This is a genomic window from Enterobacter sp. CGMCC 5087 (assembly GCF_003144775.1).
GTDB lineage: Bacteria > Pseudomonadota > Gammaproteobacteria > Enterobacterales > Enterobacteriaceae > Enterobacter > Enterobacter cloacae_M.
In genome coordinates this window covers 1-57,240 of the sequence record NZ_QFXN01000243.1, presented here as the reverse complement: position 1 = coordinate 57,240, position 57,240 = coordinate 1, and the positions used below count along the sequence as shown (strand labels likewise).

Genomic DNA, 57,240 nt, shown 5'->3' with positions numbered 1-57,240 from the left:
TGACCAGCCCCAGCGCAATCGGGATCACCACAATCTGCAGAATGCTGAGCAGCATGCCCATCACGTCCACCTGAATATGCGCGTCCACGTACAGGCGGGTTAACAGCGGTGTGGCAACGACGCCCACCAGCGTCGAAACGGACGAGATCGTGACGGAGAGCGCCACGTCGCCTTTCGCCAGGTAGATCATTACGTTGGACGCCGTGCCGCTGGCCACGCTGCCCACCAGCACCATCCCGGCGGAGAGATCGGGCGGCATCTTAAAGGCCATCGCCAGCAGCCACGCCGCAAGCGGCATCACCAGGTAGTGCAGGAAGATCCCTGCCGCGACGGGCGCAGGGCGGGACAGCACGCGTTTAAAGTCGTCGATTTTCAGATGCACGCCCATACCGAACATGATCAGCATCAGCAGCGTGGCGACCCACGGACCAATGCCCGTGAACGTAGCGGGGGTGTAATACGCGAGTACGGAGAGCAGCAGCGCCCATAACGGGAACAGCCGCGTAACGGCGGATAACATAGTGGATTCCTTGCAGTATTGTCGTGTTGTTTAGTTATGAAAAAGCCGGGTCTGTGCCCGGCTTATAGGTATTGTTTATCGTGCTAACGAATTTTATTCAAACAAATTCTGATGAAGTTTCTGCACGACCTGCTCGGCCTGATCGGCAGGCACCAGGAAGCAGAGGTTGTAGCTGGATGCGCCGTAGCAGATCATGCGGATGCTGAACGGGTCGAGCACGCCGAACACATCTTTACCTACGCCGCAGGCGCGCGACAGCTTGTTGCCGATGATGGCAACCAGCGCCAGGTTTTCTTCTACTTCCACGCGGCACAGCTCAGACAGCTCAATCAGCAGCGACTGCGTCAGCAGCGTGTCGCCGGTGGAGGTCGAGCCGGTGGTGTCCAGCGTTAGCGCAATGCTCACTTCAGAGGTGGTGATCAGATCCACCGAGATATTATGGCGCGCCAGAATGCCAAACACTTCCGCCAGGAAACCGCGGGAATGCAGCATATTGTGGCTGTGGAGCGTCACCAGCGTCTGGCGACGACGCAGCGCCAGGGCGCGGAACAGCGGTGGGTTTTCCGTTTTCTTGCAGACCAGCGTCCCGCCCGCTTTCGGATCTTTGCTGGAACCCACGAAGACCGGAATATCGCTGCGCACTGCCGGCAGCAGCGTTGCCGGGTGCAGCACTTTTGCGCCGAAGGTGGCCATTTCCGCCGCTTCTTCAAAGGCGATTACATCAATACGTTTAGCCGCGGAAACGACGCGCGGGTCGGTAGTGTAAATGCCCGGAACGTCAGTCCAGATATCCACGCGCGTTGCATGCAGGGCTTCGCCCAGCAGCGCGGCGGTGTAGTCGCTGCCGCCGCGGCCAAGCGTGGTGGTGCGGCCTTTCGCTTCACTGCCGATAAAGCCCTGGGTAATCACGATACCGTCTGCCAAGCGTGGTGCCAGCTGCTGATTGGTCAGCTCCGCCAGCGCCTCAACGTCCGGCTCGGCACGACCAAAGCGATCGCTGGTACGCATCACTTTACGCACGTCAAACCACTGCGCCTGAACGTTACGCTCGCGCATGATTTCGACAAACAGCAGGGTGGACATCAGCTCGCCGTGGCTGACCAGTTCGTCGGTCAGGGCGGTGGAAGTGGCCAGAGAAGCCGCTTCTGCCAGAGTGGTGATATTTTCCAGCAGACGCTCCACTTCCTCGCGGATGACGTTCGGGTTCTGCAGACGCTCAAGGATGTCGAACTGAATTTTGCGCAGTGCATCCAGCTTCACGAAACGTTCTGTCGCTTCCAGTCCTTCAGACAGAGAAACCAGCAGGTTCGTCACGCCGGCGGATGCAGACAGCACCACCAGGCGGGTATTCGGATCGGCCAGCACCACATCGGCGCTGCGGTTCATGGCATCGTAATCGGCCACACTGGTGCCGCCAAATTTGGCGACCACAAAACTCGTCATAACAACCTCGTGTCAGGGAATGAATAAGCGACCTTGGCACAAGAGTGAAACGAAAACAGGTGCAGGCGCAAAATACGGCCCTATAAATAAAATGCGGGGGAGGTCCTGTCAATGCTGGGATTATGCGGATTTTTTATGGGGGGGTACCCCTGAGAAACAGGACTTATAACAGCGCCAGATTTTATGCTCCGTTTTAGGGCTTTTTGACCGACATTTCGCCGCCCCAGGAGGCTCCGTCAGCAGCTATACTTTTCGGGTCTTTTCACCTGTGTTTGATGCAGGCCAGGGCAATGGCATAAAAACCATCACAATTTTTATTTGCAGGCGCTACAATCGACCGCAGTCACAATTCTCAAATCAGAAGAGTATTGCTAATGAAAAACATCAACCCAACGCAGACCGCTGCCTGGCAGGCACTCCAGAAACATTTTGATGAAATGAAAGACGTCACCATCGCGGATCTGTTCGCGAAGGATGCCGATCGTTTCTCTAAGTTCTCCGCGACCTTCGACGACCTGATGCTGGTGGATTTCTCCAAAAACCGCATTACCGAAGAGACGCTGGCAAAGCTGCAGGATCTGGCGAAAGAAACTGAGCTTGCCGACGCCATCAAATCCATGTTCTCCGGCGAGAAGATCAACCGTACCGAAGACCGTGCCGTGCTGCACGTGGCCCTGCGTAACCGTAGCAATACGCCAATCATCGTTGACGGCAAAGACGTCATGCCGGAAGTGAACGCGGTGCTGGAAAAGATGAAAACCTTCTCCGAAGCGATCATCTCCGGTAGCTGGAAAGGCTACACCGGCAAAGCGATCACCGACGTGGTGAACATCGGTATCGGCGGTTCTGACCTCGGCCCGTTCATGGTGACCGAAGCGCTGCGCCCGTATAAAAACCACCTCAATATGCACTTTGTGTCTAACGTCGATGGCACCCACATCGCCGAAGTGCTGAAGAACGTGAACCCGGAAACTACCCTGTTCCTGGTTGCGTCCAAAACCTTCACCACTCAGGAAACCATGACCAACGCCCACAGCGCGCGCGACTGGTTCCTGAAAACCGCAGGCGACAACAAGCACGTGGCGAAACACTTCGCGGCGCTGTCTACCAACGGCAAAGCGGTCAGCGAGTTCGGCATTGATACCGCGAACATGTTCGAGTTCTGGGACTGGGTCGGCGGCCGCTACTCCCTGTGGTCTGCGATCGGTCTGTCCATCATCCTGTCCGTGGGCTTCGACAACTTCGTTGAGCTGCTCTCCGGCGCGCACGCGATGGATAAACACTTCTCCACGACCGCACCAGAGAAAAACCTGCCGGTGCTGCTGGCGCTGATCGGTATCTGGTACAACAACTTCTTCGGCGCTGAAACCGAAGCGATCCTGCCGTACGACCAGTACATGCACCGCTTTGCAGCCTACTTCCAGCAGGGCAACATGGAATCCAACGGTAAATACGTTGACCGTAACGGCAACGCGGTGGATTACCAGACTGGCCCAATCATCTGGGGCGAGCCGGGCACCAACGGTCAGCATGCCTTCTACCAGCTGATCCACCAGGGCACCAAAATGGTACCGTGCGATTTCATCGCCCCGGCTATCACCCATAACCCGCTGTCCGACCACCATCCGAAGCTGCTGTCGAACTTCTTTGCGCAGACCGAAGCGCTGGCGTTCGGTAAATCCCGCGAAGTGGTTGAACAGGAATACCGTGACCAGGGTAAAGATCCGGCAACCCTGGACCACGTTGTGCCGTTCAAAGTGTTCGAAGGCAACCGTCCAACCAACTCCATCCTGCTGCGTGAAATCACGCCGTTCAGCCTGGGCGCGCTGATTGCCCTGTACGAGCACAAGATCTTCACGCAGGGCGCCATCCTGAACATCTTCACCTTTGACCAGTGGGGCGTTGAACTGGGCAAACAGCTGGCAAACCGTATTCTGCCAGAGCTGGGTGACGATAAAGCGATTGCCAGCCATGACAGTTCGACAAATGGTTTGATCAACCGTTATAAAGCATGGCGCGCGTAATTAAAACGTCATGAAAACGTGCCGGCTTAATGCCGGCATTTTTTTATCGGATAATTCCTGATGTCTGTTAGTTAACTCAAATTCTGAATCTGAGTTTAATCCGAAAAAGACGCTTAACCCGTTAATTGCTGCGGTTTATTTTAAGAAAATACGTAGTAGTCCATTAATATAGATATATTATAAATTATTGATTTATATCTATTATATATTTATGTCATTTGCCTTTCATTTCCATTTTAACCATTAGTCCGAAAACCCTCTCCCTATTTCCCCTTACGGCAAACCCACGGCACTAGTTGTGTATACTCGATTCCGCCTGAAATTCTTTTCGGGCAAATCTCCATTCATTCATTGAAGGGAAATTGTTATGAAGAAAGTACTGTATGGCATTTTTGCCATATCTGCGCTTGCGGCGACATCTGTCTATGCAGCTCCGGTTCAGGTCGGGGAAGCGGCAGGTTCGGCTGCGACGTCTGCGTCTGCGGGAAGTTCTACCGCAGCCAGCGCCAGCACCGTAAGTTCAGCCGTGGGTGTCGCGCTGGCGGCAACCGGTGGCGGTGATGGCTCCAATACCGGAACCACGACCACCACGACAACCAGCACCCAGTAATAGCGGGTGTTTTAATCATAACCACACTTCGGTGTGGTTATTTCGCCCCTTCGGAGAAGAGTCGTGAAGCGACCTGCAATCATTCTGATTTGCCTGCTGCTGCAGGCGTGCTCGGCCACCACTAAAGGGCTGGGAAATTCACTGTGGGAAAGCATGTTCGGCACGCCGGGCGTGCATCTGACCGATGACGAACTTCAAAACATGCCCTATGCCAGTCAGTACATGCAGCTAAACGATGGCCCGCAGCTGTTTGTGGTGCTCGCTTTCGATGAAAACGGGCAGCAGAAATGGGTGACGCAGGATCAGGCCACCATCGTGACACAGCATGGTCGTATCGTGAAAACCCTGTTGGGCGGCGACAACCTGCTGGAGGTGAATAATATTGCTGCCGATCCGCTGATCAAGCCGAACCAGATCGCCGACGGCGCGAGCTGGACGCGCACGATGGGCTGGACCGAGCACAAGCAGGTGCGTTACGTCACGGCACGCTCGACCTTCCGCTGGGACGGCACGGACAGCGTGAAAGTTGGCAGCGACGAAACGCAGGTTCGCGTGCTGGATGAAGAAGTCACCACCGACCAGGCCACCTGGCACAACCGCTTCTGGATCGACGAGGAAGGGCAGATCCGCCAGTCCCTGCAGTATCTCGGTGCCGGATTCTTCCCGGTGAAAACCACCCTGATCAAGGCGGCGAAATCATGAAAACGCTCATCCACGTTGCGCTTATCGCCAGTTTTGCAGCGCCGCTGGCATGGTCCGCAGGGACTGTGAAGGTCTACACGCCGGACAGTGAAAAACCCAAAACCTTAACCCACGCTGAGCATCTGCTCGATCTCGTCGGACAGCCAAGGCTCGCCAACAACTGGTGGCCGGGGGCAGTGATCGCTGAACGTCAGAAGACCGCTGAAGCGGAACAACAGCACAAGGCGCTCCTTGCCAGGCTGACGGGGTTAGCGGAACAGGAAGATGGCGACGACGCGGCGGCGATTAACAGCGTTCGCCAGCAGCTGCAGGCGCTGAAGGTGACGGGCCGTCAGAACGTGAATCTTGATCCCGATGAAGTGCGCGTCACGGAAAAGGGCAACCCCACGCTTGAAGGGGAATATACGCTCTGGCTGCCGGAAAAGCCGACGACGGTGACCATGATGGGGCTTATCAGCAGCCCGGGTAAAAAGCCCTTTACGCCCGGTCGCGACGTGGCGAGCTACCTCGACGAGCAGAGCCTGCTGAGCGGTGCTGATAACAGCTACGCCTGGGTGGTTTACCCTGACGGGCACACGCAGAAAGCCCCCGTCGCTTACTGGAATAAACGGCACATCGAACCTATGCCGGGCAGCATCATTTTTGTCGGTTTTGCCGACCATTTCTGGACGAAGGCGTATGACGGGCTTAACGCCGATATCCTTCACTCCCTGATTCAGCGGATACCGGAATAATGAAAAAAACCTATCTCTACAGCATGCTGGCGCTCTGCGTAAGCGCCGCCTGCCATGCAGAAACGTATCCGGCACCCATTGGCCCGTCTCAGTCAGACTTCGGCGGCGTCGGTTTACTGCAAACGCCCACCGCGCGTATGGCGCGCGAAGGGGAAATTAGCCTTAACTACCGTGATAACGACCAGTATCGCTACTACTCCGCCTCGGTACAGCTGTTCCCGTGGCTTGAAACCACGCTGCGCTATACCGACGTGCGTACGAAACAATACAGCAGCGTTGAGGCGTTCTCCGGCGATCAGACCTACAAAGATAAAGCCTTCGACGTCAAGCTGCGCCTGTGGGAAGAGAGCTACTGGATGCCGCAGGTGTCCGTGGGCGCCAAAGATATCGGTGGTACCGGTCTGTTTGATGCGGAATACATCGTGGCCAGCAAAGCCTGGGGCCCGTTCGACTTTTCGCTCGGCCTGGGATGGGGCTATCTCGGCACCAGCGGTAACGTGAAAAACCCGTTTTGCTCCTACAGCGACAAATATTGCTATCGCGATAACAGCTACAAAAAAGCCGGTTCCATCAACGGGGATCAGATGTTCCACGGCCCGGCATCGCTGTTTGGCGGCGTAGAGTATCAAACGCCCTGGCAGCCATTACGCCTGAAGCTGGAATATGAAGGGAATGACTACTCGCAGGACTTCGCCGGGAAGATTGAGCAGAAGAGCAAGTTTAACGTCGGCGCCATTTATCGCGTCACCGACTGGGCCGACGTTAACCTCAGCTACGAGCGCGGCAATACGGTGATGTTTGGCTTCACGCTGCGCACCAACTTTAACGACATGCGGCCGCACTACAATGATAACGCGCGCCCTGCATACCGGCCGGAGCCACAGGATGCGATTCTGCAGCACTCAGTGGTGGCAAACCAGCTGACGCTGCTGAAATACAATGCCGGCCTGGCGGATCCGAAGATTCAGACCAAGGGCGACACGCTTTACGTCACCGGCGAGCAGGTAAAATACCGCGACTCACGGGAAGGGATCGAACGCGCCAACCGGATCGTTATGAACGATCTGCCGGAGGGGATCCGCACGATCCGCGTGACGGAAAACCGTCTCAACCTGCCGCAGGTCACAACCGAAACGGACGTTGCCAGTCTCAAGCGCCATCTGGAAGGCGAGCCGCTCGGGCATGAGACCGAGCTGGTGCAAAAACGCGTAGAGCCGATCGTGCCGGAAACCACCGAGCAGGGCTGGTATATCGACAAATCGCGCTTCGATTTCCATATTGATCCAGTGCTGAACCAGTCCGTCGGCGGGCCTGAAAACTTCTACATGTATCAGTTGGGCGTGATGGCAACAGCGGATCTGTGGCTCACCGACCACCTGCTGACCACCGGCAGCCTGTTCGGCAACATCGCCAACAACTACGACAAATTCAACTACACCAACCCGCCAAAAGACTCGACGCTGCCGCGCGTGCGTACCCGCGTGCGTGAGTACGTGCAGAACGATGCTTACGTGAATAACCTGCAGGCCAACTACTTCCAGTACTTCGGCAACGGCTTCTACGGCCAGGTGTACGGCGGGTATCTGGAAACCATGTACGGCGGCGCGGGGGCGGAAGTGCTTTATCGTCCTGTCGACAGCAACTGGGCGTTCGGGGTGGATGCCAACTACGTCAAGCAGCGTGACTGGCGCAGCGCGCAGGACATGATGAAGTTCACCGACTACAGCGTCAAAACGGGCCATCTGACCGCCTACTGGACGCCGTCGTTCGCCCCTGACGTGCTGGTGAAAGCCAGCGTCGGTCAGTACCTGGCGGGCGATAAGGGCGGCACGCTCGATATCTCTAAACACTTCGACAGCGGCGTCGTGGTGGGCGGCTACGCCACCATCACCAACGTCTCGCCGGACGAATACGGGGAAGGGGACTTCACTAAAGGGGTCTACGTGTCGATTCCGCTGGATCTGTTCTCGTCAGGCCCAACCCGCAGCCGCGCGGCGATTGGCTGGACGCCGCTGACGCGTGACGGGGGTCAGCAGCTTGGACGTAAGTTCCAGCTGTATGATATGACGAGCGATAAGAACATTAACTTCCGCTGATGCTTCACGCCGGGCGGCACCGCGTTTGCCCGGCCTGCTATTTTGTAGGCCCGGTAAGCGCAGCGCCACCGGGCGAATCACAAGCGGCGTAGTAGCCTCGCCGGGTTCCCGGCATAGACACCTTTCTCGACGATCGATTTTGTTACCACGCTCCCTGCACCAATCACCGCACCGTCGCAGATGGATACCGCCAGAATGGTCGCTCCACTGCCTATCGAAACATCATTCCCCACGGTAATATGGCCCCAGCTCTCACGGTCGGCGTTCGGTTTCCCCTCCCGAAACATATCGTTGGCAAACATCACGCCATGGCCAACAAAGCAACGCTGACCAATAGTGACATACTCGCAGATGAAGGTGTGCGACTGGATTTTGCAGTCGTCACCGATGCGCGTATTGCCCTGGATTTCAACAAACGGGCCGACGAATACGCCGTTGCCCAGCACACAGTCGTAAAGGTTAGCAGGCTCATATACGATCACATTGTCGCCACAGGTCACGTTGCGAACCCCGGTTTGTTTACGCTCCATCGGTTTTCTTCCTACATAAAACATAATTAAAAAATATAGATCCCCGTCACATTTTTGCGTTATACAGGAACCTCGCCCTGGAGAATGAGGTGCTGTATGACATCCCTGACTCGCCCGCGCGTTGAGTTTATCTCAACTATCCTCCAGACCGTGCTGAACCTCGGTCTGTTGAGCCTTGGCCTGATACTGGTCGTCTTTTTGGGTAAAGAGACGGTGCATCTTGCGGATGTACTGTTCGCCCCTGAACAAACCAGCAAATATGCGCTGGTGGAAGGCCTGGTGGTCTACTTTCTCTACTTTGAATTTATCGCCCTGATTGTGAAGTACTTTCAGTCCGGCTTTCACTTCCCGCTGCGTTATTTTGTCTACATTGGGATCACTGCGATAGTGCGGCTGATCATCGTCGATCATAAATCCCCGCTCGACGTGCTGATCTACTCGGCGGCGATCCTGCTGCTGGTGATCACCCTCTGGCTGTGCAACTCGAAGCGGCTGAAACGCGAATAAAAAAATGGCGGCCCGGAGGCCGCCTAACAACAGTCACAAGTTGGGTCAATACAATACGTCTAAAGTTGAGGGTTGCAGTGGCATAACAAAATGAAACTTAACCTTTCACACCGCCCGCCGTCAGGCCGTTGACCAGCCAGCGCTGCGCCAGCAGGAACACCACGGTAATCGGGATGGCGGAAAGTACGGCCGCCGCGGCAAAGTCGCCCCACAGGTAGTTTTGCGGGTTGAGGTATTGCTGCATACCTACGGCCAGGGTGTAGCTGTTCACATCACGCAGTAACAGTGAGGCAACCGGTACTTCGGTGATCGCAGCGATAAACGACAGAATAAACACTACCGCCAGAATCGGCACCGACAGCGGCAGCAGCACCAGGCGGAACGCCTGCCACGGGGTTGCGCCATCCAGCGCGGCCGCTTCTTCCAGCGAACCGTCGATAGTTTCGAAATAGCCTTTAATGGTCCATACATGCAGTGCGATACCGCCAAGATAGGCGAAGATCACGCCGCCGTGGGTGTTCAGGCCGATAAACGGTACGTACTGGCCCAGACGGTCAAACAGGGCATACAACGCCACCAGCGACAGCACGGCCGGGAACATCTGGAAAATCAGCATCCCTTTCAGCAGCGTCGCTTTGCCCGGGAAACGCATGCGGGCGAAGGCGTAGGCGCAGGTAGTGGAAAGCGCCACGATACCAATGGCGGTAATGCCTGCGATTTTCACCGAGTTCCACAGCCACAGCAGCACCGGGAACGGCGGCGGCGTGACGCGGCCATCCGCGTGTTCCACGCTGAAGCCCAGCGCGAGCTTCCAGTGCTCCCAGGAGATTTCGTCCGGGATAAGGCTCCCTGTCGCGAAGTTACCCGAACGCAGGGAGATGGCGATAACCATCAGCAGCGGGAACATGATCGCCGCGATGAAAATCAGCAGGCCTAAGTGCGTCGCCAGGAGGCGCAACTTCTGAGATTTGGGTTGTACCATAGCCATAATATTCTTTACTCCTTAACACCGCTCCAGGCTATTTTGCTTGCCATTTTGAACGCTGGCAGTGCTCAGAATCCTCACGTACTTCGTGTACGCTCCGGTTCTTGCGCGCTGGCAGCGCCCAAACTGGCTGCGCCAATGACGCCTGGTGATTCCAGTTAATCAAATTTCATACGTGTGGCTTTCAGGTTCACAATCGCCAGAGCGCCTACCAGCAGGAAGATCAGGGTGGCAATCGCTGCCGCCAGACCGAAGTCCTGGCCGCCGCCGCCTTCGAAGGCGATACGGTAGGTGTAGCTCACGAGCAGGTCGGTATAGCCTGCTGGCGTCGTGGTGCCAAGGCGGTCCGGGCCGCCGTTGGTCAACAGCTGAATCAGCACGAAGTTGTTAAAGTTAAAGGCGAAGCTGGCAATCATCAGCGGCGTCAGCGGCTTAATGAGCAGCGGCAGCGTAATTTTAAAGAAGTTCTGGAACGGGCCCGCGCCGTCCATCGCCGAGGCTTCGTACAGATCGTCCGGGATAGCCTTCAGCAGGCCCATGCACAGGATCATCATGTACGGATAACCGAGCCAGGTGTTCACGATGATAATCATCGAGCGAGCGGTGGTCGGGTCGCTGAACCAGGCTGGTTTGATGCCGAACAGGGCGCTCAGCATCATGTTGATTTCACCGAAGCTCTGGTTAAACAGCCCTTTGAAAATCAGAATCGAGATAAACGACGGTACGGCATACGGCAGGATCAGCAGCACGCGGTAAATCGCTTTGCCTTTCAGGGATTCCCACTGGACCAGGCAGGCCAGCACCATGCCCACGGCCACGGTCAGGATCACCGTCAGCACCGAGAAGACCACCGTCCAGACGAAGATGGCGAAGAACGGCTTCTGAATGCCTTCGTCGGTAAACACACGGGTAAAGTTGTCCCAGCCGATGGTGACAGTATAGCCCGGGCTGAGCTTGTCATCACCCCATTTGCCGTCGGCAGTAATGGACTGATAGAAACCAATGTCGTTATTCGGACGATATTTCACGCCGCTCTGGTTGTTGGTCAGCGTGCCGTCGTCCGCCAGGGTATACAGCGGCTGCGTGCCGGAGAACTGGCGCAGCGAGCTCATGGTCACCTTGCTTTCGTCTGGCAGCACGGCGGTGAGCTGGGTCAGCGCCTGACGGTTCTGGGTAATAACGCGCAGGTTGGCACGTTCACCTTCCGGCAGGGCCTGTGCCTCTTTTAAGGCCAGCTTCTGCTCGCCGCCAAATTTGAACGCGTCGGAGACATAGTATTTGCTGCTTGCTTCGTCAGTAAGCGCTAACTTCCACTCGTTACCGTCAGGATACAGGCCGAAGTTAAAGGTCTTGCCTGCCTGATATGAGCGATCCAGCAGGACCTGCTGCGCGCGTTCCTGCGCAAGCTGGTTGGTGCTGCTGTAGTTGGTGAACGCAATGGCGATGGTACAAATCAGCGGGAACAGGACAAACAGCCCCATCCCGGCCACGCCCGGGTAGACATAGCGCCAGGCATAGGCTTTACGATTAGCGAAAATATACAGGCCAGCAGAGCTTAAAATCAGCGTCATGATGGCGAACAGATATTCCCCTTGTACGTACATTAAAACAACAAGGTAACCCACCAGCAGGCACAGCAGACCGATCGCTGACCACTTCAGCGCGTCGCTTTGCCACCAGCGTTTCTTTTTAATGACATCCATGGGGTTTTTCCTCTACAACGTTTGATCTTTTCTCCCTCTCCTGGGGGAGAGGGCCGGGGTGAGGGCGTGCGGATAGCGCCAACCCTCACCCTAACCCTCTCCCAAAGGGAGAGGGGACTACGTCATTACTTAGTAATACGACCCTGAGCATCTTTCAGCGCGGCATCGACAGTCTGACGACCGCTTGCAGCGTTGATGACCGCGGTACGCGTGGCGTACCAGAACGCGGCCATCTGTGGGATGTTCGGCATGATTTCGCCTTTCTGGGCGTTATCCATGGTGGCCGCGATACGTGGGTCTTTCGCCAGCTGATCCTGGAAGGATTTCAGCGCGACGGCGCCCAGCGGTTTGTCCTTGTTCACTTCATCCAGACCCTGATCGGTCAGCAGGTAGTTTTCCAGAAACTCTTTCGCCAGCTCTTTGTTCGGGCTGGCGGCGTTGATGCCTGCGCTCAGCACGCCAACGAACGGTTTAGACGGCTTGCCTTTGAAGGTTGGCAGCAGCGCTACGCCGTAGTTGACTTTGCTCTTGTCGATGTTGGTCCAGGCCCACGGACCGTTGATGGTCATCGCGGTTTCGCCTTTGTTGAACGCCGCTTCTGCGATGGAGTAATCGGTATCCGCGTTCATATGTTTGTTCTTGATGAGGTCAACCAGGAAGGTCAGACCCGCTTTCGCGCCAGCGTTGTCCACGCCCACGTCTTTCACGTCATATTTGCCGTTTTCAAACTTGAACGCGTAACCGCCATCGGCAGCAATGAGCGGCCAGGTGAAGTACGGCTCTTGCAGGTTGAACATCAGGGCAGATTTACCTTTCGCCTTCAGCTCTTTATCCAGTTTCGGGATCTCTTCCCAGGTTTTCGGTGGGTTTGGTACCAGGTCTTTGTTGTAAATCAGAGACAGGGCTTCAACCGCGATAGGGTAAGCGATCAGCTTGCCGTTATAGCGAACGGCATCCCAGGTGAACGGGAACAGCTTGTCCTGGAAGGCTTTATCTGGCGTCACTTCTGCCAGCAGGCCAGACTGTGCGTAACCCCCGAAACGGTCATGCGCCCAGAAGATGATGTCCGGGCCGTCGCCGGTTGCTGCAACCTGCGGGAACTTCTCTTCCAGCTTGTCCGGGTGTTCTACGGTAACTTTGATGCCGGTATCTTTTTCGAATTTTTTGCCCACTTCGGCCAGGCCGTTATAGCCCTTGTCGCCGTTAATCCAGATAACCAGCTTGCCTTCTTCAATTTTGGCGAGCGCTGGGGCGGAAACCATCATTGCTGCAAGGGCGGACAATGCGAAAACGCGTGCGCCAGTCTTGATATTCATATCTGCCATCCTTTTTGGTGATGTGCTCGTGGATACATAAGGTGGTTCAACGTGACTCAGTCTCCTTATTTGACATCCTCTTTCCATCCTCCCAACCCCTACGCCCCACCCCCCGTTTGTGTGATCTCCGTTGCATAAATTTAAGTTATGAGTGCTGGCGCACATAAAAACCCACCGAATTTTGCAGGCGGCTTCACGAATTTTGCCACAGCCCGCCCGCGGCGGTCGCAGAGCCTGCTCCCTCATCCTCCCGCCTCCTCCCCCATAAAAAAGGCGGGGGGTGGAGGATTCGGGAAAGTAATGGATACCCCATAGTGAACTTATCTTGAATGTTTCTGTCGGTGACAGGTTGTAACGAAGGGAGAAGGGCATGGCGAGCGTACAGCTGCGTAATGTAACGAAAGCCTGGGGTGACGTTGTGGTGTCGAAAGACATCAATCTGGACATCAACGAAGGCGAATTCGTGGTGTTTGTTGGCCCATCAGGCTGTGGTAAATCTACTCTGCTGCGTATGATTGCCGGTCTTGAAACGATTACCAGCGGCGACCTGCTGATTGGTGATACCCGAATGAACGACATCCCGCCTGCCGAACGTGGCGTCGGTATGGTGTTCCAGTCTTATGCACTCTATCCACACCTTTCCGTTGCCGAAAATATGTCCTTTGGCCTGAAGCTGGCCGGCGCGAAGAAAGAAGTCATTAACCAGCGCGTGACGCAGGTGGCGGAAGTGTTACAGCTGGCCCACCTGCTGGAGCGTAAACCAAAAGCGCTTTCCGGTGGTCAGCGTCAGCGTGTGGCGATTGGCCGTACGCTGGTGGCCGAACCGCGCGTGTTCCTGCTCGATGAACCTCTCTCTAACCTGGATGCCGCCCTGCGCGTCCAGATGCGAATTGAAATCTCCCGTCTGCACAAGCGTCTTGGCCGCACGATGATTTACGTCACCCACGATCAGGTGGAAGCGATGACCCTCGCCGACAAAATCGTGGTGCTGGATGCCGGCCGCGTGGCGCAGGTGGGTAAACCGCTGGAGCTGTACCACTACCCGGCAGACCGCTTTGTTGCGGGCTTTATTGGCTCGCCAAAGATGAACTTCCTGCCCGTCAAAGTGACCGCGACAGCCATTGAACAGGTACAGGTGGAGCTGCCAAACCGCCAGCAGGTCTGGCTGCCGGTCGACAGCGCCAACGTACAGGTCGGGGCAAATATGTCCCTCGGTATTCGTCCTGAGCACCTGCTGCCTAGCCACATCGCTGATGTGACCCTGGAAGGTGACGTTCAGGTCGTCGAACAGCTTGGTCACGAAACACAGATTCATATCCAGATCCCCGCCATCCGTCAGAACCTGGTCTACCGCCAGAACGACGTGGTGTTGGTAGAAGAGGGTGCCACATTCGCTATCGGCTTGCCGCCAGAGCGTTGCCATCTGTTCCGTGAGGATGGCACTGCATGTCGTCGGTTGCACAAAGAGCCAGGCGTTTAAGCAATCCCAAAAGAAGACACGAAACCGACAGGTGAAGTGTTCAAAGAAAAGCAATGATCTCAGGAGATAGAATGATGATTACTCTGCGCAAACAAGTCCCTCTGGCAATCGCCGTTGCGGCAGGCATCCTGTCTGCCCAGGCAGGCGCCGTGGACTTTAAAGGTTATGCTCGTTCCGGCATTGGCTGGACCGGGAGTGGCGGTGAACAACAATGTTTCCAGGCAACGGGTGCTCAAAGTAAATACCGTCTCGGTAACGAATGTGAAACCTATGCGGAATTGAAACTGGGTCAGGAAGTGTGGAAAGAAGGCGACAAGAGCTTCTATTTCGACACTAACGTAGCGTATTCCGTTTCTCAGCAGAACGACTGGGAATCCACCAGCCCGGCCTTCCGTGAAGCTAACGTGCAGGGTAAAAACCTGATTGAATGGCTGCCAGGCTCCACCATCTGGGCCGGTAAGCGTTTCTATCAGCGTCATGACGTTCACATGATCGACTTCTACTACTGGGACATCTCAGGTCCTGGTGCCGGTATTGAAAACATCGATCTGGGCTTTGGTAAACTTTCTCTGGCAGCCACCCGCTCTTCTGAATCAGGCGGTTCTGCAACCTTCGCCGATCGTGATGCGAACGGCGACCGTATTTATGACAACGTTGTACCAAATGACGTCTTCGACGTGCGTTTAGCGGGGCTGGAAACTAACCCGGGCGGTACGCTGGAACTGGGCGTTGACTATGGTCACACCAACATTCCTGACGACTACTACCTGCAGCCAGGCGCTTCTAAAGATGGCTGGTTGTTCACTGCTGAACATACCCAGAGCATGATGAAGGGCTTCAACAAGTTCGTACTGCAGTACGGTACAGACTCCATGACCTCTAACGGTAAAGGTATTCCACAGGGCGGCAGCGTTGATAACGACGGCTCCATGTGGCGTGTGCTGGACCACGGTGCAATTACCCTGGCAGACCGTTGGGACCTGATGTACGTAGGTATGTACCAGAACATCGATCGTGACAACAACAACGGTACCGAGTGGTGGACTGTGGGTGTTCGTCCGATGTTCAAATGGACGCCAATCATGAGCACCCTGCTTGAAGTGGGCTACGACAACGTCAAATCTCAGAGAACTGACGAGAAAAACAGCCAGTACAAAATCACCCTGGCACAGCAATGGCAGGCAGGCGACAGCATCTGGTCTCGTCCGGCTATCCGTGTCTTCGCAACCTACGCGAAGTGGGATGAGAAATGGGGTTACGCAAACAACAGCGACACGGGTTACACCTCTGGTGTGGCTTACAGTGACACCTCTGCGAAAACCTTCAGCCGTGGCGACAACGATGAATGGACCTTCGGCGCCCAGATGGAAATCTGGTGGTAATTCGTTAGACCTGACGTAATGACCTGAAAAGAGGGGCGTAAGCCCCTCTCTCCTTAGGGTGCTGCGCGCTATTGCCTGGCCACCGCAGTGCTCACGCTATCAGAGGTAATAACAATGAAAATGAAGAAAAGTCTCGTCGCGCTGTGCCTCTCTGCGGGGCTGTTAGCCTGTGTTCCGGCCATCTCCCTGGCAGACGTGAATTTCGTGCCACAAAATACCAGCGCTGCGCCGGCTATCCCGGCGGCGGCCCTCCAGCAGCTGACGTGGACGCCAGTTGATCAATCCAAAACCCAGTCGACACAGCTTTCTACGGGCGGCCAGCAGCTGAACGTACCGGGTATCACCGGGCCGGTTGCCGCCTACAGCGTGCCGGCTAACATTGGTGAGCTAACCCTGACGCTGACCAGCGAAGTGAACAAGCAAACCAGCGTATTTGCACCGAACGTGCTGATTTTGGATCAGAATCTGACGCCGTCTGCCTTCTTCCCAAGCGAGTACTTTAGCTACCAGGAGCCTGGCGTCATGAGCGCCGACCGTCTGGAAGGAAAAATGCGCCTGACGCCAGCGTTGGGACAGCAGAAGATTTATGTTCTGGTTTTCACGACTGAAAAAGATCTACAGCAGACCACTAAGCTTATCGATCCGGCAAAAGCCTACGCCAAAGGAACGGGTAACTCTGTTCCGGATATTCCGGATCCGTTAGCGCGCCACGTCACCGACGGCCTGCTCAAACTGAAAGTCTCAACTAACAATGCGTCCAGCGTGCTGGTCGGCCCGCTGTTTGGCTCCTCCGGCACCGGCCCTGTCACCGTAGGTAACACTGCTGCACCTGTTTATACCGCGCCAGCTGCCACGGCAGCCGCACCGGTAGCGACCGCAGCACCTGCCCCGGCGAAGAAAGCCGAGCCGGTACTGAACGACACCGAAGAGTACTTCAACAACGCCATTAAGCAGGCGGTGAAGCGCGGCGATGTCGATAAAGCGCTGAAACTGCTTGATGAAGCCGAACGTTTAGGTTCAACCACTGCCCGTTCCACCTTTATCAGCAGTGTAAAAGGCAAGGGGTAACCGTTTCCCCACAGTGCTGATTTGTTAGTAGTTTGGTGCGCCTGAGTGGGCGCACTTTTTTTCGTAGCCGCCAGGCTGTTGCGCCCATGTTGCGATCGTGATCGTTAAATAACGTTTGGCCCCCCTCAATCCGTGTTTCTGCGATACAATGCCATTACGTTATGTATCGGAGAGTCTGGCATGTCACACCCTGCGCTAACGCAACTGCGTGCGCTGCGCTATTTCGACCAAATACCTGCGCTTGATCCGCAGCAACTGGACTGGTTGTTGCTGGAAGATTCCATGACGAAACGTTTTGAGCAACAGGGTAAAACGGTCACGGTGACCCTGATTCAGGAAGGGTTTGTCTCTGGCGATGAGATCGCCAGCGAGCTGCCGCTGCTGCCGCACGAACCACGCTACTGGCTGCGCGAAATTTTACTCTGTGCTGATGGTGAGCCTTGGCTTGCCGGGCGGACGGTGGTCCCCGAGTCCACTCTTTCCGGGCCAGAGCTGGCGCTGCAACGTCTGGGGAAAACGCCGCTGGGGCGTTACCTTTTCACCTCGTCTGAGCTTACCCGGGATTTTATTGAGATTGGTCGTGATGCCGAACTCTGGGGGCGTCGTTCCCGCCTTCGCCTGAGCGGTAAACCGTTAATTCTGACGGAGCTTTTTTTACCGGCATCACCGTTGTACTAAGAGGAAGAAAAAATGGAGTGGAGCCTGACGCAGAATAAGCTGTTGGCGTATCACCGCTTAATGCGTACCGATAAACCCATTGGCGCGTTACTGCTGCTGTGGCCGACCCTGTGGGCGCTGTGGCTCGCCACGCCGGGCGTGCCGCCGCTGTGGATCCTGGCCGTGTTCGTTGCCGGCGTCTGGCTGATGCGCGCGGCGGGCTGCGTGGTGAATGACTATGCCGATCGTAAATTCGACGGTCATGTTAAGCGTACTGCCGGTCGTCCGTTACCCAGCGGGCAGGTCACCGGGAAAGAAGCCCGCGTGCTGTTCATTGTTCTGGTGCTGCTCTCTTTCCTGCTGGTGTTAACCCTCAACACCATGACCATTCTGCTTTCCGTTGCGGCGCTGGCGTTAGCCTGGGTTTATCCGTTTATGAAGCGCTATACCCACCTGCCTCAGGTGGTGCTGGGCGCAGCGTTTGGCTGGTCGATTCCGATGGCGTTTGCGGCGGTTAGTGAGTCCTTACCGCTCAGCTGCTGGCTGATGTTCCTGGCGAACATTCTCTGGGCCGTGGCGTATGACACGCAATACGCGATGGTAGACCGCGACGATGACCTGAAGATTGGCATCAAATCCACCGCCATCCTCTTTGGTCGTCAGGACAAGCTGATTATCGGTATCCTGCAGGTTGCGGTACTGGCGCTGATGGTTGCGATCGGTCGCCTGAACGGGCTGAACTGGGAGTTTTACTGGTCCGTGCTGGTGGCGGGACTGCTGTTTGCTTATCAGCAAAAGCTGATTGCGAAGCGTGAACGTGACGCCTGTTTTAAAGCGTTTATGAACAATAACTACGTTGGTCTGGTGCTGTTTTTAGGCCTGGCGATGAGCTATTTCTTATAAAAAAGTCGGGTGGCGGCTTCGCCTTACCCGACCTACGAGTTAGCAGGACATGGAAGCCCGGTAAGCGCTAGCGCCACCGGGCTTTTTTTATCGGCGACGCAGCAGCCGGAGCGCGTTCGCCGTCACCAGTACCGTTGCCCCGGTATCCGCCAGCACCGCCAGCCACAGTCCGGTCATGCCGAGCAGCGTCGTCACGAGGAAAATTCCTTTCAGCCCGAGCGCAATGCCGATGTTCTGACGGATGTTGGCCCGCGTCGCGCGCGCCAGGCTAATCATCTGCGCCAGCCCGGTCAGGCGGTTGTGCGTCAATGCCGCGTCAGCCGTTTCCAGCGCCACGTCGGTGCCGCTGCCCATCGCTATACCGATGGTAGACGCTTTCATCGCCGGGGCATCGTTAATCCCATCACCGACCATTGCCAGCGGCGCCTGAGCATTCATTTCCGTCACCGCGCTGACCTTATCCGCGGGCAACAGTCCGGCTTTAAACTCCAGCCCCAGCTCACCGGCAATCGCTGCCGCCGCGCGAGGGTTATCGCCGGTAAGAATAACGCCCTGCACGCCCAGCTTGTGCAGCGCCGCCACGGCTTCTTTGGCGTCATCGCGCAGGGTATCGCGCAGCGCCAGCATCCCTTTTGCGACGCCGTCCTGCAGGACGGTCACGACGGTTTGTCCGGTCTGTTCTAACGCCTCAACCTCTGGATTAGAAGACTTGCCCGCCGCGACAATCAGCACCTTTTTACCCTCAACGGTGGCCTCAATCCCTGACCCGACCAGCGCCCGCTGGGCGATTGCCGGAGGGATGTCCAGCCCGCGCGCCTGCGCTTCACGCACAATCGCCTGCGCCAGCGGGTGAGTGGACCCCTGCTCAACGGCGGCGGCCAGGGTCAGCAGTTCATCTTCACTGATTTCCTGCGGATATACGCCGGTTACCTGCGGCTTGCCGACGGTCAGCGTACCGGTTTTATCGAAGGCGATATGCTGAACCTGGCTCAGCTGTTCCAGCGCCGCGCCGCCCTTAATCAGCGCCCCGCGACGTGCCGCAGCCGCCAGACCTGAGGTAATCGCCGCCGGGGTGGAAATCACCAGCGCGCACGGGCAGCCAATCAGCAGCAGCGTCAGCCCTTTATAAATCCAGCCCTCCCACGGCGCGCCAAAGAACAGCGGCGGGACGACGGTGACCAGCAGGGCAACCAGCATGATGGCAGGGGTATAAATCCGGCTGAAGCGATCGATAAAGCGTTCGACCGGCGCGCGGCGCTCTTCTGCCTCTTCAATCAGCTTCAGGATACGATCGATGGCGCTGTCGCCCGGCTCGGAAAGCACGGTGAGCTGCACCAGACGGTCGACGCTGGTGGCGCCAGCAGGTACTTTTTCACCCGCGGCACGCTCTACCGGAATGGATTCCCCGGTCAGGGCGCTTTCATCAAAGCTCGCGGTGGCGCCAAGCAGCGCGCCGTCTGCAGGCAGACGCCCCCCTGCGGCCACCTCAATCACGTCGCCCGGGCGCAGCGTATTGATGGCGACCGTTTCACGCGTGCCGTTTATCACGCGAGTGGCGGTTTCCGGCTTCAGCGCCATCAGCGCGCTGACCCCTTTACGCGCCCGGCTCGCCGCCCAGCCCTCAAGACGTTCGCCGATTAAGAACAGCAGCAGCACCATCGCCGCTTCTGCCGTCGCGCCAATAAACAGCGCGCCGATTGCCGCCACGCTCATCAGCGTTTCGATGGCAAACCAGCTGCCGCTTTTCATCAGGCGCAGCGCCTGACGGGCAATCGGGAACAGGCCGACCAGCGTGGTGGCGATAAACGCCAGATTGCCGAACGGATGGTTAATCTGCTCCAGACCCCAGCTCAGGGCCATCATGATGGTGAGGGTAATGAACGGCAGGTTTTCTTTCAGAGAGGAGGCTTTTTCAACGGGCGCCGTTTCGCTGCGCAGGGTATACCCCGCCTTGCTGACGGCGGCTTCAACCTGTTTGCTGACGTCGTTATCGGCGCTGACCAGCAGCTTTTCGGTGGCGAACAGCACCTGAACGTGACTCACGCCCGGCACCTGCTTGACGGCGTTTTCCACCTTGCGGGCGCAGGCCGCGCAGTCCATTCCGTTGACGACCCAGCTGTAGCAGTTGCCACTTTCAGGAATGGGTTGAGTTGGCGTTTCGCACGCGCCTTCGCAGCAGCAGTCGTCTTTCGACGGAGCCGGACTGAGCTTAAGTGCCGAGAATTGAGGAACTTTTTTAGGTATTTCTGGAGTCGACATGGCAGTCTCCGGCAATGATAATTTTCTCATTAACCGCAGCATACACTCTGGAGTCGACTCCAGAGTCAAGCGCTATTTAGATATACAGCGAACGCACAATCAGGAAATGCCCGGCAAAGTAACAGGCGGAGGCTATCGCGTTATCCGCCCGGAAGCGGCGGCGATAGTGGCTGCCCAGCCACACGATATTCCCGATCAGCAGCAGGGCGGCGCCGAAGAACGCGGACATCGCCGGAGCGGTCGGACGGAAGAACCACAGCTCGCCCGCCAGCCACACCATCACCAGCGTCATGGCGATAAACGTACAGACCGGCAAACGCATCTCTTCCAGACGTGACCAGATCACCGCAATCAGCAGCGCGCCAATCACCAGCAGCACCAGCGGCAGCGGCCAGAAGAAGGAGAGCGTCATCTGGCTTGCAAAGTAGATGGTATAGAGCAGATGCGACAAGAAGAACGCCCCAACGGCGTAGAGCAGGCGCTGGCGCGGCAGCAGGGTTAAGGCATCGCCAATCAGGGATGCACACAGTCCGGCTAGCACCAGATAGCTGACGGCGTTGAACATCGGCGCTTGCCAGGCCAGCAGCAGCAGGAGCAACAGCGTGACCGGTTTAAACAACCAGCGCTGCCAGGTGGGACCGCGGTACGACGCATCGACATAAAGCCATGCGGAAAAACAGACAGCGATAAATGACCAAAGCATATTAACTCCCTGTATCTGTTAAGTCTGAATAATCAGTTTCTGATCCAGTGTAGTGACGCGGGCGGGCGTTTGGCAATGGCGGGGGAGGCAAGGTATCCTGAATTCCGCAAAATCTGATGGGATTGTCGAATGAGCAAGATGCCGCTTTTTTTCATTATCGTGGTGGCGATTATCGTCATTGCCGCCTCGTTCCGTTTCGTGCAGCAGCGCCGCGAGAAGGCGGATAACGATGCCGCGCCGCTGATGCAAAAGCGCGTGGAGGTGATCAACAAACGCGAGAAACCACTCAACGACCGCCGCTCGCGCCAGCAGCAGGTGACACCTGCGGGCACAGCAATGCGCTATGAAGCGAGCTTTAAGCCGGAAACGGGCGGCCTGGAGATGACCTTCCGCCTGGAGGCGCATCAGTACCATCAGCTGACGGTGGGGGAGAAAGGAACGCTGAGCTACAAAGGGTCGCGGTTTGAAGGGTTTGAACCGGAGCGGTAATTTTCCCCTCACCCCGGCCCTCTCCCACAGGGAGAGGGTGTAATCGTTCCCTCTCCCTGTGGGAGAGGGTTAGGGTGAGGGCATCAGGCCGCACCTTACTTCTTGACCTGCGCCTTAAACTTCTTCATCCACACCAGCAGTTCAAACACGCCGAAAATAAACACGCGCAGCTGCTGCCAGCCCGTCATCTGCGGGCCGTCTTTCGGCAGACCGTTTTTCAGCATCACCATCTGCAGGGCGTGCATGAACGACGTGAAAATCAGCGCCACGTTAACGAAAATATTCATCGGGCGCGGGAACGGGTGCACCAGATTTAAAATCAAAAATGCCCAGACGCCCAGCATCAGCAAACGTCCCAGGTTAATCAGTACCGGCATCGGAGCCTCCTTGTGCCTGACGGTGATAAAGACGATAAGCGACCTGGCCGGCGACCTTTTCGCGGTGCAGATCCCAGTGGGCGGGAACCGGCGGCAAACCGTTTTCCACTTCGCTTTCAACGTAAATTAGCGCGTCATCCGCCAGCCAGCAGTTTTGCTCCAGCAGGGATAACGTCTCTTCCAGCAGCCCCTTACGGAACGGCGGATCGACGAACACCACGTTATGCGGCGTGCCTTTCTGCGCAAGAAAACTCAGCGTGTTGGTGTTCACCACTTTGGCGTTGCTCGCCTTCAGCGTCGCCAGATTTTGCTGCAGCGTCTGCGCAACGCCGCGCTCCATCTCCAGCAGCGTGGCGCTGGCGGCATAGCGCGACAGCGCTTCAAGCCCCAGCGCGCCGCTTCCGGCGAAGCAGTCCAGGCAGTGGGCGTCTACCATTGACGGGGCCAGCCAGTTAAACAGCGTCTCGCGCACGCGGTCGGTAGTAGGGCGTAAACCGGGGCTGTCCGGCACCGGTAATTTCCGGCCTCGCCACTGACCGCCGATAATACGAATTTGACCGGCCGGGGCGCGGTTGGGTTTCTTCATCTCAGGAAAGCTCTGTTAACAATTGGCCTGCGATTGCGGGCGGTGATGTCAATTAAGTAAAGTGTTAGACTATTTCATCATTTTTTTAGCTTCCATGTATATAGCGCCGCGAGGAGTGTAGTCGCAGATGGCAAAACAAAAAAAACGTGGCTTCTTTTCCTGGCTGGGCTTCGGTGAAAAAGAGCAAGAAACAGAACAGAAAACCAAAGAGCAACAAGCCGTTGAAGAGCAGTCACAGCCTGAAACGCCTGTAGAAACCGCCGCGGTTGTCGAAGCGGAAGAAACGGTGCACAGCAAAGAAGAGATTGAATCCTTTGCTGAAGAGGTGGTTGAGGTCACTGAACAGGTTCAGGAGAGCGAGAAGCCAGAGCCGGTTGTCATTGAGGCCGTTGCCGAAGCGCCGCAGGCCGTTATCGAGCACGAAGAGCTGCCGCTGCCGGAAGAGGTGAAAGCCGAAGAGGTGTCTGCCGAAGAGTGGCAGGCGGAAGCGGAAACCGTTGAAATTGTTGAGGCGGTGGAAGAAGAAGCCGCACTCGAGCCAGAGCTTACCGACGAAGAGTTGGAAGCCCAGGCGCTGGCGGCAGAAGCCGCGGAAGAAGCGGTCATCGTCGTGCCGGTAGAAGAGCAGGCCGAAGAAGAGAGCGTCCAGGAGCAGGAAAAACCGACCAAAGAAGGTTTCTTCGCGCGCCTGAAGCGCAGCCTGCTCAAAACCAAAGAAAACTTAGGTTCCGGATTTATCAGTCTGTTCCGCGGCAAGAAGATCGACGACGATCTCTTTGAAGAGCTGGAAGAACAGCTGCTGATTGCGGACGTCGGCGTGGAAACCACCCGTAAGATCATCGCTAATCTGACCGAAGGGGCGAGCCGCAAACAGCTGCGCGACGCCGAAGCGCTGTACGGCCTGCTGAAAGACGAGATGGGTGAAATTCTCGCAAAAGTTGACGAACCGCTTAATATTGAAGGCAAAACGCCATTTGTTATTCTGATGGTTGGCGTGAACGGCGTGGGTAAAACCACCACCATCGGCAAGCTGGCGCGTCAGTTCGAGCAGCAGGGCAAATCGGTGATGCTGGCGGCGGGGGATACCTTCCGTGCGGCGGCGGTTGAGCAGCTGCAGGTTTGGGGCCAGCGTAACAACATTCCGGTGATTGCCCAGCATACCGGCGCGGATTCCGCGTCCGTGATCTTCGATGCCATCCAGGCGGCGAAGGCGCGCAACGTGGACGTGCTGATTGCCGATACCGCAGGGCGTTTGCAGAACAAATCGCACCTGATGGAAGAGTTGAAGAAAATCGTCCGCGTCATGAAGAAGCTGGACGAAGACGCGCCGCATGAAATTATGCTGACCATTGATGCCAGCACCGGACAGAACGCCATCAGCCAGGCGAAGCTGTTCACTGAAGCGGTAGGACTGACCGGGATCGCGCTGACCAAGCTGGACGGCACCGCGAAAGGCGGGGTGATCTTCTCCGTGGCCGATCAGTTCGGCATCCCTATCCGCTACATCGGTGTGGGCGAGCGTATTGAGGATTTACGTCCGTTTAAGGCGGACGACTTTATTGAGGCATTATTTGCCCGAGAGGACTAACAATGATTCGCTTTGAACACGTCAGCAAGGCCTATCTCGGTGGGAGACAAGCGCTGCAGGGGGTGACATTCCACCTGCAGCCGGGCGAGATGGCATTCCTGACCGGCCATTCCGGCGCGGGGAAAAGTACCCTGCTCAAGCTTATCTGTGGGATCGAGCGGCCAAGCGCCGGGAAAATCTTTTTCGGCGGTCATGAGATCAGCCGCCTGAAAAATCGCGAAGTGCCGTTCCTGCGTCGTCAGATCGGCATGATTTTCCAGGATCACCACCTGCTGATGGATCGCACCGTTTTCGATAACGTGGCCATTCCGCTGATTATTGCCGGCGCCAGCTATGACGATATCCGCCGTCGCGTTTCTGCGGCGCTGGATAAGGTCGGGCTGCTGGACAAAGCGAAGAACTTCCCGATCCAGCTCTCCGGCGGTGAACAGCAGCGCGTGGGCATCGCCCGCGCGGTGGTGAACAAGCCTGCCGTACTGCTGGCGGATGAACCGACCGGTAACCTGGACGATGCTCTTTCAGAAGGGATTTTGCGTCTGTTTGAGGAATTTAACCGCGTAGGAGTCACCGTATTGATGGCGACGCACGACATCGGGCTCATTTCCCGTCGTTCGTACCGCATGCTGACCCTGAGCGACGGGCATTTGCACGGAGGCCACGGTGAACAAGCGTGATGCAATAAACCAGATTCGGCAGTTCGGGAACCGGTTTGACCGTTTCCGTAAGCCGCAGGGCGGTGGTGACGGCAATCGTAATGCGCCGAAGCGCCAGAAGGCCGCGCCAAAACCGGCCTCCCGTAAAACCAACGTGTTCAACGAGCAGGTGCGCTACGCTTTCCACGGCGCGCTGCAGGATCTGAAAAGCAAACCGCTGGCGACGTTCCTGACGGTGATGGTGATCGCCATCTCCCTGACGCTGCCAAGCGTCTGTTATATGGTCTATAAAAACGTCAACCAGGCGGCCACACAGTATTATCCGTCTCCGCAGATCACGGTCTATATGGATAAAGCGCTCGACGATAACGCCGCCGCGCAGGTGGTCGGGCAAATTCAGGCCGAGCAGGGCGTGGAGAAGGTCAACTATCTCTCACGCGAAGACGCGCTGGGCGAGTTCCGTAACTGGTCTGGCTTTGGCGGCGCGCTGGATATGCTCGAAGAGAACCCGCTGCCCGCCGTGGCGGTGGTGATCCCGAAGCTGGATTTCCAGGGGACCGATTCGCTTAACACCCTGCGCGATCGCATCACGCGCATCAAGGGCATTGATGAAGTGCGCATGGACGACAGCTGGTTTGCGCGTCTCTCTGCCCTGACCGGGCTGGTAGGACGCGTCGCGGCGATGATTGGCGTGCTGATGGTGGCGGCGGTCTTCCTCGTCATCGGTAACAGCGTGCGCCTGAGCATTTTCGCCCGTCGCGATACCATTAACGTGCAGAAACTGATTGGTGCAACGGATGGTTTCATCCTCCGACCGTTCCTTTACGGCGGTGCACTGCTCGGTTTTTCCGGTGCATTTCTTTCACTGATATTGTCAGAAATTTTGGTTATGCGGCTTTCGTCCGCCGTCACTGAAGTGGCGCAGGTTTTCGGAACGAAGTTTGATATCAGTGGCTTAGGCTTCGATGAGTGCCTGTTGCTGCTGCTGGTTTGTTCGATGATTGGGTGGCTGGCAGCCTGGCTGGCAACCGTTCAACATTTACGTCACTTTACTCCCGACTAATAAAAGCGTGATATAATCTTTCCCTGCACCGAGATGCTCGCTCTGCAGGGAAAGCGTCCCTGTTGTCGCTTCCCCTGTTATCATCTCCATGTCACAATTTGTGCGTAATTTATTCACCGTTGCACCTGGAACTTGTGGATAAAATCACTGTCTGATAAAAGAGTGAATGCTAATCTCGTTGCTCAAACGCTTTGGCATGGTTGTTGCCTGACGGGGACGACCAGGACCAGAAGAAACATTGAGAGGAATGAATGACCAAAGAAATGCAAACTTTAGCTTTAGCCCCTGTTGGTAACCTGGAATCTTATATCCGGGCTGCGAACACCTGGCCGATGTTAACGGCCGAGGAAGAAAAGGAGCTTGCTGAAAAGCTGCATTACCAGGGCGATCTGGAAGCAGCGAAAAAGCTGATCCTGTCTCACCTGCGCTTTGTTGTTCACATTGCTCGTAACTATGCGGGCTATGGCCTGCCGCAGGCGGACTTGATTCAGGAAGGTAACATCGGCCTGATGAAGGCTGTGCGTCGCTTTAACCCGGAAGTGGGTGTGCGACTCGTCTCCTTCGCTGTGCACTGGATCAAAGCAGAAATTCATGAATACGTGCTGCGCAACTGGCGTATCGTGAAGGTCGCCACGACAAAAGCGCAACGCAAACTGTTCTTCAACCTGCGTAAAGCCAAGCAGCGTCTGGGCTGGTTCAACCAGGATGAAGTGGAAATGGTGGCGCGCGAGCTGGGCGTATCCAGCAAAGACGTGCGTGAGATGGAATCCCGTATGGCCGCGCAGGACATGACCTTTGATATGTCCTCCGACGACGACGCATCTGACAGCCAGCCGATGGCGCCGGTTCTGTATCTGCAGGATAAAACCTCTAACTTTGCTGATGGCATCGAAGAGGATAACTGGGAAGATCAGGCCGCGAACAAGCTGACCCATGCGATGGAAGGCCTCGACGAACGTAGCCAGGATATTATTCGCGCCCGCTGGCTGGACGAAGACAACAAGTCCACGCTGCAGGAGCTGGCCGACCGCTACGGCGTTTCTGCGGAACGTGTCCGTCAGCTTGAAAAGAACGCCATGAAAAAACTTCGCGCCGCTATCGAAGCGTAATTTTCGCGAAGTACACCGAGAACCCCTGGATGAAAGTCTGGGGGTTTTGTTTTTTTAGCGCCCGCTCTGGCGAATTCCCTCCCCCTGGCAAACACTTACTGATGCGCTAAGCAGGCGACTTTCTCAGGGGGACAGGGTGAAAAATAACGAACTGAACGACCGGCGTTTACAGGCGACGCCGCGCGGCATCGGCGTAATGTGTAACTTCTATGCTGATAAAGCTGAAAACGCCACGGTGTGGGACGTGGAAGGCAACGAGTACATCGACTTCGCCGCCGGGATCGCGGTGCTGAATACCGGCCATCGCCATCCAAAAGTCATTTCCGCTATTGAAAAACAGCTCCACGCGTTTACCCATACTGCGTACCAGATTGTGCCGTACGAAGGCTATGTGGCGCTTGCCGAGCGCATCAACCAGCGCGTGCCCGTTGACGGTCCGGCCAAAACCGCGTTCTTCTCCACGGGGGCAGAGGCGGTCGAAAACGCGGTCAAAATTGCCCGGACGTACACCAAACGTCCTGGCCTTATCACCTTTGGCGGCGCGTTCCACGGCCGCACTTTTATGACCATGGCGCTGACCGGCAAAGTTGCGCCGTACAAGATCGGCTTTGGCCCGTTCCCCGGTTCGGTGTATCACGCGCAGTATCCGAATGAACTGCACGGCGTCAGCACGGCGGAAGCGTTGAAAAGCCTGGAACGTATCTTTAAAGCGGATATCGCACCCGACCAGGTCGCGGCCATTATTCTCGAACCGGTTCAGGGAGAGGGCGGTTTCAACATTGCGCCAGCTGATTTTATGCAGGCGCTGCGCGCCCTGTGCGACACCCACGGTATTTTGCTGATTGCCGACGAGGTGCAAAGCGGCTTTGCCCGTACCGGCAAGCTGTTCTCGATGGAACACCACTGCGTTAAGCCCGATCTGATCACCATGGCGAAAAGCCTGGCAGGAGGGATGCCGCTTTCGGCGGTTTCAGGCCGTGCGGAGGTGATGGACGCACCCGCGCCTGGTGGGCTGGGCGGTACCTACGCCGGAAACCCGCTGGCGATTGCGGCGGCACATGCCGTGCTCGACGTGATTGATGAAGAGGATCTCTGCACGCGCTCGGCGCATCTTGGCCACCACCTGGTGGAAGTGCTGAATAAGGCGAAGGAACGTTGCCCGTATATCGCTGACATTCGCGCGCAGGGCTCGATGGTGGCGGTGGAGTTTAACGACCCGCAAACGGGTCAGCCTTCGCCGGAGTTTACCCGCCTGGTGCAGGAGCGCGCGTTGCAGGAAGGGCTCCTGCTGCTGAGCTGCGGCGTCTACGGCAACGTCATTCGTTTCCTCTATCCGCTGACTATTCCTGAAGCGCAATTCCGTAAAGCGCTGGACATTATCTCCGCGTCGCTGACACGTTAAAGCCATATGCCCGGCGAAAATCCCTGCCGGGCTTATCATATATTCATTTCAAATTAGCTATTCCAAAATCATAAAAATCGGGTATGTTTTAGCAGAGTATGCTGAAAAAGCGCGGACAGCACACCTATAACTGACATAAAGCGCTGAACAACAACATCACAACAATCGTAATAACCATAATAATGGGGAATCTCAGGATGAACATGAAGGGTAAAGCGTTACTGGCAGGATGTATCGCGTTGGCATTCAGCACCATGGCACAGGCAGACATCAAGGTGGCTGTTGTTGGCGCAATGTCCGGTCCGGTAGCACAGTACGGCGACCAGGAATTTACCGGCGCTGAGCAGGCGGTTGCAGACATTAATGCTAAGGGCGGTATCAAAGGCGAAAAACTGCAGATCGTAAAATATGATGATGCCTGTGACCCGAAACAAGCGGTCGCGGTCGCGAACAAAGTGGTGAACGACGGGATCAAATACGTAATTGGTCACCTGTGCTCTTCCTCTACTCAGCCAGCGTCTGACATCTACGAAGACGAAGGTATTCTGATGATCACCCCGGCAGCGACCGCACCAGAGCTCACCGCGCGCGGCTACAAGCTGACCCTGCGCACTACCGGCCTGGACTCTGACCAGGGGCCAACCGCGGCGAAATACATCGTTGAAAAAGTGAAGCCGAAGCGCATTGCCATCGTTCATGACAAGCAGCAGTACGGTGAAGGTCTGGCGCGTTCAGTGCAGGATAACCTCAAGAAAGCGAATGCCGACGTGGTGTTCTTCGACGGGATCACCGCCGGTGAGAAAGACTTCTCTACCCTGGTGGCGCGTCTGAAGAAAGAGAATATTGATTTCGTTTACTACGGTGGCTACCACCCGGAAATGGGCCAGATCCTGCGCCAGGCGCGCGCTGCGGGCCTGAAAACCCAGTTTATGGGCCCGGAAGGCGTGGCGAACGTTTCCCTGTCTAACATTGCGGGTGAATCAGCCGAAGGCCTGCTGGTGACCAAACCGAAGAACTACGACCAGGTCCCTGCGAACAAACCTATCGTAGATGCCATCAAGGCGAAGAAACAGGATCCAAGCGGCGCGTTCGTCTGGACCACCTACGCGGCGCTGCAGTCCCTGCAGGCGGGCCTGAACCAGTCGGCCGATCCGGCTGAGATTGCCACCTGGCTGAAAGCGAACACTGTCGACACCGTCATGGGGCCGCTGTCCTGGGACGCGAAGGGCGACCTGAAGGGCTTCGAGTTCGGCGTGTTTGACTGGCATGCGAACGGCACGGCGACAGACGCCAAATAAAAGCAAAAAGGCAACGTAAGTTGCCTTTTTTAATGTTTTCTCCCTCTCCCCGTGGGAGAGGGCCGGGGTGAGGGCATCAGGCAGCACAAATCAGCCCTGGCGCTTCTCCCACCCGCTCTCCTGCGCCGTAAACCCTAACGCCTGCATAAACGCCGCCATCACGCCGCGGTCTTCCACGCCCACGTCAGCCATCCACCATGAGGTCACGCTCGGGTTTTCGCGGATCACTTCTTCAATTAAATACTGTCCCACACCGCGACGACGGGTGACATCACGCACGCGCAGCGAGTCCAGCGCCCCTTCTGTACCGCTCAGGGTTACGCGAACCGCAGCCAGCAGGCGTTCGTTAAAACGCGCGGCATAAATGCGGTGGGTCTCATCAACGCGTAGAGACGAAGGGGAATATTCCGGCCAGATCTTGCCCAGGTCGATATGATCCTGGTCGCTAAAGGTCACCAGACGCACGATAGTCAGTTTCATTAGCCACTTGTCCAAATCAGATTGAGTAGGGGCAGTGTACTCAATTTATTCACCCAGCGGCTTCCTCTTTTTATTCTCATTAACCAGGTGATTAGTTTTTTGGCAACGCGATGGGCAGTTTGAAAACACATGGATCGAAAAATAAGCAGAATTTTAACCTGAACGGTAGTGATTTATTCGGCGCTTTGTACCGTTATTTTATGCTGCAAACTGCACTTTTATTTGTTTATCTCTGCCTGATTTCAGAATATTATCTTTGCTTAATCGCCTGAAAAATAGAGATTTTAGTCTGGTTTTTGACAAAAAACTGCGCTAAACCATTAAAGGCACTGGTAAAAATAGCGTTGTTCATTAAAAGTACAGAATGCTTTTTAACCATAATAAAACAAAATATAAACACGACATCACGAATGGGGATTCAGAGATGAAAAGGAACGCGAAGACGTTAATCGCGGGGATGGTCGCACTGTCGATCTCGCATGCCGCTATGGCAGACGACATTAAGGTTGCGGTAGTGGGGGCGATGTCCGGCCCTGTTGCCCAGTGGGGTGACATGGAGTTCAACGGCGCGCGCCAGGCCATCAAAGACATCAACGCTAAGGGCGGCATCAAAGGCGACAAGCTGGTGGGCGTGGAATATGACGACGCCTGCGATCCTAAACAGGCCGTCGCGGTCGCCAACAAAATCGTCAACGACGGTATCCAGTATGTGATCGGCCACCTGTGCTCATCCTCCACGCAGCCTGCGTCTGATATCTACGAAGACGAAGGCATACTGATGATCACCCCAGGCGCAACGAACCCGGAGCTGACCCAGCGCGGCTATCAGCACATCATGCGTACCGCCGGTCTGGACTCCTCGCAGGGCCCCACCGCTGCCAAATACATCCTCGAGACCGTTAAGCCACAGCGCATTGCCATTATTCATGACAAACAGCAGTACGGCGAAGGCCTGGCGCGCTCCGTGCAGGACGGCCTGAAAAAAGGCGGCGCAAACATCGTCTTCTTCGACGGCATTACCGCCGGTGAGAAAGACTTCTCTGCGCTGATTGCCCGTCTGCAAAAAGAGAATATCGACTTCGTTTACTACGGCGGCTATTACCCGGAGATGGGGCAGATGCTGCGTCAGGCGCGCGCCACCGGTCTGAAAACCCAGTTTATGGGGCCAGAGGGCGTGGGCAATGCCTCCCTGTCAAACATCGCGGGGGATTCTGCCGAAGGCATGCTGGTGACGATGCCAAAACGCTATGACCAGGATCCGGCCAACAAGGCTATCGTGGATGCGCTCAAGGCGCAGAAGAAAGATCCGAGTGGTCCGTACGTCTGGATCACCTACGCGGCCGTACAGTCTCTGGCCACCGCGCTGGATCGCTCCGGCAGCAAAGAACCGCTGGAACTGGTGAAAGATTTAAAAGCACACGGGGCGAACACCGTGATTGGGCCGCTGAACTGGGATGAGAAAGGCGATCTGAAGGGATTTGAGTTTGGTGTCTTTAAGTGGCACGCCGATGGTTCATCCTCGGCCGCCAAATAATTATCCCACCGCCCGGCATGACGGGCGGGTATAAAAAGGTTTGCATATGTCCGAGCAGTTTCTCTATTTCCTGCAGCAGATGTTTAACGGCGTTACGCTGGGAAGCACCTACGCGCTGATCGCCATCGGCTATACGATGGTTTACGGCATTATCGGCATGATCAACTTCGCCCACGGCGAGGTATACATGATCGGTAGCTACGTCTCCTTTATGATTATCGCCGCCCTGATGATGATGGGCATCGACAGCAGCTGGCTGCTGGTCGCCGCCGGGTTTGTCGGCGCGATCGTGATAGCCAGCGCCTACGGCTGGAGCATTGAGCGCGTGGCCTACCGGCCGGTGCGCAGCTCCAAGCGTCTGATTGCGCTGATTTCCGCGATCGGGATGTCGATCTTCCTGCAAAACTACGTCAGCCTTACCGAAGGTTCGCGCGACGTGGCGCTGCCAAGCCTGTTTAACGGCCAGTGGATCGTGGGGGCCAGCGAAAACTTCGCGGCCTCTATCACCACCATGCAGCTGGTTATCTGGGTGGTGACATTTATTGCGATGCTCGCCCTGACGCTGTTCATCCGCTACTCGCGTATGGGACGCGCCTGCCGCGCCTGCGCGGAAGACCTGAAGATGGCGAGCCTGCTCGGCATCAACACCGACCGCGTGATTGCCCTGACCTTCGTGATTGGCGCCGCGATGGCGGCGGTGGCGGGTGTCCTGCTCGGCCAGTTCTACGGCGTGATCAACCCGTACATCGGCTTCATGGCCGGGATGAAAGCCTTCACCGCGGCGGTTCTGGGCGGTATCGGCAGTATTCCGGGCGCGATGATTGGTGGCCTGATCCTGGGCGTGGCGGAAGCGCTCTCCTCGGCGTACCTGAGCACGGAATATAAAGACGTGGTGTCGTTTGCCCTGCTGATTCTGGTTCTGCTGGTGATGCCTACCGGTATTCTGGGCCGTCCGGAGGTAGAGAAAGTATGAAACCGATGCATTTTGCAATGGCGCTGCTCTCTGCCGCCATGTTCTTCGTGCTGGCCAGCGTCTTTATGGGCGTCCAGCTTGAGCTGAATGGCACCAAACTGGTTGTCGATACCGCAGCTGACATTCGCTGGCAGTGGGTATTTATCGGTACGGCCGTGGTGTTCCTGTTCCAGCTGCTGCGTCCGCTGTTCCAGAAGACGCTGAAAAACGTCTCCGGGCCGAAATTCGTTCTGCCGGCAATCGACGGTTCTACGGTTAAGCAGAAGCTGTTCCTCGTGGCGCTGCTGGTGGCCGCCGTGGCGTGGCCGTTTGTGGTGTCTCGCGGCACCGTGGATATCGCCACTCTGACCATGATCTACGTGATTCTCGGCCTCGGTCTGAACGTGGTCGTGGGGCTCTCGGGCCTGCTGGTGCTGGGTTACGGCGGCTTCTATGCCATCGGCGCTTATACCTTCGCGCTGCTGAACCACTATTACGGTCTCGGCTTCTGGACCTGCCTGCCGCTGGCGGGGCTGGTCTCCGCCGCAGCCGGTTTCCTGCTTGGCTTCCCGGTGCTGCGCCTGCGCGGTGACTACCTGGCGATTGTGACCTTAGGCTTCGGTGAAATCGTCCGTATCCTGCTGCTGAACAACACCGAAGTGACCGGCGGCCCGAACGGCATCAGCCAGATCCCGAAACCGACCTTCTTCGGTCTGGAGTTCAGTCGTACCGCCCGCGAAGGCGGCTGGGATACCTTCAGTAACTTCTTCGGCGTGAAGTATGACCCGTCCGACCGCGTGATCTGGCTCTATCTGGTGGCGCTGCTGCTGGTGGTGATCACCCTGTTCGTGATTAACCGCCTGCTGCGCATGCCGCTGGGCCGCGCGTGGGAAGCGCTGCGTGAAGATGAGATCGCCTGCCGCTCCCTGGGCCTGAACCCGACCCGCATCAAGCTGACCGCGTTCACCATCAGCGCCGCGTTTGCTGGTTTCGCCGGAACGCTGTTTGCCGCGCGTCAGGGCTTCGTTAGCCCGGAATCGTTCACCTTCGCCGAATCCGCCTTTGTGCTGGCAATTGTGGTGCTCGGCGGGATGGGCTCGCAGTTTGCCGTTATCCTCGCGGCCATCCTGCTGGTGGTCTCGCGCGAGCTGATGCGCGACTTTAACGAATACAGCATGCTGATGCTGGGTGGTTTGATGGTGCTGATGATGATCTGGCGTCCGCAGGGTCTGCTGCCGATGACCCGTCCACAGCTGAAGCTGAAGAACGGGCAAGCGAAAGGAGAGCAGGCATGAGTCAGCCATTATTATCCGTTAACGGCCTGATGATGCGTTTTGGCGGCCTGCTGGCGGTCAACAACGTGAATCTGGATCTGCACAAGAAAGAGATTGTCTCGCTGATTGGTCCGAACGGCGCGGGGAAAACCACGGTCTTTAACTGCCTGACCGGCTTCTACAAGCCAACGGGCGGCACCATCATGCTGCGCGATCAGCACCTGGAAGGGCTGCCGGGCCAGCAGATTGCCCGCATGGGCGTGGTGCGTACCTTCCAGCACGTGCGTCTGTTCCGCGAGATGACGGTGATTGAGAACCTGCTGGTGGCACAGCATCAGCAGCTGAAAACCGGGCTGTTCTCCGGCCTGCTGAAAACCCCGGCCTTCCGCCGCGCGCAGGATGAAGCGCTTGACCGCGCCGCCACCTGGCTCGACCGAATTGGCCTGCTGCAGCACGCCAACCGTCAGGCGAGCAACCTGGCCTACGGTGACCAGCGTCGCCTGGAAATCGTGCGCTGCATGGTGACGCAGCCGGAAATCCTGATGCTCGACGAACCGGCGGCAGGGCTCAACCCGAAAGAGACCAAAGAGCTGGACGAACTGATTGCCGAGCTGCGCGACAGTCACGACACCACCATTCTGCTGATTGAGCACGACATGAAGCTGGTGATGGGCATTTCGGACCGTATCTACGTGGTAAACCAGGGCACGCCGCTGGCAAACGGCACGCCGGAAGAGATCCGCAACAACCCGGACGTGATCCGCGCATACCTTGGTGAGGCATAAGATGGAAAAAGCGATGTTAACGTTCGACAAGGTCAACGCGCACTACGGCAAGATCCAGGCGCTGCACGACGTCAGCCTGCATATCAATCAGGGTGAAATCGTGACCCTGATTGGCGCCAACGGCGCGGGCAAAACCACGCTGCTCGGCACCCTGTGCGGCGACCCGCGCGCCACCAGCGGGCGGATTGTGTTCGATGGTAAAGACATTACCGACTGGCAGACTGCCAGAATCATGCGCGAGGCGGTGGCGATTGTTCCGGAAGGGCGCCGCGTCTTCTCCCGCATGACGGTGGAAGAGAACCTGGCGATGGGCGGTTTCTTCGCTCACCGCGATGAATACCAGACCCGCATCAAGTGGGTGTATGAACTCTTCCCGCGCCTGTGGGAGCGCCGCATCCAGCGTGCGGGCACCATGTCCGGCGGTGAGCAGCAGATGCTGGCGATTGGCCGCGCGCTGATGAGCCAGCCGCGCCTGCTGTTGCTGGATGAGCCGTCGCTCGGTCTGGCGCCGATCATCATCCAGCAGATTTTCGACACCATTGAGCAGCTGCGCAAAGAGGGGATGACCATTTTCCTCGTCGAGCAGAACGCCAACCAGGCGCTGAAGCTCGCCGACCGTGGCTACGTGCTGGAGAACGGTCGCGTGGTGCTGGAGGATACCGGCGACGCGCTGCTGGCGAACGAGGCGGTGCGGAGCGCGTATCTGGGCGGATAGGTAAAAGCAAAAAGGCAACGCAAGTTGCCTTTTTTAGTGTTTGCTCCCTCTCCCCGTGGGAGAGGGCCGGGGTGAGGGCACCAGACCGCACGAGGTAAAAGCAAAAAGGCAACGCAAGTTGCCTTTTTTAGTGTTTGCTCCCTCTCCCCGTGGGAGAGGGTCGGGGTGAGGGCACCAGACCGCACGAGATAAAAGCAAAAAGGCAAGGCAAGTTGCCTTTTTTAGTGTTTGCTCCCTCTCCCTGTGGGAGAGGGCTGGGGTGAGGGCACCAGACCGCACCTAACCCCCATCCCCCTTCACACAACCATCATCCCCCTGACGCCTGGCTGTCACTTATCTGTAAACAAACAGTTATTTTTCTGTAATTCGAGCATGTCATGTTACCTCGCGAGCATAAAACGCGTGATATCGCGCATCCGGCACAATAAGAGAGATGACAATGACATCGTTACGACACACAGCTTTGGGTCTGGCACTGGGTCTGGCTTTTGCGACGAACGCAATGGCTGTGACCACCATTCCGTTCTGGCATTCCATGGAAGGGGAGTTGGGTAAAGAAGTTGACTCCCTGGCGCAGCGTTTCAACGACACCCATCCGGATTACAAAATTGTGCCGGTGTACAAAGGTAACTACGAGCAGAGCCTGAGCGCGGGCATCGCCGCCTTCCGTACGGGCAACGCGCCGGCGCTGTTGCAGGTTTATGAAGTGGGTACCGCCACCATGATGGCCTCCAAAGCCATCAAGCCGGTCTATGAAGTATTCAAAGAAGCGGGCATCAACTTCGACGAGTCGCAGTTCGTGCCGACCGTAGCGGGTTACTACACCGATTCCAAAACCGGCCACCTGCTGTCCCAGCCGTTTAACAGCTCCACGCCGGTGCTGTACTACAACAAAGACGCCTTCAAAAAAGCCGGTTTAGACCCGGAGCAGCCGCCAAAAACCTGGCAGGACCTGGCGGAGTACACCGCGAAGCTGAAAGCGGCGGGGATGAAGTGCGGCTACGCCAGCGGCTGGCAGGGCTGGATCCAGATTGAAAACTTCAGCGCCTGGCACGGCCTGCCGGTTGCGACCAAAAACAACGGCTTCGACGGCACCGACGCGGTACTGGAGTTCAACAAGCCGGAGCAGGTGAAGCACATCGCGCTGCTGGCCGATCTGAACAAGAAGGGCGACTTCAGCTACTTCGGGCGTAAAGACGAATCCACCGAGAAGTTCTACAACGGCGACTGCGCCATTACCACCGCCTCGTCCGGCTCGCTGGCGGATATCCGTCACTACGCCAAATTCAACTACGGCGTGGGCATGATGCCGTATGACGCTGACGTGAAGGGCGCGCCGCAGAACGCCATAATCGGCGGAGCGAGCCTGTGGGTGATGCAGGGTAAAGACAAGGGCACCTACAAAGGGGTGGCCGAGTTCCTCGACTTCCTGGCGAAGCCTGAAAACGCTGCCGAATGGCACCAGAAGACCGGCTACCTGCCGATCACCAAAGCCGCGTACGACCTGACCCGCGAGCAGGGCTTCTACAGCAAGAACCCGGGCGCGGACATTGCGACGCGTCAGATGCTGAACAAGCCGCCGTTGCCGTTCACCAAAGGCCTGCGTCTGGGCAACATGCCGCAGATCCGCACCATCGTGGATGAAGAGCTGGAAAGCGTGTGGACCGGTAAGAAAACGCCACAGCAGGCGCTGGACTCTGCGGTAGAGCGCGGGAATCAGCTGCTGCGCCGCTTTGAGCAGTCGACTAAATCGTAAAAAAATGCCCGGTGACGCGCAGCGTTCCGGGCTTACGGATTAATGCGGCCTGATGCCCTCACCCCAACCCTCTCCCACAGGGAGAGGGAGAAAACCGAAATCGCCAGGAACCAAATCTCAATGTCATCATCCCGTCCGGTGTTCCGTTCCCGCTGGCTTCCGTACCTGTTGGTCGCGCCGCAGCTGGTCATCACCGTTATCTTCTTTATCTGGCCTGCGGGCGAAGCGCTGTGGTACTCGGTACAAAGCGTCGACCCGTTCGGGCTTTCCAGCCAGTTTGTTGGTCTGGACAACTTTACCGCGCTGTTCCACGACAGCTACTACCTGGACTCCTTCTGGACGACGATGAAGTTCAGCGCGCTGGTGACCGTCAGCGGTCTGGTTGCCTCGCTGTTTTTCGCCGCGCTGGTGGACTACGTGGTGCGCGGCAGCCGTATTTATCAAACCCTGATGCTGCTGCCTTACGCCGTGGCTCCCGCCGTCGCCGCCGTGCTGTGGATCTTCCTGTTTAACCCCGGTCGCGGGTTGATTACCCACTTCCTGACAGAGTTCGGCTACGACTGGAACCACGCCCAGAACAGCGGTCAGGCGATGTTCCTGGTGGTGTTTGCCTCGGTGTGGAAGCAGATTAGCTACAACTTCCTGTTCTTCTTTGCCGCGCTGCAGTCCATTCCGCGCTCGCTGGTGGAAGCCGCGGCAATTGACGGCGCAGGGCCCATTCGTCGCTTCTTCAGGCTGTCGCTGCCGCTGATCGCCCCGGTGAGTTTCTTCCTGCTGGTGGTTAACCTCGTATACGCCTTCTTCGACACCTTCCCGGTGATCGACGCGGCGACCGCAGGCGGCCCGGTGCAGGCGACCACCACGCTGATTTACAAAATCTACCGCGAAGGCTTTGCGGGTCTGGATCTCTCTGCCTCTGCCGCGCAGTCCGTCGTGCTGATGTTCCTCGTCATCATCCTCACGGTGGTGCAGTTCCGCTATGTCGAAAGTAAGGTGCGCTACCAATGATTGAGAACCGTCGCGGGCTGACGATTTTCAGCCATACCATGCTGATTTTAGGGATTATCGTCATCCTCTTCCCGCTGTACGTGGCGTTTGTCGCCGCCACGCTGGACACCAAAGCGGTGTTCGACACGCCGATGACGCTGATCCCAGGCACACATCTTTTCGAGAACATGAAGACCATCTGGACCCAGGGCGTGGGCGCCAACAGCGCGCCGTTCTGGCTGATGATGCTCAACAGCTTCATCATGGCGTTTGGCATTACGGTCGGCAAAATTACGGTGTCGATACTTTCGGCCTTCGCCATCGTCTGGTTTCGCTTTCCGCTGCGCAATCTCTTCTTCTGGATGATCTTCATCACGCTGATGCTGCCGGTGGAGGTGCGTATCTTCCCGACGGTGGAGGTGATTGCCAACCTGAAGATGCTCGACAGCTACGCGGGCTTAACCCTGCCGCTGATGGCCTCGGCGACCGCCACCTTCCTGTTCCGCCAGTTCTTTATGACTCTGCCGGACGAGCTGATTGAAGCGGCGCGCATCGACGGTGCGTCGCCGATGCGCTTCTTCCGCGACATCGTGCTGCCGCTGTCGAAAACCAACCTCGCGGCGCTGTTTGTGATCACTTTTATCTACGGCTGGAACCAGTACCTGTGGCCGCTGCTGATTATTCAGGACGTCAACCTCGGCACCGCCGTGGCGGGCATCAAAGGCATGATCGCCACTGGCGAAGGCACCACCCTCTGGAACCAGGTGATGGCGGCGATGCTGCTCACCCTTATCCCACCCGTAGTCATTGTTTTAGCCATGCAGCGCGCGTTTGTCCGCGGCCTGGTCGATAGCGAGAAATAAGATGGCAGGTTTAAAACTTCAGGCAGTAACCAAAAGCTGGGATGGCAAAACTCAGGTGATTCAGCCGCTGACGCTCGACGTGGCGGACGGAGAATTCATCGTGATGGTCGGCCCGTCCGGCTGTGGCAAATCCACCCTGCTGCGCATGGTGGCGGGGCTGGAGCGCGTGACCTCCGGGGATATCTGGATTGACCGCCAGCGCGTCACCGAAATGGAGCCGAAAGACAGAGGCATTGCGATGGTGTTCCAGAACTACGCTCTCTATCCGCACATGAGCGTGGAAGAGAACATGGCCTGGGGGCTGAAAATCCGCGGGATGGGCAAAGGCCATATCGACGAGCGGGTGAAAGAGGCGGCGCGTATTCTCGAGCTGGACGGCCTGCTGAAGCGCCGCCCGCGCGAGCTCTCCGGCGGCCAGCGCCAGCGCGTGGCAATGGGGCGCGCCATCGTGCGCGATCCGGCGGTATTCCTCTTCGACGAGCCGCTGTCTAACCTCGACGCCAAGCTGCGCGTGCAGATGCGTCTTGAGCTGCAGCAGCTGCACCGTCGTCTGAAAACCACCTCTCTGTACGTCACCCACGATCAGGTCGAAGCCATGACCCTCGCCCAGCGCGTAATGGTGATGAACAAAGGCATCGCCGAGCAGATTGGCACGCCGGTGGAAGTGTACGAGAAACCGGCCACCCGCTTTGTGGCGAGCTTTATCGGCAGCCCGGCAATGAACCTGCTGGAAGGGCGTATCAGCAACACGGGCACGCATTTTGAGCTGGAAAGCGGGATGGCATTGCCGATCAACTGGTACTATCGTGGCTACGCCGGGCGTAAGATGACGCTCGGTATCCGCCCGGAACATATTGGTTTAACCTCTCAGGCGGACGGCGGCGTGCCGCTGGTGATGGACACGCTGGAGATGTTGGGTGCAGATAACCTGGCGCACGGGCGCTGGGGCGAACAAAAAATGGTGGTGCGCCTGGCGCATCAGGAGCGTCCGAAAGCAGGCAGCACGCTGTGGCTGCACCTGCCGGAAAACCATCTGCACCTGTTTGACGGTGAAACAGGACAACGAGTATGAGCAACTGGCCTTATCCCCACGTCGTCGCCCACCGGGGCGGCGGTAAGCTGGCGCCGGAGAACACCCTGGCGGCAATTGACGTCGGCGCGCGCTACGGTCACACGATGATCGAGTTCGACGCCAAGCTGTCGAAAGACGGCGAAATTTTCCTGCTGCATGACGATAATCTCGAACGCACCAGCAACGGCTGGGGCGTGGCAGGTGAACTGCCGTGGCGCGATCTGCTGAAGGTGGACGCAGGAAGCTGGTACAGCGGCGAATTCAAAGGCGAACCGCTGCCGCTGCTGGCGGAAGTGGCCGATCGCTGTCGCCAGCATGGCATGATGGCCAATATCGAAATCAAACCGACCACCGGCACCGGGCCGCTGACCGGCAAAGTGATTGCCCTGGCCGCACGCGAACTGTGGGAAGGGATGACCGCGCCGCTGCTCTCATCGTTTGAAGTTGACGCCCTGGAAGCGGCACAGGCGGCCGTGCCGGATCTGCCGCGCGGGCTTCTGCTTGACGAGTGGCGCGAGGACTGGCGCGAGCTGACGACACGCTTAGCGTGCGTTTCTATCCATCTCAACCACAGGCTGCTGGATGAGGCGCGGGTGAAGATGCTGAAGGACGCGGGTCTGCATATTCTGGTCTACACGGTTAACAAACCCCAGCGCGCAGCCGAACTGCTGCGCTGGGGCGTGGACAGCATCTGTACCGATGCAATCGACCTGATCGGCCCGGATTTTAGTTCTGCGGATTAAGCATACTGCCATTCGACTGCGGCGGCAGCATGTGCTGCTGTCCGCTGCCTGACGACGTCATTCCTCCTAGCATCCCGCCGTTTTTATTCGGCAGCGGCTGCTCGCGCACCTGCCCCTGCTGCACGCGCTGGGTGTTGGCGTTCATCTGATTTTGCAGGCTTTGCTGCTGCATCTGGGTCTGCGTTTTAAGCTGCTGATTAAGCATCCCTTTCTGCTGCTGTTGCTGGCTCATCATCTCGGTCTGCATACGCTGCTGGCTCGGGATGACATAACCCTGCTGGTTTGGGTTGTTCATGGTGTTAAGCGGCTGTGCGAGCGCGGCAAACGGGATCAGCGCCGTAAGGATCCATAAGCGTTTCATTGTCATTTCCTCCTTTTGAGGTCTCTCTTAAGTTTACCCCGATTTCACCATGACGATGATTTTTTAGGAGTTGTGAACCAGGCTTAAGCGGGGAATATGGATCCCTTCACCTGGAGAACAATAATGATGAAACCAACGTTTTTGCGCTGGGTCGCCATCGCCGCGCTGATGGCAGGCGGTACATTTAGCGTGGCGGCCAACCCGCCAGCGGCGCCTCCGGTCTCTTACGGCGTGGAGGAAGATGTTTTTCATCCCGTGCGGGCAACCCACGGGATGGTGGCATCCGTGGATGCACTGGCGACCCGCGTGGGCGTCGACATTCTCAGGCAGGGCGGTAACGCGGTGGATGCAGCGGTCGCCGTCGGCTATGCGCTGGCGGTAACGCATCCGCAGGCGGGGAACCTGGGCGGCGGCGGTTTTATGATGCTGCGCACCAAAGACGGTAAAACCACCGCTATCGATTTCCGAGAAATGGCGCCTTCTCAGGCGTCCCGCGATATGTTCCTCGACGATCAGGGTAACCCTGACAGCAAAAAATCCCTGACTTCGCACCTCGCCACCGGCACGCCGGGCACCGTTGCGGGCTTCTCGCTGGCGCTGGAAAAATACGGCACGATGCCGCTGAACAAGGTGGTTCAGCCTGCCATCAAGCTGGCGCGCGACGGCTTTGTGGTAAACGATGCGCTGGCGGACGACCTCAAGACCTACGGCAGCGAAGTCATTCCGAATCACGAAAACAGCAAGGCCATTTTCTGGAAAGACGGTGAGCCGCTGAAGAAGGGCGATAAGCTGGTGCAGAAGAACCTCGCCAAAAGCCTGGAGCTGATTGCGGAGCACGGTCCGGACGCCTTCTACAAAGGGGCAATTGCCGACCAGATTGCCGAAGAGATGCACAAGAACGGCGGGCTCATCACCAAAGCGGATCTGGCAGAATACAAGGCGGTGGAGCGCGAGCCGATTAGCGGCACCTATCGCGGATACGAGGTCTTCTCCATGCCGCCGCCGTCTTCCGGCGGGATCCACATCGTGCAGATCCTCAATATTCTCGAAAACTTCGATATGCACAAGTTCGGCTTCGGCAGCGCGGATGCCATGCAGGTGATGGCGGAAGCGGAAAAACGCGCTTACGCGGACCGTTCGGAATATCTCGGCGATCCGGACTTCGTGAAGGTGCCATGGCAGGCGCTGACCAACAAGGCGTATGCCAAATCTATTGCCGATCAGATCGACATCAACAAGGCTAAACCGTCGAGCGAGATCCGCCCCGGCAAGCTGGCGCCGTATGAAAGCAACCAGACCACACACTTCTCGGTGGTGGATAAAGACGGTAACGCGGTGGCGGTGACGTACACGCTCAACACCACCTTCGGCACCGGGATTGTGGCGGGCAACAGCGGTATTCTGCTGAACAACGAGATGGATGACTTCTCTGCCAAACCGGGCGTGCCGAACGTCTACGGGCTGGTGGGCGGTGATGCAAACGCCGTCGGGCCGAAGAAGCGTCCGCTATCGTCTATGTCGCCCACCATTGTCGTGAAAGACGGGAAAACCTGGCTGGTAACCGGCAGCCCTGGCGGGAGCCGTATTATCACCACCGTGCTGCAGATGGTGGTGAACAGCATCGACTTTGGGATGAACGTCGCCGAAGCGACCAACGCCCCGCGTTTCCATCACCAGTGGCTGCCGGACGAGCTGCGCGTGGAAAAGGGCTTTAGCCCGGACACCATCAAGCTGCTGGAACAGCGCGGGCAGAAGGTGGCGGTGAAGGAGGCGATGGGCAGCACCCAGAGCATTATGGTCGGGCCGGATGGGGCGCTGTTTGGCGCGTCGGATCCGCGGTCGGTGGATGATTTGTCGGCGGGGTATTGATGGTTTGCCGGGTAGCGGCTTCACCTTACCCGGCCTACGTTTTTCATTCCCTCTCCCGGTGGGAGAGGGTTAGGGTGAGGGCAACAAACTACTTCATTCGCGCCATGTAATACGCATCCACATACTCGCCGTTGCGCAGGGCATAGCGTTTGCCGGTGCCTTCAATTTCGAACCCGTGTTTTTTGTACACCGCAATCGCCGGTTCGTTATCGACAAATACCGTCAGCTCAATGCGGTCAACGCGCAGCCAGTTATCGCACATATCAATCATGGTGCGCATCAGCGCGCTGGCAACGCCCCGGTTTTGCCACTGCGCACCGACACAAATCCCAAAATCAGCCACATGGCTGCGGCGTGGGCGTTGCGCGACGGCGATGCACAGATGCCCGGCGACATGACCGTCTATACAGGCGACCAGTTGCTTAATGCCGGGCTGGTCGGTGAGTCGTTCTTGCCACATTTGCTCAGACGGATGAGGAACCTGTAGTGTGTTGTGGTACACCTCCGGCTGGGCGTGGATCTGACGAATGGCGTCATAATCTTTCGGTTCCGCATGGCGTATCACTATCTCACTCATTCCTTGTTCCTCAGTCAGTTAAACGTCCCTTCCAACATCAATGACTTTAAAATTTGAGTCAACCGCTATTTTTTGCAAAAAGTATTGGACAAGTGCGAATGAGAATGATTATTATTGCTCTGCATTCAGGAAGACCCCTACGGGAACCTGAAAGCACGACATTGCTCACATTGCTTCCAGTATTACTTTAGCCAGCTTTTAGCTGGCTTTTTTTTTGTTATGGTTAGACTCAGTAACCTTCCAAAAGGACTGAGCCATGACACTACATTGCGCATTTATTGGATTTGGTAAAAGTACGACCCGCTACCACCTGCCGTATGTTCTCAACCGTAAAGACAGCTGGCACGTCGCGCACGTCTTCCGCCGCCGCGCGAAGCCGGAAGAGCAATCCCCGCAGTATTCTCATATTCATTTCACCAGCGATCTGGATGACGTGCTTAACGACCCGCAGGTCAAACTGGTTGTCGTCTGCACGCACGCCGACAGCCACTTCGACTACGCGAAACGCGCGCTGGAAGCGGGCAAAAACGTGCTGGTGGAAAAACCGTTCACCCCGACCATCGCCGAAGCAAAAGAGCTGTTCGCGCTGGCGAAAAGTAAAGGCCTGACCGTTACGCCGTATCAGAACCGTCGCTTTGACAGCTGCTTCCTGACGGCGAAAAAGGCGATTGAAAGCGGCAAGCTGGGCGACATTGTGGAAATCGAAAGCCACTTCGATTACTACCGTCCGGTAGCGGAAACCCAACCCGGCCTGCCGCAGGACGGCTCGTTCTATGGTCTGGGCGTGCATACCATGGACCAGATCATCTCCCTTTTTGGCCGACCGGATCATGTCGCATACGACATCCGCAGCCTGCGTAATAAAGCCAATCCGGACGACACCTTTGAAGCGCAGCTGTTCTACGGCGACCTGAAAGCCATCGTCAAAACCAGCCATCTGGTGAAAATCGACTATCCGAAATTTATCGTTCACGGCACCCGAGGCTCGTTCATCAAGTACGGCATCGACCAGCAGGAGACCAGCCTGAAGGCCAACATCATGCCGGGTGAGCCGGGCTTTGCGGCGGATGATTCCGTGGGCATGCTGGAGTACGTGAACGATGAGGGCGTGACGGTGAGAGAAGAGTTAAAACCGGAAATTGGCGACTATGGCCGCGTCTACGATGCGCTGTATGAAACTCTCACAACCGGCGCGCCGAATTACGTCAAGGAATCTGACGTTCTGGCCAACCTGGAAATCCTCGAGCGGGCCTTCGAGCAGGCTTCTCCTGCCACGGTAACCCTCGCGAAATAAGCAAAAACGGCTCCTCTTCCCTTATTCATAATTTTTGAACAGAGGAGTCAATTTTCACCCTCTATGATCCAGGGCGGTTTGCGTCCACACTTACTCCATCGAAACGAACTGAGGGTGAAAACAATGATCTACTTACGCAAAGCAAACGAACGTGGTCACGCGAATCATGGCTGGCTGGACTCATGGCATTCATTCTCGTTTGCCGACTACTACGACCCAAACTTCATGGGTTTCTCCGCACTGCGCGTGATTAACGACGACGTGATTGATGCAGGCCAGGGCTTCGGTACCCACCCGCACAAAGACATGGAAATCCTGACCTATGTGCTGGAAGGGGCGGTTGAGCACCAGGACAGCATGGGTAACAAAGAGCAGGTTCCGGCGGGCGAGTTCCAGATTATGAGCGCGGGTACCGGGGTGCGTCATTCCGAGTACAACCCGAGCAAAACGGAAAAACTGCACCTGTATCAAATCTGGATCATTCCAGAAGAGACCGGCATCACGCCGCGCTACGAGCAGCGCCGCTTCGACGCAAAACAGGGCAAACAGCTGGTGCTGTCCCCGGATGCGCGTGAAGGTTCCCTGAAGGTGCATCAGGATATGGAGCTGTACCGCTGGGCGCTGGCGAAAGACGAACAGTCTGTGCACCAGATTGCCGCCAACCGCCGCGTCTGGATCCAGGTGGTGAAAGGTGAAGTGTCCATCAACGGCACCAAAGCGACAACCGCCGATGGTCTGGCCGTCTGGGATGAGCAGGCGCTCTCCGTGCATGCCGACAGCGAAAGTGAAATTCTGCTGTTTGACCTGCCGCCGGTGTAATAAATCATAAATAAATGCCCATCCTTCCCTTTGACAGGGGAAGGATGGGCTTTGTCCGTGATAAACTGAGCAAATCTCTCACTTCAAGATTTCTCAGGACGATGAAAAAGAAACGCCCCGTACTTCAGGATGTCGCCGATCGCGTCGGTGTGACCAAAATGACGGTCAGCCGTTTTTTACGTAACCCGGAGCAGGTTTCCGTGGCGTTACGTGGCAAGATTGCCGCTGCCCTTGATGAACTGGGTTATATCCCCAACCGCGCGCCCGATATTCTCTCCAATGCGACCAGCCGTGCGGTGGGCGTCCTGCTTCCTTCCTTGACCAACCAGGTTTTCGCCGAAGTTTTGCGCGGCATTGAAAGCGTAACCGATGCTTTTGGCTATCAGACCATGCTTGCACACTACGGGTACAAGCCGGAGCTGGAAGAGGAACGTCTTGAATCGATGCTTTCCTGGAACATCGACGGCCTGATTTTAACGGAACGTACCCACACTGCCCGCACGCTCAAAATGATCGAAGTGGCCGGTATCCCGGTGGTGGAGCTGATGGACAGCCAGTCGCCGTGCCTCGATATCGCCGTGGGGTTCGATAACTTCGAAGCGGCGCGCCAGATGACGGCGGCCATCATCGCTCGCGGTCATCGTCATATCGCCTATCTGGGTGCGCGTCTTGATGAACGTACTATCATCAAACAGAAGGGATACGAGCAGGCGATGCTCGACGCGAACTTAACCCCCTACAGCGTAATGGTGGAGCAGTCCTCTTCCTATACGTCGGGTATTGAGCTGATGCGTCAGGCACGACGCGAGTATCCGCAACTGGACGGTATTTTCTGCACCAACGATGACCTTGCGGTCGGCGCGGCGTTTGAGTGTCAGCGTCTGGGGCTCAAGATCCCGGATGATATGGCAATTGCCGGTTTCCACGGCCACGACATCGGCCAGGTGATGGAGCCGCGTCTGGCAAGCGTCCTGACCCCGCGTGAACGTATGGGCCGCATTGGCGCAGAACGCCTGCTGGCGCGCATTCGTGGCGAGACGGTTACCCCAAAAATGTTAGATTTAGGTTTCACCTTGTCACCGGGTGGATCTATTTGAACTGACAAATTTGAAGTAGCTCACACTTATTCACTTCGCGCACGTTTGGATATTGCTTCTCTTTTGCCCCGGCAGGACAATGTTACCGATAACTGTTACCCGTAACAATTGACTGAGGGACACCCTTTGAGCACGACTAATCACGATCACCACGTCTACGTCCTGATGGGCGTTTCCGGTAGCGGGAAATCAGCCGTAGCCAGCGAAGTGGCGCATCAACTCCAGGCTGCGTTTCTTGATGGCGACTTCCTCCATCCGCGCAGCAACATCATGAAAATGGCCTCCGGCGAGCCGCTGAACGATGACGACCGCAAACCGTGGTTGCAGGCGCTGAATGACGCCGCGTTCGCGATGCAGCGCACCAACAAAGTCTCCCTGATCGTCTGTTCCGCGCTGAAAAAAACCTACCGCGACCTGCTGCGCGACGGCAACCCGAACCTCTCTTTCATCTACCTGAAAGGGGATTTCGAGGTGATTGAAAGCCGTCTGAAGGCGCGTAAAGGTCACTTCTTCAAAACCCAGATGCTAGTGACGCAGTTCGAAGCGCTGCAGGAGCCGGGTGAAGACGAGAAAGACGTCTTAGTGGTTGATATCGATCAGTCACTGGAGGGTGTTGTTGCCAGCACCATCGAGGTCATCAATAAAAGGCAGTAAGTTTTGAGTACATTAACGCTAGTTTTGACAGCAGTGGGTTCGGTATTGCTGCTGCTGTTTTTAGTGATGAAGGCGCGTATGCACGCTTTTGTTGCTTTGATGGTGGTTTCTATAGGTGCAGGTCTCTTTTCCGGTATGCCGCTCGACAAGATCGCCGCGACGATGGAAAAAGGGATGGGCGGCACGCTGGGCTTCCTGGCGATTGTGGTCGCGCTGGGCGCGATGTTTGGCAAGATTTTGCACGAGACGGGGGCGGTCGACCAGATTGCCGTCAAGATGTTGAAATCCTTCGGCCACAGCCGCGCGCACTACGCGATTGGTCTGGCGGGCCTGATTTGCGCGCTGCCGCTGTTCTTCGAAGTGGCCGTTGTGCTGCTGATAAGCGTCGCGTTCTCCATGGCGCGCCATACCGGTACTAACCTCGTGAAGCTGGTCATTCCGCTGTTTGCGGGCGTGGCGGCGGCAGCAGCGTTTCTGCTGCCGGGGCCTGCGCCGATGCTGCTGGCATCCCAGATGCACGCCGACTTTGGCTGGATGATCCTGATTGGCCTGTGCGCGGCAATTCCGGGGATGATTATTGCCGGCCCGCTGTGGGGCAACTTCATCAGCCGTTACGTTGAGCTGCATATTCCGGACGACATCACCGAGCCGCACCTGGGCGAGGGCAAAATGCCGTCCTTCGGCTTCAGCCTGTCGCTGATCCTGCTCCCGCTGGTTCTCGTGGGTCTGAAAACCATCGCCGCGCGCTTTGTGCCGGTGGGTTCCAGCGCCTACGAATGGTTTGAGTTTATCGGTCACCCGTTCACGGCGATCCTGGTGGCCTGTCTGGTGGCGATTTACGGCCTGGCAATGCGTCAGGGGATGCCAAAAGACCGGGTGATGGAGATCTGCGGTGCCGCGCTGCAGCCGGCGGGCATTATCCTGCTGGTGATCGGCGCCGGCGGCGTGTTCAAGCAGGTGCTGGTGGATTCCGGCGTGGGCCCGGCTCTGGGCGAAGCGCTGACCGGGATGGGCCTGCCGATTGCGGTCACCTGCTTCGTGCTGGCGGCGGCGGTGCGTATCATCCAGGGTTCCGCAACCGTGGCGTGCTTAACCGCCGTGGGTCTGGTGATGCCGGTGATTGAACAGCTGAACTACTCCGGTGCGCAGATGGCCGCGCTGTCTATCTGTATCGCGGGCGGTTCGATTGTGGTCTCTCACGTTAACGACGCGGGTTTCTGGCTGTTCGGGAAATTTACCGGCGCTACCGAAGCGCAAACCCTTAAAACCTGGACGCTGATGGAAACCATCCTCGGTACGACGGGTGCGATTGTCGGGATGATAGCCTTTACGTTGCTGAGCTGAATGCGGTGATTTAACAAGGCTCAAAAATAAGGCCCGGTAGCGTTAGCGCTTACCGGGCCTTTATATTATGCAGAACGCCAGGCCGGGTCAGGTGAAACCACCACCCGGCTTTTTCACATCACTCGTCCTGCGTCGCGCTCTCAATCGTCAAACGCACATCCGAGGTGATCAGTTCTGCCAGCATCTGGTACACCTTCAGCGTCTCTTCCGGCTCGGCATCGCCCGTATCGCTGATGTAGCCTTCGTCACGCAGCGTCAGGACCAGAGAGCTGAAGACCGCTTTGTCGAAGAACTCCGGGGCGTTAATGCCGTGCAGAACGGACAGGCGCTGTGCCAGCGTCCGGCTCTCTTTCTCCAGCGTACCGCGGTTAATAGACGGGTTCGCACTCAGCAGCCAGAACGTAATGGCGTAGCGCTGCAGCGTTTCGCGCGCGCCGGCCGCCAGCAGTTGCAGGGTACGGGAACGCGACGGATTGATGTGCAGCTCGTCGTTTGAGACGGTGATTAGCCCCTGACGACGCAGTTCTTCCGTCAGTTTGTCCAGTTCGCCCGCCAGCTCATCCTTGCTCCAGCGCAGGAACAGCTCCGCTTTCAGCATCGGATAGAGCGTCTCAACGTGACGCAATAGCTCCTGACGCGAAATACGGCGATGCTGGGTGATGATAGCCGCCATGAGCGACGGCAGCATCAGCATATGGGTGATGTTGTTGCGGTAGTAGGTCATCAGCACTGCCTGCTCGCGCGGCAGAATGATGATGTCGCCGATCGTGTCCTTTTCGACTTCAAACTTGTTCATCTGCAGCGCGTGATCGATAAGCTCACTGGCGGTAGCAGAAGGCACGGTTGAATCAACGGAATACGGCACGTTGCGCATCATGTCCAGATAGCAATCCAGCTGCTCCGTGAGCTGCTCGCGGGTCAGCGAGCGTTGACGCGAAGCCAGAAGCGCCGTACAGCACAGGTTCATGGCGTTTGCCGCACCGGCGTTGTTAATGCGCACCATCAGCTCGGACGCGATGCCGTTGACGGTTGGCGTCAGCCAGGCCGGACGAATCGCTTCGATAGGATCGATGGACTCGCGCCACTCGGGAACGTGATGGTTCAGATACGTCATCAGCGGCATCGGTTCGCCGAAGTTCACGTAGCCCTGACCGAGATTGCGTAGCTTGCTCAAGCCGCGCAGCATCTGTGGCAGGCTCTCTTTCTCTTTGGTCGCACCGCGCAGTTCTTTGGCGTACGTGCCCACTTCCATCACGTGCTCATAGCCAATGTAGATTGGCACCAGCGTGATTGGACGGGTTCCTCCGCGCAGCATCGCCTGAATGGTCATCGACAGCGTGCCGGTCTTCGGATCGAGCAGACGTCCGGTACGGGAACGACCGCCCTCCACGAAGTACTCAACGGAATAGCCGCGGCTGAACAGCTCGCCCAGATATTCGCGGAACACGGTGGAGTAGAGCTTGTTGCCCTTGAAGGTACGACGGATAAAGAACGCGCCCAGGCGGCGGAAAATCGGACCTGCTGGCCAGAAATTCAGGTTGATACCGGCAGCAATGTGCGGAGGTACCAGCCCCTGGTGATAGAGCACGTAGGAAAGAAGCAGGTAGTCCATGTGGCTGCGGTGGCAGGGAACATAGACAATCTCATGGCCATCATGCGCCAGCTGGCGTACGCGCTCGGCGTTATGAACGTTGATGCCCTGGTAGAGGCGGTTCCAGGTAAAACCGAGAATACGATCGGACAGGCGGATCATCTCGTATGAGAAGTTCGCTGCAATCTCTTCCATCAGCGCAATGGCGTTCTGCTGGGCTTTCTCATGCGATATTTTCTTGCTGCGCGCTTCGTCTTCAACGGCGCGAGCAATCGCTTTGGAGGCCAGCAGCTTGTTGAACAGGTCCTGACGCGCCGGGAGACGCGGCCCTACGGCAGCCAGGCGCTGGCGGGCGAAGTGCATACGCGCCACGCGCGCCAGTTTCTGCGCGATGATCTTGTCGGTTCCATGCTCGTCCGCCATTCGACGCAGCGAAACGGAAGGGGAGAAACGCACAAAGCTGTCGCGTCCCAGCCAGGAGACCGCGAAGAACTTCTGGATGCCGTTAAGCATGCGCAGCGGCGGGTTCTCTTCACCTTTTTCACGGCCCGGACGACGACCAAACATCACCGACACCGGCACCATCTGCACATCCAGATCGGGGTTGCTGCGGTGCAGGTCGAGATAGTCGTGGAACAGCTTGATGGACTCTTCTTTTGGCGTGTAGTAGGTAAACACGCGCGGTCCACCGTGAATGAACACGTGGCGCGGCAGCAGTGTACCGTCAACTTCAAGCGGTTCAAGCGGGTCAGGTAAGTCATGCGCCAGACACTGGGCACGAAGCGTCAGTAAGTCTGCCTTCGAGTTATAAGGCAAAACGTACATAATAGGACGCGAAGTATCGAGCCCCAATTCCAGCGCGGGTTCTGCTGGGATAGACTTGCTTTTTACCAGGATGCTTAATGGTAAATTAAGTAATTTGTAGTAAATTCGTGGCCAGCCGGACATAAACGATGTAAAGCCTCTGGTTAATAATGCAATTGCGGCGCAAGGATAACAGAAAGCGCGCAAAATTTCTGTTGTTACCCGTCATACTTCAGGCTGTAGCGAAACGCGCTACAGTTCCTGTTACTGACGCTTTTTTTCATAAAAGGTTCTTTTAATGGCCAATAATACCACTGGGTTAACGCGTATCATCAAAGCCGCCGGCTATTCATGGAAAGGTTTCCGTGCCGCGTGGATCAACGAAGCTGCCTTTCGCCAAGAGGGTGTCGCCGCAATCATCGCGGTGATCATCGCCTGTTTCCTTGATGTTGATGCTATTACCCGCGTACTTCTTATCGGTTCCGTACTTCTGGTGATGATAGTGGAAATTCTTAATAGCGCTATTGAGGCCGTTGTCGATCGCATTGGTTCAGATTTCCACGAGCTTTCTGGCCGCGCAAAAGACATGGGCTCTGCTGCCGTGTTGCTGGCGATTATCACTGCAGTTATCACCTGGGTCACGCTGCTTTGGTCACATTTCCGATGAGCCTCGAGGAATAATTAAGTCCCTGGTTTTTTGTGCAGTTTTTGGTTCCAAAATCGCCTTTGACTGTATATACTCACAGCATAACTGTATATACACCCAGGGGGCGGAATGAAAGCGTTAACGACCAGGCAGCAAGAGGTGTTTGATCTCATCCGGGATCATATCGGCCAGACGGGTATGCCACCCACGCGTGCGGAAATCGCGCAGCGTCTGGGTTTCCGTTCTCCGAATGCTGCCGAAGAACACCTGAAAGCGCTGGCGCGTAAAGGCGTGATTGAGATTGTTTCAGGCGCGTCACGCGGTATCCGCCTGCTGGTGGAAGAAGAGACGGGCATTCCGCTGATAGGCCGTGTTGCCGCCGGTGAGCCTTTACTGGCACAGCAGCATATTGAAGGCCACTACCAGGTCGATCCTGGCATGTTCAAACCGAGTGCTGATTTCCTGCTGCGCGTTAGCGGTATGTCGATGAAAGACATCGGTATTCTTGATGGCGATCTGCTTGCGGTGCACAAAACGCAGGATGTGCGTAACGGCCAGGTGGTTGTGGCGCGCATTGATGACGAAGTGACCGTCAAACGTCTGAAAAAACAGGGTAACAGCGTTCAGCTGCTGCCTGAAAACAGCGAGTTTTCACCCATTGTGGTCGATCTCCGCGAACAGAACTTCTCTATCGAAGGACTGGCGGTTGGGGTCATTCGCAACGGTGAATGGCTATAATCTCTTCCTGACAGGCTATGGCGCTGCTGTAGCCTGCTTCATTCCACACTCCCGGTATTTTTCATGTCACTGCTGACGGCATCCGATAAGGCATTGTGGCGTCTTGCTCTGCCGATGATTTTCTCCAATATTACCGTTCCCTTGCTGGGTCTGGTCGATACTGCCGTTATTGGCCACCTTGATTCGCCTGTTTATCTTGGCGGCGTGGCGATTGGCGCGACGGCAACCAGCTTCCTGTTTATGCTGCTGCTCTTTTTGCGCATGAGCACCACCGGGCTCACGGCCCAGGCTTATGGTGCAAAAGATCCGCTGCGTCTGGCGCGCGCGCTGGTCCAGCCGCTGATCCTTGCGCTTGGCGCGGGGGTGTTAATCGTTTTATTTCGTACGCCCCTGATCGACCTTGCGCTCCATGTTGTCGGCGGCAGCGAGGCGGTACTGGCTCAGGCGCGACGTTTCCTTGAAATCCGCTGGCTCAGCGCGCCCGCCTCGCTGGCAAACCTGGTTCTGCTGGGGTGGCTATTGGGCGTGCAGTACGCCCGTGCGCCAGTGATTTTGCTGGTGGTAGGCAACCTTCTCAACATTGTGCTGGATGTCTGGCTGGTAATGGGCCTGCATATGAACGTGCGGGGCGCGGCGCTGGCGACGGCGATTGCCGAGTACGGAACCTTTATTATTGGCCTGTGGATGGTCTGGCGCGTGCTGACGATGCGCGGCATCTCCCTGGCGCTGCTCAAAACCGCGTGGCGCGGCAATATCCGTAGGCTGCTGGCGCTCAATCGTGACATCATGCTGCGCTCGCTGCTGCTTCAGCTCTGCTTCGGCGCGCTGACGGTTTTCGGGGCGCGACTGGGGCCAGAAATCGTTGCGGTCAACGCGGTATTGATGACGCTGCTGACCTTTACCGCCTACGCGCTGGACGGATTTGCCTATGCGGTAGAAGCGCATTCCGGGCAGGCGTACGGCGCGCGCGAAAGCGGGCAGCTGCGGGACGTCTGGCGGGCAGCCTGCCGCCAGTCTGGGCTGGTGGCGCTGGCGTTCGGCCTGGTTTATGCCTGCTTTGGTGAGCAAATCGTCGCGTTGCTTACGTCTCTTCCTGCGCTGCGCGAGCTGGCGAGTCACTATCTCATCTGGCAAGTCATCTTACCGGTGGTCGGCGTCTGGTGTTATCTGCTGGATGGCATGTTTATTGGTGCGACGCGCGGAGCGGAAATGCGTAACAGCATGGCGGTCGCTGCGGCCGGGTTTGGCCTGACGCTGCTGACGCTTCCCTGGCTGGGTAATCACGGTTTGTGGCTGGCCGTGGCCGTTTTCCTCTCGCTGAGAGGGATATCGCTGGCTTTTATCTGGCACCGCCACTGGCAAAACGATACCTGGTTCCCTCCACGTCACGATATATCGTGACGGTTAAAGATTCCGAATATGAAATCAACTGCCGAATCCTTAACTACAATAATTATCACGTCCAGCAGAAAAGAACGTAACGGACGTTACGACCCGACGCTTAACTAAGAGGACACGATGATGAATAAAGACGAAATCGGCGGCAACTGGAAGCAGTTCAAAGGTAAAGCGAAAGAACAGTGGGGTAAGCTGACTGATGACGATATGACCGTCATTGAAGGTAAACGCGATCAGCTTGTCGGTAAAATTCAGGAACGTTACGGCTACGCGAAAGATCAGGCGGAAAAAGAAGTGGGCGACTGGGAAAAACGCAACGACTACCGCTGGTAACCGGGCTATACCCGCAAGTACAAGGAAGTACACCCTAAGGGCGGCCATGTGCCGCCTTTTCTTTTGCCGTTAACGCGGTTTTTTCTTCACAAGAATAGAGTGGTCGTGCTGACATTCGCCCTGATGACGACAGGCTTCCACTTCCACGCAGGCAGAGCACAGCCCGTGCGCTTCAATCACGTTATGACGCAGGGCAAAACCCATTTTCGCCGCCAGCGTATGCATAATATCTTCCACGCCTTCCGCAGCTTCTTCTTTCACCACGCCGCAGCGGTCACAGATAAACATTGCTGATGTGTGGGTGGGCTGATCGAACAGATGGCACAACACGTAGCTGTTTGTGGACTCAACTTTATGCACGAATCCTTGTTCCAGCAGGAAATCCAGGGCGCGATACACGGTCGGTGGTTTCGCCTGCGGCTCGCTTTCGCGCAGCAGGTCGAGCAGATCGTAGGCGCTGATGGCACCCTGCTGCAGGCTCATCAGACGTAGGACTTCAAGGCGCTGCGGAGTCAGGCGCACATTGCGTTGCGCACACAGCTTTTCGGCCTGCGCTAACAGCTCTTTTGTGGACTTATCCATTTAGCACCCCGGATGTTATAGGACGGAAAACCCTCACTTTATCATGTTCTGGTAAAAACGCCGAGATCCGCCAGTCTGTGCTATACCTGACCAATTACAAACCGGGAAATAAACAATGAAAAAACCTGACTGTATTCGGCACTGGCGCGACGTAGAAGGCGCGGATGATTCGACCTATCCAGATAGCGATGAGCGATTTTCTATCGGCGCCCCGTTGGCTCGCAAGCTTGGGCTCGGGCGCATTGGTATCCATCATGAGCGTTTACCGCCCGGGCGCAGGACGTCCTATCCGCATGCGGAAAGCGATGAAGAAGAGTTCGTTTATGTGCTCGAAGGTCATCCAGAAGCGTGGATTAATGGCTATTTATGGAAACTTGAACCGGGCGACAGCGTGGGGTTTCCTGCCGGAACCGGTATTTGCCATACCTTTATCAACAACACGGACGAAGAGGTGCGGTTACTGGTCGTTGGCGAGGCAAATAAGAAGCACAACCGCATCTACTATCCGCTCAACCCCGTTTATGCCGCTACCCGTGAGGATCGCTGGGTAGACCACCCGCCCCAGTTTTTTGGACCGCATGATGGAAAACCTGGGAAAAAATAATTTCCTCTTCTATAAATATTGAGGGTCGTCACAAAATACAACAGGCCGTAAGGAAGTTTTACTTAGGGATAGAAATAGCGGGTCTTTTACTACTTATTCACAGCAATAGTTCGTTCCTGTTTGGGTGATAACAGACAGGGGTTATTTCATAACAGACTATAACGGGCATACTGTGAAAAAAAATTTTAAATTTTCGGTGGTTAGTATCGCTGTTTCCTTGTTTATGGCAAATCAGGCGGGAGCAGCCAATACCTGGACAGAATCACGGAGTGACGCAATGGGTGGTACCGGCGTTGCGGCTGGGAGCTATGGTAGCGGGGCGTTAATCAACCCCGCGTTGCTGGCAAAGGCAAAACCGGACGATGATGTGACGGTCATTTTGCCGTCCGTTGGCGTACAGGTGACGGATGAGGACAATCTTCAGGACGAGATAGATACCATCAACGACAAAATCAATCACTATAAGGATGTGGTTGACGACCTCACGCCAGGAGACATTATTACCAATCCGTTAAGTTCCATTAATCAGTTCCAGGGCGCGGCCAAAGATCTGGCTGATGAACTGGACTATCTCAAGGGTAAAACCGCACGCGCGACGGCAGGTGCAGGGCTTGCCGTGAGTATCCCTAACGATGTGCTTTCCGTGGCCTTTATGGCGAAAGGCTATGCCCATGGCCGGGTGAGCTCGTCTATCGATCAGCAAGATATTGATTATCTGCGCGGTATTCAACAAAGCAAAGTGGTGGCTGCCGGTGTTGCCCTGGACGCTGCGCTGAACGGCACGGATCAGATCACTAAAAATCTCAACTCAACGGCGTCTGGCCGGGCGGCGATTGTGTCCGACTATGGTGTTGCCGTTGCCCGTCAGTTTGACCTCGGCGGCGTCCCGGTTTCCGTGGGCGTGACGCCAAAACTGCAAAAAACCTGGGTCTATAACTACACCACGTCAATCTACGATTACGACAGTAACAAGTGGAACGACAGCCGCTACCGCACGGAAGACACGGGCTTTAACGTCGATGCCGGTATTGCGGCTGATTTCGGCGAACACTGGACCGTTGGCGTGAGCGGCCAAAACCTGATGTCTCGCGATATCGACACCAAAGATATCCGTATCCGCAACGGCCGTACGGGAGAAGTGGTGAGCTATAAAGACACCTATCAGATCCGTCCGCTGGTGA

At 56.7% G+C, this 57,240-nt stretch carries 55 protein-coding genes (1 of these 55 only partly in view); 40 read left to right on the top strand and 15 right to left on the bottom strand.

Annotated elements, in window-relative coordinates; all coding sequences use genetic code 11:
• Together panS and lysC are read right to left on the bottom strand one after the other, a co-directional pair.
• Positions 1-520, bottom strand: the 5' portion of a protein-coding gene (gene panS / locus DEO48_RS21740) for a ketopantoate/pantoate/pantothenate transporter PanS (RefSeq protein WP_029740629.1). It extends 425 nt beyond the left edge of the window; 520 of the gene's 945 nt are visible here — the first part of the coding sequence; its start codon is at positions 518-520; the stop codon falls past the left edge of the window.
• A 93-nt stretch (positions 521-613) separates the two neighbouring features.
• On the bottom strand, positions 614-1,963 hold the full coding sequence (gene lysC / locus DEO48_RS21735) for a lysine-sensitive aspartokinase 3 (RefSeq protein ID WP_109846255.1): 1,350 nt from the start codon (positions 1,961-1,963) through the stop codon (positions 614-616).
• A 374-nt stretch (positions 1,964-2,337) separates the two neighbouring features.
• Between lysC and pgi the strand changes: the two genes are divergently transcribed.
• The 5 genes from pgi to DEO48_RS21710 all read left to right on the top strand — a co-directional run bounded on the left by pgi (position 2,338) and on the right by DEO48_RS21710 (position 8,129).
• The gene (pgi, locus tag DEO48_RS21730; RefSeq protein WP_048977787.1) at positions 2,338-3,987 is read left to right on the top strand and encodes a glucose-6-phosphate isomerase; all 1,650 of its coding nucleotides are present in this window, start codon (positions 2,338-2,340) and stop codon (positions 3,985-3,987) included.
• A gap of 367 nt (positions 3,988-4,354) precedes the next feature.
• Positions 4,355-4,597 carry an exopolysaccharide production protein YjbE gene (yjbE, locus tag DEO48_RS21725; RefSeq protein WP_008503423.1) on the top strand — a complete coding sequence of 81 codons (243 nt, stop codon included), beginning with the start codon at positions 4,355-4,357 and terminating at the stop codon, positions 4,595-4,597.
• Positions 4,598-4,660: 63 nt separating this feature from the next.
• Positions 4,661-5,299, top strand: a complete 639-nt coding sequence (locus tag DEO48_RS21720) for a YjbF family lipoprotein (RefSeq protein WP_109846254.1) — start codon at positions 4,661-4,663, stop codon at positions 5,297-5,299.
• Positions 5,296-6,033 (top strand): capsule biosynthesis GfcC D2 domain-containing protein, encoded by a 738-nt coding sequence (locus DEO48_RS21715; RefSeq protein WP_109846253.1) that lies wholly within the window; start codon positions 5,296-5,298, stop codon positions 6,031-6,033. Before DEO48_RS21720 ends, DEO48_RS21715 begins: the two co-directional genes overlap by 4 nt.
• The gene (locus DEO48_RS21710) at positions 6,033-8,129 is read left to right on the top strand and encodes a YjbH domain-containing protein (protein ID WP_045355213.1); all 2,097 of its coding nucleotides are present in this window, start codon (positions 6,033-6,035) and stop codon (positions 8,127-8,129) included. The genes DEO48_RS21715 and DEO48_RS21710 overlap by 1 nt, the downstream gene beginning before the upstream one ends.
• A 77-nt stretch (positions 8,130-8,206) precedes the next feature.
• Here the strand turns inward: DEO48_RS21710 and DEO48_RS21705 are convergent, their stop codons facing one another.
• A complete protein-coding gene (locus DEO48_RS21705) occupies positions 8,207-8,659 on the bottom strand; it encodes an acyltransferase (RefSeq protein ID WP_045355214.1) in 453 nt (150 codons plus the stop codon).
• Between the two features lie 96 nt (positions 8,660-8,755).
• Between DEO48_RS21705 and psiE the strand changes: the two genes are divergently transcribed.
• Entirely contained in the window at positions 8,756-9,166 is a 411-nt protein-coding gene (gene psiE, locus DEO48_RS21700) for a phosphate-starvation-inducible protein PsiE (RefSeq protein WP_000202963.1), read from the top strand.
• Positions 9,167-9,263: 97 nt separating this feature from the next.
• Here the strand turns inward: psiE and malG are convergent, their stop codons facing one another.
• From malG to malE, 3 genes are all read right to left on the bottom strand, one after another.
• The gene (gene malG / locus DEO48_RS21695; RefSeq protein WP_023310002.1) at positions 9,264-10,154 is read right to left on the bottom strand and encodes a maltose ABC transporter permease MalG; all 891 of its coding nucleotides are present in this window, start codon (positions 10,152-10,154) and stop codon (positions 9,264-9,266) included.
• Between the two features lie 155 nt (positions 10,155-10,309).
• On the bottom strand, positions 10,310-11,854 hold the full coding sequence (gene malF / locus DEO48_RS21685; protein ID WP_045355216.1) for a maltose ABC transporter permease MalF: 1,545 nt from the start codon (positions 11,852-11,854) through the stop codon (positions 10,310-10,312).
• A gap of 125 nt (positions 11,855-11,979) precedes the next feature.
• Positions 11,980-13,170 carry a maltose/maltodextrin ABC transporter substrate-binding protein MalE gene (gene malE, locus DEO48_RS21680; protein ID WP_023310004.1) on the bottom strand — a complete coding sequence of 397 codons (1,191 nt, stop codon included), beginning with the start codon at positions 13,168-13,170 and terminating at the stop codon, positions 11,980-11,982.
• 370 nt (positions 13,171-13,540) lie between these two features.
• Here malE and malK point away from each other — a divergent pair, with 370 nt between their 5' ends.
• The 5 genes from malK (at position 13,541) to ubiA (ending at position 18,660) form a co-directional block, all read left to right on the top strand.
• Positions 13,541-14,650: a maltose/maltodextrin ABC transporter ATP-binding protein MalK gene (gene malK, locus DEO48_RS21675; protein WP_023310005.1), complete on the top strand. Its 1,110-nt coding sequence runs from the start codon at positions 13,541-13,543 to the stop codon at positions 14,648-14,650.
• Between the two features lie 71 nt (positions 14,651-14,721).
• Positions 14,722-16,032 carry a maltoporin gene (locus DEO48_RS21670; RefSeq protein ID WP_023310006.1) on the top strand — a complete coding sequence of 437 codons (1,311 nt, stop codon included), beginning with the start codon at positions 14,722-14,724 and terminating at the stop codon, positions 16,030-16,032.
• Between the two features lie 114 nt (positions 16,033-16,146).
• Positions 16,147-17,100, top strand: a complete 954-nt coding sequence (gene malM / locus DEO48_RS21665) for a maltose operon protein MalM (RefSeq protein WP_045355218.1) — start codon at positions 16,147-16,149, stop codon at positions 17,098-17,100.
• Positions 17,101-17,280: 180 nt separating this feature from the next.
• Positions 17,281-17,778, top strand: coding sequence for a chorismate lyase (ubiC, locus tag DEO48_RS21660; protein WP_045355219.1), 498 nt, complete (start codon positions 17,281-17,283; stop codon positions 17,776-17,778).
• 12 nt (positions 17,779-17,790) lie between these two features.
• A complete protein-coding gene (ubiA, locus tag DEO48_RS21655; RefSeq protein ID WP_032662636.1) occupies positions 17,791-18,660 on the top strand; it encodes a 4-hydroxybenzoate octaprenyltransferase in 870 nt (289 codons plus the stop codon).
• An 87-nt stretch (positions 18,661-18,747) separates the two neighbouring features.
• Here the strand turns inward: ubiA and zntA are convergent, their stop codons facing one another.
• Positions 18,748-20,919, bottom strand: coding sequence for a Zn(II)/Cd(II)/Pb(II) translocating P-type ATPase ZntA (gene zntA / locus DEO48_RS21650; RefSeq protein WP_109846252.1), 2,172 nt, complete (start codon positions 20,917-20,919; stop codon positions 18,748-18,750).
• A 76-nt stretch (positions 20,920-20,995) separates the two neighbouring features.
• The gene (locus DEO48_RS21645) at positions 20,996-21,622 is read right to left on the bottom strand and encodes a lysoplasmalogenase (protein ID WP_023310011.1); all 627 of its coding nucleotides are present in this window, start codon (positions 21,620-21,622) and stop codon (positions 20,996-20,998) included.
• 129 nt (positions 21,623-21,751) lie between these two features.
• Between DEO48_RS21645 and DEO48_RS21640 the strand changes: the two genes are divergently transcribed.
• Positions 21,752-22,111 carry a DUF2500 domain-containing protein gene (locus tag DEO48_RS21640; protein WP_109846251.1) on the top strand — a complete coding sequence of 120 codons (360 nt, stop codon included), beginning with the start codon at positions 21,752-21,754 and terminating at the stop codon, positions 22,109-22,111.
• A gap of 95 nt (positions 22,112-22,206) precedes the next feature.
• Here DEO48_RS21640 and DEO48_RS21635 read toward each other — a convergent pair whose 3' ends face one another.
• Positions 22,207-22,488 carry a DUF1145 family protein gene (locus DEO48_RS21635; RefSeq protein WP_010436509.1) on the bottom strand — a complete coding sequence of 94 codons (282 nt, stop codon included), beginning with the start codon at positions 22,486-22,488 and terminating at the stop codon, positions 22,207-22,209.
• On the bottom strand, positions 22,472-23,074 hold the full coding sequence (gene rsmD, locus DEO48_RS21630) for a 16S rRNA (guanine(966)-N(2))-methyltransferase (RefSeq protein ID WP_109846250.1): 603 nt from the start codon (positions 23,072-23,074) through the stop codon (positions 22,472-22,474). Before rsmD ends, DEO48_RS21635 begins: the two co-directional genes overlap by 17 nt.
• 127 nt (positions 23,075-23,201) lie before the next feature.
• Here rsmD and ftsY point away from each other — a divergent pair, with 127 nt between their 5' ends.
• From ftsY to livJ, 6 genes are all read left to right on the top strand, one after another.
• On the top strand, positions 23,202-24,662 hold the full coding sequence (gene ftsY, locus DEO48_RS21625; RefSeq protein WP_109846249.1) for a signal recognition particle-docking protein FtsY: 1,461 nt from the start codon (positions 23,202-23,204) through the stop codon (positions 24,660-24,662).
• A 2-nt stretch (positions 24,663-24,664) separates the two neighbouring features.
• The gene (gene ftsE, locus DEO48_RS21620) at positions 24,665-25,336 is read left to right on the top strand and encodes a cell division ATP-binding protein FtsE (RefSeq protein ID WP_023310016.1); all 672 of its coding nucleotides are present in this window, start codon (positions 24,665-24,667) and stop codon (positions 25,334-25,336) included.
• Complete coding sequence (ftsX, locus tag DEO48_RS21615) at positions 25,323-26,378, top strand: permease-like cell division protein FtsX (RefSeq protein WP_109846248.1); 1,056 nt, start codon at positions 25,323-25,325, stop codon at positions 26,376-26,378. The genes ftsE and ftsX overlap by 14 nt, the downstream gene beginning before the upstream one ends.
• Positions 26,379-26,629: 251 nt before the next feature.
• Positions 26,630-27,487 (top strand): RNA polymerase sigma factor RpoH, encoded by an 858-nt coding sequence (gene rpoH, locus DEO48_RS21610; protein WP_033144392.1) that lies wholly within the window; start codon positions 26,630-26,632, stop codon positions 27,485-27,487.
• Positions 27,488-27,623: 136 nt separating this feature from the next.
• Positions 27,624-28,889, top strand: coding sequence for a 4-aminobutyrate--2-oxoglutarate transaminase (locus DEO48_RS21605; protein ID WP_109846247.1), 1,266 nt, complete (start codon positions 27,624-27,626; stop codon positions 28,887-28,889).
• A gap of 197 nt (positions 28,890-29,086) precedes the next feature.
• Positions 29,087-30,187, top strand: coding sequence for a branched chain amino acid ABC transporter substrate-binding protein LivJ (gene livJ, locus DEO48_RS21600; RefSeq protein WP_146198314.1), 1,101 nt, complete (start codon positions 29,087-29,089; stop codon positions 30,185-30,187).
• A 90-nt stretch (positions 30,188-30,277) separates the two neighbouring features.
• Here livJ and panM read toward each other — a convergent pair whose 3' ends face one another.
• Positions 30,278-30,667 (bottom strand): aspartate 1-decarboxylase autocleavage activator PanM, encoded by a 390-nt coding sequence (gene panM / locus DEO48_RS21595; RefSeq protein ID WP_023310021.1) that lies wholly within the window; start codon positions 30,665-30,667, stop codon positions 30,278-30,280.
• A 424-nt stretch (positions 30,668-31,091) separates the two neighbouring features.
• Between panM and livK the strand changes: the two genes are divergently transcribed.
• From livK to ugpQ, 10 genes are all read left to right on the top strand, one after another.
• Positions 31,092-32,201, top strand: coding sequence for a high-affinity branched-chain amino acid ABC transporter substrate-binding protein LivK (gene livK, locus DEO48_RS21590; protein WP_087823779.1), 1,110 nt, complete (start codon positions 31,092-31,094; stop codon positions 32,199-32,201).
• Between the two features lie 46 nt (positions 32,202-32,247).
• The gene (livH, locus tag DEO48_RS21585) at positions 32,248-33,174 is read left to right on the top strand and encodes a high-affinity branched-chain amino acid ABC transporter permease LivH (RefSeq protein WP_008500099.1); all 927 of its coding nucleotides are present in this window, start codon (positions 32,248-32,250) and stop codon (positions 33,172-33,174) included.
• Positions 33,171-34,448 (top strand): branched chain amino acid ABC transporter permease LivM, encoded by a 1,278-nt coding sequence (livM, locus tag DEO48_RS21580; protein WP_023310023.1) that lies wholly within the window; start codon positions 33,171-33,173, stop codon positions 34,446-34,448. The genes livH and livM overlap by 4 nt, the downstream gene beginning before the upstream one ends.
• The gene (livG, locus tag DEO48_RS21575) at positions 34,445-35,212 is read left to right on the top strand and encodes a high-affinity branched-chain amino acid ABC transporter ATP-binding protein LivG (RefSeq protein ID WP_023310024.1); all 768 of its coding nucleotides are present in this window, start codon (positions 34,445-34,447) and stop codon (positions 35,210-35,212) included. The genes livM and livG overlap by 4 nt, the downstream gene beginning before the upstream one ends.
• A 1-nt stretch (position 35,213) precedes the next feature.
• Positions 35,214-35,927 carry a high-affinity branched-chain amino acid ABC transporter ATP-binding protein LivF gene (gene livF / locus DEO48_RS21570; RefSeq protein WP_008500102.1) on the top strand — a complete coding sequence of 238 codons (714 nt, stop codon included), beginning with the start codon at positions 35,214-35,216 and terminating at the stop codon, positions 35,925-35,927.
• 439 nt (positions 35,928-36,366) lie between these two features.
• Complete coding sequence (gene ugpB, locus DEO48_RS21565; protein ID WP_023310025.1) at positions 36,367-37,683, top strand: sn-glycerol-3-phosphate ABC transporter substrate-binding protein UgpB; 1,317 nt, start codon at positions 36,367-36,369, stop codon at positions 37,681-37,683.
• Between the two features lie 120 nt (positions 37,684-37,803).
• Positions 37,804-38,691, top strand: coding sequence for a sn-glycerol-3-phosphate ABC transporter permease UgpA (ugpA, locus tag DEO48_RS21560; protein ID WP_109846245.1), 888 nt, complete (start codon positions 37,804-37,806; stop codon positions 38,689-38,691).
• Positions 38,688-39,533, top strand: a complete 846-nt coding sequence (gene ugpE, locus DEO48_RS21555; protein ID WP_109846244.1) for a sn-glycerol-3-phosphate ABC transporter permease UgpE — start codon at positions 38,688-38,690, stop codon at positions 39,531-39,533. The genes ugpA and ugpE overlap by 4 nt, the downstream gene beginning before the upstream one ends.
• Position 39,534: 1 nt before the next feature.
• Complete coding sequence (locus DEO48_RS21550; protein WP_063440725.1) at positions 39,535-40,605, top strand: sn-glycerol-3-phosphate import ATP-binding protein UgpC; 1,071 nt, start codon at positions 39,535-39,537, stop codon at positions 40,603-40,605.
• A complete protein-coding gene (ugpQ, locus tag DEO48_RS21545; RefSeq protein WP_109846243.1) occupies positions 40,602-41,348 on the top strand; it encodes a glycerophosphodiester phosphodiesterase in 747 nt (248 codons plus the stop codon). Before DEO48_RS21550 ends, ugpQ begins: the two co-directional genes overlap by 4 nt.
• Here ugpQ and DEO48_RS21540 read toward each other — a convergent pair.
• A complete protein-coding gene (locus tag DEO48_RS21540) occupies positions 41,332-41,709 on the bottom strand; it encodes a DUF2756 family protein (RefSeq protein WP_033144399.1) in 378 nt (125 codons plus the stop codon). The genes ugpQ and DEO48_RS21540 overlap by 17 nt on opposite strands.
• A gap of 123 nt (positions 41,710-41,832) precedes the next feature.
• Here DEO48_RS21540 and ggt point away from each other — a divergent pair, with 123 nt between their 5' ends.
• Positions 41,833-43,578 (top strand): gamma-glutamyltransferase, encoded by a 1,746-nt coding sequence (ggt, locus tag DEO48_RS21535; RefSeq protein ID WP_181367039.1) that lies wholly within the window; start codon positions 41,833-41,835, stop codon positions 43,576-43,578.
• Between the two features lie 88 nt (positions 43,579-43,666).
• Here the strand turns inward: ggt and yhhY are convergent, their stop codons facing one another.
• The gene (gene yhhY / locus DEO48_RS21530) at positions 43,667-44,155 is read right to left on the bottom strand and encodes an N-acetyltransferase (RefSeq protein ID WP_032664702.1); all 489 of its coding nucleotides are present in this window, start codon (positions 44,153-44,155) and stop codon (positions 43,667-43,669) included.
• A gap of 256 nt (positions 44,156-44,411) precedes the next feature.
• Between yhhY and DEO48_RS21525 the strand changes: the two genes are divergently transcribed.
• The 5 genes from DEO48_RS21525 (at position 44,412) to gntU (ending at position 49,363) form a co-directional block, all read left to right on the top strand.
• Complete coding sequence (locus tag DEO48_RS21525; RefSeq protein WP_109846242.1) at positions 44,412-45,449, top strand: oxidoreductase; 1,038 nt, start codon at positions 44,412-44,414, stop codon at positions 45,447-45,449.
• Between the two features lie 123 nt (positions 45,450-45,572).
• A complete protein-coding gene (locus tag DEO48_RS21520; RefSeq protein ID WP_003861565.1) occupies positions 45,573-46,268 on the top strand; it encodes a pirin family protein in 696 nt (231 codons plus the stop codon).
• 101 nt (positions 46,269-46,369) lie between these two features.
• Positions 46,370-47,365, top strand: coding sequence for a gluconate operon transcriptional repressor GntR (gntR, locus tag DEO48_RS21515; RefSeq protein WP_021242747.1), 996 nt, complete (start codon positions 46,370-46,372; stop codon positions 47,363-47,365).
• A gap of 126 nt (positions 47,366-47,491) precedes the next feature.
• Positions 47,492-48,019 carry a gluconokinase gene (gntK, locus tag DEO48_RS21510; RefSeq protein WP_008503362.1) on the top strand — a complete coding sequence of 176 codons (528 nt, stop codon included), beginning with the start codon at positions 47,492-47,494 and terminating at the stop codon, positions 48,017-48,019.
• Between the two features lie 3 nt (positions 48,020-48,022).
• A complete protein-coding gene (gene gntU / locus DEO48_RS21505; RefSeq protein WP_010436459.1) occupies positions 48,023-49,363 on the top strand; it encodes a gluconate transporter in 1,341 nt (446 codons plus the stop codon).
• A 118-nt stretch (positions 49,364-49,481) separates the two neighbouring features.
• Here the strand turns inward: gntU and plsB are convergent, their stop codons facing one another.
• Complete coding sequence (gene plsB / locus DEO48_RS21500; protein ID WP_109846241.1) at positions 49,482-51,902, bottom strand: glycerol-3-phosphate 1-O-acyltransferase PlsB; 2,421 nt, start codon at positions 51,900-51,902, stop codon at positions 49,482-49,484.
• A 154-nt stretch (positions 51,903-52,056) separates the two neighbouring features.
• Here plsB and DEO48_RS21495 point away from each other — a divergent pair, with 154 nt between their 5' ends.
• The 4 genes from DEO48_RS21495 to DEO48_RS21480 all read left to right on the top strand — a co-directional run bounded on the left by DEO48_RS21495 (position 52,057) and on the right by DEO48_RS21480 (position 54,873).
• Complete coding sequence (locus tag DEO48_RS21495) at positions 52,057-52,425, top strand: diacylglycerol kinase (RefSeq protein WP_023334158.1); 369 nt, start codon at positions 52,057-52,059, stop codon at positions 52,423-52,425.
• A gap of 108 nt (positions 52,426-52,533) precedes the next feature.
• Positions 52,534-53,142: a transcriptional repressor LexA gene (gene lexA, locus DEO48_RS21490; RefSeq protein ID WP_045909165.1), complete on the top strand. Its 609-nt coding sequence runs from the start codon at positions 52,534-52,536 to the stop codon at positions 53,140-53,142.
• A gap of 63 nt (positions 53,143-53,205) precedes the next feature.
• Positions 53,206-54,543: an MATE family efflux transporter DinF gene (gene dinF / locus DEO48_RS21485; protein WP_109846240.1), complete on the top strand. Its 1,338-nt coding sequence runs from the start codon at positions 53,206-53,208 to the stop codon at positions 54,541-54,543.
• 120 nt (positions 54,544-54,663) lie between these two features.
• Positions 54,664-54,873, top strand: a complete 210-nt coding sequence (locus tag DEO48_RS21480; RefSeq protein WP_014830284.1) for a CsbD family protein — start codon at positions 54,664-54,666, stop codon at positions 54,871-54,873.
• Positions 54,874-54,942: 69 nt separating this feature from the next.
• Here DEO48_RS21480 and zur read toward each other — a convergent pair whose 3' ends face one another.
• Positions 54,943-55,455, bottom strand: coding sequence for a zinc uptake transcriptional repressor Zur (zur, locus tag DEO48_RS21475; protein WP_109846239.1), 513 nt, complete (start codon positions 55,453-55,455; stop codon positions 54,943-54,945).
• A gap of 115 nt (positions 55,456-55,570) precedes the next feature.
• Here zur and DEO48_RS21470 point away from each other — a divergent pair, with 115 nt between their 5' ends.
• On the top strand, positions 55,571-56,059 hold the full coding sequence (locus tag DEO48_RS21470; protein ID WP_023310041.1) for a cupin domain-containing protein: 489 nt from the start codon (positions 55,571-55,573) through the stop codon (positions 56,057-56,059).
• Between the two features lie 172 nt (positions 56,060-56,231).
• On the top strand, positions 56,232-57,240 hold a 1,009-nt coding region (locus DEO48_RS21465; RefSeq protein WP_109846261.1), incomplete at its 3' end, for a conjugal transfer protein TraF.

Coding starts and splice junctions, on each gene's coding strand:
- DEO48_RS21635 (WP_010436509.1), bottom strand. CDS start 22,488: ATGCCGGTACTGATTAACCTGGGACGTTTGCTGATGCTGGGCGTCTGG.
- DEO48_RS21705 (WP_045355214.1), bottom strand. CDS start 8,659: ATGGAGCGTAAACAAACCGGGGTTCGCAACGTGACCTGTGGCGACAAT.
- pgi (WP_048977787.1), top strand. CDS start 2,338: ATGAAAAACATCAACCCAACGCAGACCGCTGCCTGGCAGGCACTCCAG.
- zntA (WP_109846252.1), bottom strand. CDS start 20,919: ATGTCGACTCCAGAAATACCTAAAAAAGTTCCTCAATTCTCGGCACTT.
- rpoH (WP_033144392.1), top strand. CDS start 26,630: ATGACCAAAGAAATGCAAACTTTAGCTTTAGCCCCTGTTGGTAACCTG.
- plsB (WP_109846241.1), bottom strand. CDS start 51,902: ATGTCCGGCTGGCCACGAATTTACTACAAATTACTTAATTTACCATTA.
- ugpB (WP_023310025.1), top strand. CDS start 36,367: ATGACATCGTTACGACACACAGCTTTGGGTCTGGCACTGGGTCTGGCT.
- ftsE (WP_023310016.1), top strand. CDS start 24,665: ATGATTCGCTTTGAACACGTCAGCAAGGCCTATCTCGGTGGGAGACAA.
- gntR (WP_021242747.1), top strand. CDS start 46,370: ATGAAAAAGAAACGCCCCGTACTTCAGGATGTCGCCGATCGCGTCGGT.
- ggt (WP_181367039.1), top strand. CDS start 41,833: ATGATGAAACCAACGTTTTTGCGCTGGGTCGCCATCGCCGCGCTGATG.
- lexA (WP_045909165.1), top strand. CDS start 52,534: ATGAAAGCGTTAACGACCAGGCAGCAAGAGGTGTTTGATCTCATCCGG.
- malF (WP_045355216.1), bottom strand. CDS start 11,854: ATGGATGTCATTAAAAAGAAACGCTGGTGGCAAAGCGACGCGCTGAAG.
- malG (WP_023310002.1), bottom strand. CDS start 10,154: ATGGCTATGGTACAACCCAAATCTCAGAAGTTGCGCCTCCTGGCGACG.
- DEO48_RS21470 (WP_023310041.1), top strand. CDS start 55,571: ATGAAAAAACCTGACTGTATTCGGCACTGGCGCGACGTAGAAGGCGCG.
- DEO48_RS21525 (WP_109846242.1), top strand. CDS start 44,412: ATGACACTACATTGCGCATTTATTGGATTTGGTAAAAGTACGACCCGC.
- livK (WP_087823779.1), top strand. CDS start 31,092: ATGAAAAGGAACGCGAAGACGTTAATCGCGGGGATGGTCGCACTGTCG.
- ugpQ (WP_109846243.1), top strand. CDS start 40,602: ATGAGCAACTGGCCTTATCCCCACGTCGTCGCCCACCGGGGCGGCGGT.
- DEO48_RS21480 (WP_014830284.1), top strand. CDS start 54,664: ATGAATAAAGACGAAATCGGCGGCAACTGGAAGCAGTTCAAAGGTAAA.
- ftsY (WP_109846249.1), top strand. CDS start 23,202: ATGGCAAAACAAAAAAAACGTGGCTTCTTTTCCTGGCTGGGCTTCGGT.
- DEO48_RS21520 (WP_003861565.1), top strand. CDS start 45,573: ATGATCTACTTACGCAAAGCAAACGAACGTGGTCACGCGAATCATGGC.
- zur (WP_109846239.1), bottom strand. CDS start 55,455: ATGGATAAGTCCACAAAAGAGCTGTTAGCGCAGGCCGAAAAGCTGTGT.
- DEO48_RS21640 (WP_109846251.1), top strand. CDS start 21,752: ATGAGCAAGATGCCGCTTTTTTTCATTATCGTGGTGGCGATTATCGTC.
- ubiC (WP_045355219.1), top strand. CDS start 17,281: ATGTCACACCCTGCGCTAACGCAACTGCGTGCGCTGCGCTATTTCGAC.
- rsmD (WP_109846250.1), bottom strand. CDS start 23,074: ATGAAGAAACCCAACCGCGCCCCGGCCGGTCAAATTCGTATTATCGGC.
- malK (WP_023310005.1), top strand. CDS start 13,541: ATGGCGAGCGTACAGCTGCGTAATGTAACGAAAGCCTGGGGTGACGTT.
- livF (WP_008500102.1), top strand. CDS start 35,214: ATGGAAAAAGCGATGTTAACGTTCGACAAGGTCAACGCGCACTACGGC.
- DEO48_RS21710 (WP_045355213.1), top strand. CDS start 6,033: ATGAAAAAAACCTATCTCTACAGCATGCTGGCGCTCTGCGTAAGCGCC.
- lysC (WP_109846255.1), bottom strand. CDS start 1,963: ATGACGAGTTTTGTGGTCGCCAAATTTGGCGGCACCAGTGTGGCCGAT.
- livM (WP_023310023.1), top strand. CDS start 33,171: ATGAAACCGATGCATTTTGCAATGGCGCTGCTCTCTGCCGCCATGTTC.
- livH (WP_008500099.1), top strand. CDS start 32,248: ATGTCCGAGCAGTTTCTCTATTTCCTGCAGCAGATGTTTAACGGCGTT.
- livG (WP_023310024.1), top strand. CDS start 34,445: ATGAGTCAGCCATTATTATCCGTTAACGGCCTGATGATGCGTTTTGGC.
- DEO48_RS21645 (WP_023310011.1), bottom strand. CDS start 21,622: ATGCTTTGGTCATTTATCGCTGTCTGTTTTTCCGCATGGCTTTATGTC.
- psiE (WP_000202963.1), top strand. CDS start 8,756: ATGACATCCCTGACTCGCCCGCGCGTTGAGTTTATCTCAACTATCCTC.
- malM (WP_045355218.1), top strand. CDS start 16,147: ATGAAAATGAAGAAAAGTCTCGTCGCGCTGTGCCTCTCTGCGGGGCTG.
- livJ (WP_146198314.1), top strand. CDS start 29,087: ATGAACATGAAGGGTAAAGCGTTACTGGCAGGATGTATCGCGTTGGCA.
- malE (WP_023310004.1), bottom strand. CDS start 13,170: ATGAATATCAAGACTGGCGCACGCGTTTTCGCATTGTCCGCCCTTGCA.
- yhhY (WP_032664702.1), bottom strand. CDS start 44,155: ATGAGTGAGATAGTGATACGCCATGCGGAACCGAAAGATTATGACGCC.
- dinF (WP_109846240.1), top strand. CDS start 53,206: ATGTCACTGCTGACGGCATCCGATAAGGCATTGTGGCGTCTTGCTCTG.
- DEO48_RS21495 (WP_023334158.1), top strand. CDS start 52,057: ATGGCCAATAATACCACTGGGTTAACGCGTATCATCAAAGCCGCCGGC.
- DEO48_RS21540 (WP_033144399.1), bottom strand. CDS start 41,709: ATGAAACGCTTATGGATCCTTACGGCGCTGATCCCGTTTGCCGCGCTC.
- ugpE (WP_109846244.1), top strand. CDS start 38,688: ATGATTGAGAACCGTCGCGGGCTGACGATTTTCAGCCATACCATGCTG.
- DEO48_RS21670 (WP_023310006.1), top strand. CDS start 14,722: ATGATGATTACTCTGCGCAAACAAGTCCCTCTGGCAATCGCCGTTGCG.
- panM (WP_023310021.1), bottom strand. CDS start 30,667: ATGAAACTGACTATCGTGCGTCTGGTGACCTTTAGCGACCAGGATCAT.
- ugpA (WP_109846245.1), top strand. CDS start 37,804: ATGTCATCATCCCGTCCGGTGTTCCGTTCCCGCTGGCTTCCGTACCTG.
- ubiA (WP_032662636.1), top strand. CDS start 17,791: ATGGAGTGGAGCCTGACGCAGAATAAGCTGTTGGCGTATCACCGCTTA.
- yjbE (WP_008503423.1), top strand. CDS start 4,355: ATGAAGAAAGTACTGTATGGCATTTTTGCCATATCTGCGCTTGCGGCG.
- DEO48_RS21550 (WP_063440725.1), top strand. CDS start 39,535: ATGGCAGGTTTAAAACTTCAGGCAGTAACCAAAAGCTGGGATGGCAAA.
- DEO48_RS21715 (WP_109846253.1), top strand. CDS start 5,296: ATGAAAACGCTCATCCACGTTGCGCTTATCGCCAGTTTTGCAGCGCCG.